The sequence below is a fragment of the Asticcacaulis sp. YBE204 genome (assembly GCF_000495855.1).
In the GTDB taxonomy this organism is placed as follows: Bacteria; Pseudomonadota; Alphaproteobacteria; order Caulobacterales; family Caulobacteraceae; genus Asticcacaulis.
On sequence record NZ_AWGF01000001.1, the window covers coordinates 227,240 to 284,910 of the forward strand.

The 57,671-nt window shown below is 60.9% G+C and carries 52 protein-coding genes (2 of these 52 running past the window's edge); 37 read left to right on the top strand and 15 right to left on the bottom strand.

The genetic code is table 11. From position 1 onward, the window contains the following. On the bottom strand, nucleotides 1-149 hold the 5' end (the start) of the coding sequence (locus AEYBE204_RS21990; protein ID WP_023460522.1) for a polysaccharide deacetylase family protein. It extends 775 nt beyond the left edge of the window; the window shows 149 of its 924 coding nt (coding positions 1-149); the start codon lies at nucleotides 147-149; the stop codon falls past the left edge of the window. Between the two features lie 152 nt (nucleotides 150-301). Between AEYBE204_RS21990 and miaB the strand changes: the two genes are divergently transcribed. From miaB to pnp, 19 genes are all read left to right on the top strand, one after another. Beyond that, complete coding sequence (miaB, locus tag AEYBE204_RS21995; protein WP_023460523.1) at nucleotides 302-1,672, top strand: tRNA (N6-isopentenyl adenosine(37)-C2)-methylthiotransferase MiaB; 1,371 nt, start codon at nucleotides 302-304, stop codon at nucleotides 1,670-1,672. Continuing rightward, nucleotides 1,669-2,625: a PhoH family protein gene (locus AEYBE204_RS22000; protein ID WP_023460524.1), complete on the top strand. Its 957-nt coding sequence runs from the start codon at nucleotides 1,669-1,671 to the stop codon at nucleotides 2,623-2,625. Before miaB ends, AEYBE204_RS22000 begins: the two co-directional genes overlap by 4 nt. Then, entirely contained in the window at nucleotides 2,622-3,095 is a 474-nt protein-coding gene (ybeY, locus tag AEYBE204_RS22005; RefSeq protein ID WP_023460525.1) for an rRNA maturation RNase YbeY, read from the top strand. Before AEYBE204_RS22000 ends, ybeY begins: the two co-directional genes overlap by 4 nt. 8 nt (nucleotides 3,096-3,103) lie before the next feature. Further along, complete coding sequence (locus AEYBE204_RS22010) at nucleotides 3,104-3,982, top strand: transporter associated domain-containing protein (protein WP_023460526.1); 879 nt, start codon at nucleotides 3,104-3,106, stop codon at nucleotides 3,980-3,982. A 37-nt stretch (nucleotides 3,983-4,019) separates the two neighbouring features. Beyond that, nucleotides 4,020-5,669 carry an apolipoprotein N-acyltransferase gene (gene lnt / locus AEYBE204_RS22015; protein WP_235068022.1) on the top strand — a complete coding sequence of 550 codons (1,650 nt, stop codon included), beginning with the start codon at nucleotides 4,020-4,022 and terminating at the stop codon, nucleotides 5,667-5,669. A 103-nt stretch (nucleotides 5,670-5,772) separates the two neighbouring features. Further along, entirely contained in the window at nucleotides 5,773-6,192 is a 420-nt protein-coding gene (locus AEYBE204_RS22020; RefSeq protein WP_023460528.1) for a helix-turn-helix domain-containing protein, read from the top strand. A 141-nt stretch (nucleotides 6,193-6,333) separates the two neighbouring features. Beyond that, the gene (gene metK, locus AEYBE204_RS22025) at nucleotides 6,334-7,506 is read left to right on the top strand and encodes a methionine adenosyltransferase (protein WP_023460529.1); all 1,173 of its coding nucleotides are present in this window, start codon (nucleotides 6,334-6,336) and stop codon (nucleotides 7,504-7,506) included. A 133-nt stretch (nucleotides 7,507-7,639) separates the two neighbouring features. Continuing rightward, the gene (gene trmB / locus AEYBE204_RS22030) at nucleotides 7,640-8,353 is read left to right on the top strand and encodes a tRNA (guanosine(46)-N7)-methyltransferase TrmB (RefSeq protein WP_023460530.1); all 714 of its coding nucleotides are present in this window, start codon (nucleotides 7,640-7,642) and stop codon (nucleotides 8,351-8,353) included. 157 nt (nucleotides 8,354-8,510) lie between these two features. Continuing rightward, nucleotides 8,511-9,068 carry a hypothetical protein gene (locus tag AEYBE204_RS22035; protein ID WP_235068028.1) on the top strand — a complete coding sequence of 186 codons (558 nt, stop codon included), beginning with the start codon at nucleotides 8,511-8,513 and terminating at the stop codon, nucleotides 9,066-9,068. A gap of 227 nt (nucleotides 9,069-9,295) precedes the next feature. Beyond that, entirely contained in the window at nucleotides 9,296-10,009 is a 714-nt protein-coding gene (gene rimP / locus AEYBE204_RS22040; RefSeq protein ID WP_369751792.1) for a ribosome maturation factor RimP, read from the top strand. Between the two features lie 14 nt (nucleotides 10,010-10,023). Beyond that, the gene (nusA, locus tag AEYBE204_RS22045) at nucleotides 10,024-11,682 is read left to right on the top strand and encodes a transcription termination factor NusA (protein ID WP_023460533.1); all 1,659 of its coding nucleotides are present in this window, start codon (nucleotides 10,024-10,026) and stop codon (nucleotides 11,680-11,682) included. Then, entirely contained in the window at nucleotides 11,660-12,445 is a 786-nt protein-coding gene (locus AEYBE204_RS22050; RefSeq protein WP_023460534.1) for an RNA-binding protein, read from the top strand. The genes nusA and AEYBE204_RS22050 overlap by 23 nt, the downstream gene beginning before the upstream one ends. Before the next feature lie 112 nt (nucleotides 12,446-12,557). Then, nucleotides 12,558-15,722 carry a translation initiation factor IF-2 gene (infB, locus tag AEYBE204_RS22055; protein WP_023460535.1) on the top strand — a complete coding sequence of 1,055 codons (3,165 nt, stop codon included), beginning with the start codon at nucleotides 12,558-12,560 and terminating at the stop codon, nucleotides 15,720-15,722. A gap of 159 nt (nucleotides 15,723-15,881) precedes the next feature. After that, nucleotides 15,882-16,760, top strand: a complete 879-nt coding sequence (purU, locus tag AEYBE204_RS22060) for a formyltetrahydrofolate deformylase (protein ID WP_023460536.1) — start codon at nucleotides 15,882-15,884, stop codon at nucleotides 16,758-16,760. A 63-nt stretch (nucleotides 16,761-16,823) separates the two neighbouring features. Beyond that, a complete protein-coding gene (locus AEYBE204_RS39305; protein WP_023460537.1) occupies nucleotides 16,824-17,507 on the top strand; it encodes a hypothetical protein in 684 nt (227 codons plus the stop codon). Nucleotides 17,508-17,548: 41 nt separating this feature from the next. Then, nucleotides 17,549-18,022, top strand: coding sequence for a 30S ribosome-binding factor RbfA (gene rbfA / locus AEYBE204_RS22070; protein ID WP_023460538.1), 474 nt, complete (start codon nucleotides 17,549-17,551; stop codon nucleotides 18,020-18,022). Beyond that, on the top strand, nucleotides 18,022-18,981 hold the full coding sequence (truB, locus tag AEYBE204_RS22075; RefSeq protein ID WP_023460539.1) for a tRNA pseudouridine(55) synthase TruB: 960 nt from the start codon (nucleotides 18,022-18,024) through the stop codon (nucleotides 18,979-18,981). Before rbfA ends, truB begins: the two co-directional genes overlap by 1 nt. Nucleotides 18,982-19,015: 34 nt before the next feature. After that, a complete protein-coding gene (rpsO, locus tag AEYBE204_RS22080) occupies nucleotides 19,016-19,285 on the top strand; it encodes a 30S ribosomal protein S15 (RefSeq protein WP_023460540.1) in 270 nt (89 codons plus the stop codon). 190 nt (nucleotides 19,286-19,475) lie between these two features. Then, nucleotides 19,476-21,698, top strand: a complete 2,223-nt coding sequence (gene pnp, locus AEYBE204_RS22085) for a polyribonucleotide nucleotidyltransferase (protein WP_023460541.1) — start codon at nucleotides 19,476-19,478, stop codon at nucleotides 21,696-21,698. Nucleotides 21,699-22,344: 646 nt separating this feature from the next. Here pnp and ubiB read toward each other — a convergent pair. The 6 genes from ubiB to AEYBE204_RS22115 form a co-directional block, all read right to left on the bottom strand. Beyond that, a complete protein-coding gene (gene ubiB / locus AEYBE204_RS22090) occupies nucleotides 22,345-23,850 on the bottom strand; it encodes a 2-polyprenylphenol 6-hydroxylase (protein ID WP_023460542.1) in 1,506 nt (501 codons plus the stop codon). A gap of 4 nt (nucleotides 23,851-23,854) precedes the next feature. Further along, nucleotides 23,855-24,625 (bottom strand): class I SAM-dependent methyltransferase, encoded by a 771-nt coding sequence (locus AEYBE204_RS22095; RefSeq protein ID WP_023460543.1) that lies wholly within the window; start codon nucleotides 24,623-24,625, stop codon nucleotides 23,855-23,857. A 47-nt stretch (nucleotides 24,626-24,672) separates the two neighbouring features. After that, nucleotides 24,673-25,080 carry a hypothetical protein gene (locus tag AEYBE204_RS22100; RefSeq protein WP_023460544.1) on the bottom strand — a complete coding sequence of 136 codons (408 nt, stop codon included), beginning with the start codon at nucleotides 25,078-25,080 and terminating at the stop codon, nucleotides 24,673-24,675. 88 nt (nucleotides 25,081-25,168) lie between these two features. Further along, a complete protein-coding gene (locus tag AEYBE204_RS22105; protein ID WP_023460545.1) occupies nucleotides 25,169-25,546 on the bottom strand; it encodes a type II toxin-antitoxin system death-on-curing family toxin in 378 nt (125 codons plus the stop codon). Next, nucleotides 25,546-25,776: a hypothetical protein gene (locus tag AEYBE204_RS22110; RefSeq protein WP_023460546.1), complete on the bottom strand. Its 231-nt coding sequence runs from the start codon at nucleotides 25,774-25,776 to the stop codon at nucleotides 25,546-25,548. The genes AEYBE204_RS22105 and AEYBE204_RS22110 overlap by 1 nt, the downstream gene beginning before the upstream one ends. Before the next feature lie 60 nt (nucleotides 25,777-25,836). Next, nucleotides 25,837-26,337: a response regulator gene (locus AEYBE204_RS22115; protein WP_023460547.1), complete on the bottom strand. Its 501-nt coding sequence runs from the start codon at nucleotides 26,335-26,337 to the stop codon at nucleotides 25,837-25,839. Between the two features lie 223 nt (nucleotides 26,338-26,560). On the opposite strand from AEYBE204_RS22115, the gene AEYBE204_RS22120 reads away from it, so the two are divergent. The 6 genes from AEYBE204_RS22120 to AEYBE204_RS22145 all read left to right on the top strand — a co-directional run bounded on the left by AEYBE204_RS22120 (nucleotide 26,561) and on the right by AEYBE204_RS22145 (nucleotide 36,097). Continuing rightward, on the top strand, nucleotides 26,561-31,537 hold the full coding sequence (locus AEYBE204_RS22120) for an alpha-2-macroglobulin (RefSeq protein ID WP_023460548.1): 4,977 nt from the start codon (nucleotides 26,561-26,563) through the stop codon (nucleotides 31,535-31,537). A gap of 52 nt (nucleotides 31,538-31,589) precedes the next feature. After that, nucleotides 31,590-31,841: an AbrB/MazE/SpoVT family DNA-binding domain-containing protein gene (locus tag AEYBE204_RS22125; RefSeq protein ID WP_023460549.1), complete on the top strand. Its 252-nt coding sequence runs from the start codon at nucleotides 31,590-31,592 to the stop codon at nucleotides 31,839-31,841. Next, nucleotides 31,838-32,233: a type II toxin-antitoxin system VapC family toxin gene (locus AEYBE204_RS22130; RefSeq protein WP_023460550.1), complete on the top strand. Its 396-nt coding sequence runs from the start codon at nucleotides 31,838-31,840 to the stop codon at nucleotides 32,231-32,233. The genes AEYBE204_RS22125 and AEYBE204_RS22130 overlap by 4 nt, the downstream gene beginning before the upstream one ends. Beyond that, entirely contained in the window at nucleotides 32,234-34,327 is a 2,094-nt protein-coding gene (gene pbpC / locus AEYBE204_RS22135; protein WP_023460551.1) for a penicillin-binding protein 1C, read from the top strand. It begins immediately after the preceding gene. A gap of 122 nt (nucleotides 34,328-34,449) precedes the next feature. Then, complete coding sequence (locus AEYBE204_RS22140) at nucleotides 34,450-34,788, top strand: helix-turn-helix transcriptional regulator (protein WP_023460552.1); 339 nt, start codon at nucleotides 34,450-34,452, stop codon at nucleotides 34,786-34,788. Further along, nucleotides 34,778-36,097: a type II toxin-antitoxin system HipA family toxin gene (locus tag AEYBE204_RS22145; RefSeq protein WP_023460553.1), complete on the top strand. Its 1,320-nt coding sequence runs from the start codon at nucleotides 34,778-34,780 to the stop codon at nucleotides 36,095-36,097. Before AEYBE204_RS22140 ends, AEYBE204_RS22145 begins: the two co-directional genes overlap by 11 nt. Nucleotides 36,098-36,338: 241 nt before the next feature. Here AEYBE204_RS22145 and AEYBE204_RS22150 read toward each other — a convergent pair whose 3' ends face one another. Further along, nucleotides 36,339-38,009 (bottom strand): MFS transporter, encoded by a 1,671-nt coding sequence (locus AEYBE204_RS22150; RefSeq protein WP_023460554.1) that lies wholly within the window; start codon nucleotides 38,007-38,009, stop codon nucleotides 36,339-36,341. A gap of 155 nt (nucleotides 38,010-38,164) precedes the next feature. Here AEYBE204_RS22150 and AEYBE204_RS22155 point away from each other — a divergent pair, with 155 nt between their 5' ends. After that, on the top strand, nucleotides 38,165-38,380 hold the full coding sequence (locus AEYBE204_RS22155; RefSeq protein WP_023460555.1) for a hypothetical protein: 216 nt from the start codon (nucleotides 38,165-38,167) through the stop codon (nucleotides 38,378-38,380). Nucleotides 38,381-38,468: 88 nt separating this feature from the next. Next, a complete protein-coding gene (locus AEYBE204_RS22160; protein WP_031229557.1) occupies nucleotides 38,469-39,089 on the top strand; it encodes a carbonic anhydrase in 621 nt (206 codons plus the stop codon). Here the strand turns inward: AEYBE204_RS22160 and AEYBE204_RS22165 are convergent. Further along, nucleotides 39,086-40,108: an NAD-dependent epimerase/dehydratase family protein gene (locus AEYBE204_RS22165; protein WP_023460557.1), complete on the bottom strand. Its 1,023-nt coding sequence runs from the start codon at nucleotides 40,106-40,108 to the stop codon at nucleotides 39,086-39,088. The genes AEYBE204_RS22160 and AEYBE204_RS22165 overlap by 4 nt on opposite strands. A gap of 57 nt (nucleotides 40,109-40,165) precedes the next feature. Then, entirely contained in the window at nucleotides 40,166-42,211 is a 2,046-nt protein-coding gene (locus AEYBE204_RS22170) for an NAD(+) synthase (RefSeq protein ID WP_023460558.1), read from the bottom strand. Nucleotides 42,212-42,478: 267 nt separating this feature from the next. Between AEYBE204_RS22170 and AEYBE204_RS22175 the strand changes: the two genes are divergently transcribed. Beyond that, entirely contained in the window at nucleotides 42,479-43,681 is a 1,203-nt protein-coding gene (locus AEYBE204_RS22175; RefSeq protein WP_023460559.1) for a threonine ammonia-lyase, read from the top strand. Nucleotides 43,682-43,695: 14 nt separating this feature from the next. Next, a complete protein-coding gene (locus AEYBE204_RS22180; protein WP_023460560.1) occupies nucleotides 43,696-44,181 on the top strand; it encodes an FKBP-type peptidyl-prolyl cis-trans isomerase in 486 nt (161 codons plus the stop codon). Between the two features lie 3 nt (nucleotides 44,182-44,184). On the opposite strand, the gene AEYBE204_RS22185 is transcribed toward AEYBE204_RS22180, so the two are convergent. After that, nucleotides 44,185-45,600 carry a serine hydrolase gene (locus AEYBE204_RS22185; protein WP_023460561.1) on the bottom strand — a complete coding sequence of 472 codons (1,416 nt, stop codon included), beginning with the start codon at nucleotides 45,598-45,600 and terminating at the stop codon, nucleotides 44,185-44,187. Nucleotides 45,601-45,706: 106 nt separating this feature from the next. On the opposite strand from AEYBE204_RS22185, the gene AEYBE204_RS22190 reads away from it, so the two are divergent. From AEYBE204_RS22190 to AEYBE204_RS40190, 3 genes are all read left to right on the top strand, one after another. Further along, the gene (locus AEYBE204_RS22190; RefSeq protein WP_023460562.1) at nucleotides 45,707-46,954 is read left to right on the top strand and encodes a UbiH/UbiF/VisC/COQ6 family ubiquinone biosynthesis hydroxylase; all 1,248 of its coding nucleotides are present in this window, start codon (nucleotides 45,707-45,709) and stop codon (nucleotides 46,952-46,954) included. A 92-nt stretch (nucleotides 46,955-47,046) separates the two neighbouring features. After that, a complete protein-coding gene (locus AEYBE204_RS22195) occupies nucleotides 47,047-47,376 on the top strand; it encodes a hypothetical protein (RefSeq protein WP_023460563.1) in 330 nt (109 codons plus the stop codon). Next, nucleotides 47,369-47,527, top strand: a complete 159-nt coding sequence (locus AEYBE204_RS40190; RefSeq protein WP_023460564.1) for a hypothetical protein — start codon at nucleotides 47,369-47,371, stop codon at nucleotides 47,525-47,527. The genes AEYBE204_RS22195 and AEYBE204_RS40190 overlap by 8 nt, the downstream gene beginning before the upstream one ends. A gap of 53 nt (nucleotides 47,528-47,580) precedes the next feature. Here the strand turns inward: AEYBE204_RS40190 and AEYBE204_RS22200 are convergent, their stop codons facing one another. The 4 genes from AEYBE204_RS22200 to AEYBE204_RS22215 all read right to left on the bottom strand — a co-directional run bounded on the left by AEYBE204_RS22200 (nucleotide 47,581) and on the right by AEYBE204_RS22215 (nucleotide 51,499). Then, nucleotides 47,581-47,817 (bottom strand): Trm112 family protein, encoded by a 237-nt coding sequence (locus tag AEYBE204_RS22200; protein WP_023460565.1) that lies wholly within the window; start codon nucleotides 47,815-47,817, stop codon nucleotides 47,581-47,583. Between the two features lie 10 nt (nucleotides 47,818-47,827). Next, nucleotides 47,828-48,703, bottom strand: a complete 876-nt coding sequence (trxA, locus tag AEYBE204_RS22205; protein WP_023460566.1) for a thioredoxin — start codon at nucleotides 48,701-48,703, stop codon at nucleotides 47,828-47,830. A 194-nt stretch (nucleotides 48,704-48,897) separates the two neighbouring features. Further along, nucleotides 48,898-50,523 (bottom strand): MDR family MFS transporter, encoded by a 1,626-nt coding sequence (locus AEYBE204_RS22210; protein WP_023460567.1) that lies wholly within the window; start codon nucleotides 50,521-50,523, stop codon nucleotides 48,898-48,900. 61 nt (nucleotides 50,524-50,584) lie between these two features. Further along, complete coding sequence (locus tag AEYBE204_RS22215) at nucleotides 50,585-51,499, bottom strand: metallophosphoesterase (RefSeq protein ID WP_023460568.1); 915 nt, start codon at nucleotides 51,497-51,499, stop codon at nucleotides 50,585-50,587. A 199-nt stretch (nucleotides 51,500-51,698) separates the two neighbouring features. On the opposite strand from AEYBE204_RS22215, the gene AEYBE204_RS22220 reads away from it, so the two are divergent. The 5 genes from AEYBE204_RS22220 to ffh form a co-directional block, all read left to right on the top strand. Further along, nucleotides 51,699-52,898, top strand: a complete 1,200-nt coding sequence (locus AEYBE204_RS22220) for an LL-diaminopimelate aminotransferase (protein ID WP_023460569.1) — start codon at nucleotides 51,699-51,701, stop codon at nucleotides 52,896-52,898. Between the two features lie 255 nt (nucleotides 52,899-53,153). Then, complete coding sequence (locus AEYBE204_RS22225) at nucleotides 53,154-53,381, top strand: hypothetical protein (RefSeq protein ID WP_023460570.1); 228 nt, start codon at nucleotides 53,154-53,156, stop codon at nucleotides 53,379-53,381. Nucleotides 53,382-53,435: 54 nt separating this feature from the next. Further along, on the top strand, nucleotides 53,436-54,650 hold the full coding sequence (locus AEYBE204_RS22230; protein WP_235068030.1) for a glycosyltransferase: 1,215 nt from the start codon (nucleotides 53,436-53,438) through the stop codon (nucleotides 54,648-54,650). Nucleotides 54,651-54,740: 90 nt separating this feature from the next. Continuing rightward, on the top strand, nucleotides 54,741-56,645 hold the full coding sequence (locus AEYBE204_RS22235) for a family 43 glycosylhydrolase (RefSeq protein ID WP_052019211.1): 1,905 nt from the start codon (nucleotides 54,741-54,743) through the stop codon (nucleotides 56,643-56,645). 199 nt (nucleotides 56,646-56,844) lie between these two features. Beyond that, nucleotides 56,845-57,671 carry the 5' portion of a signal recognition particle protein gene (gene ffh / locus AEYBE204_RS22240; protein WP_023460573.1) on the top strand. 742 nt of this gene lie beyond the right edge of the window, so 827 of the gene's 1,569 nt are visible here — the first part of the coding sequence; the start codon lies at nucleotides 56,845-56,847; its stop codon lies beyond the right edge, outside the window.

The window sequence follows — 57,671 nt, forward strand, 5'->3', positions numbered from 1 at the left end:
ATATCGGCGCGCGTCATACCTTTCGGCAGCGGCCCGTGCGCGGGCAGGTCATCCACCGTAATCGCGATATCGAAACCTTCGGCACCGCTCGCACCGGACGCCAGAGCGGCCCACACGCAGGCCGTTGCGGCCAAGGCTTTCAGTTTCATCGCGGTCCCTGTCATTATTTGTGCGCTAAGAGATATCATCCCGTTCGATCACCGTCACCTAAAGACCTTTGTCTAAAAGATGAAGCGGACCTTGTGGACAATTTCCGGTCGCTCCTCTTGAAAAAGCGAGGGCAAAACCTCATAAGCACCCCATGAGTGAAACCGCATCCCCCGCCGCGCTGAAAAAGCTGCACATCAAAACCTATGGCTGTCAGATGAACGTCTATGACAGCGAGCGCATGGTCGATCTTCTGCGCCCGCTGGGCTATGCCGTGTCCGATCAGGCCGATGGCGCGGACCTCGTCCTGCTCAACACCTGCCACATCCGCGAAAAGGCCGCGGAAAAGGTCTATTCCGAGATCGGCCGCCTGAAGGAGCTGCGCGGCGAAAAGGAAGCCCGCGGCGAAGGCCGGATGACGATTGCCGTGGCCGGGTGCGTGGCGCAGGCCGAGGGGCAGGAGATCATGAACCGCGCCCCGGCGGTCGATCTGGTCATCGGGCCGCAGGCCTATCACCAGTTGCCGGAGCTGATCGCGCGGACGACCCGCGCCAAGGGCGAACGCCTGAGCGCCGATTTCGCGCCGGAAGACAAGTTCGACGCCCTGTCCACCGAACGTCATTTCACCGGTGTGACGGCCTTCCTCACCGTGCAGGAAGGCTGCGACAAGTTCTGCACCTTCTGCGTCGTGCCCTATACGCGCGGGGCCGAATGGTCGCGCCCGGTCGCCTCGATCGTCGAGGAAGCCCGGTCTCTGGCCTCGAAAGGCGTGCGCGAAGTGACGCTGCTCGGTCAGAACGTCAACGCCTTCAACGGCGACGACGGCACGGGTCAGGAATCGACCCTGCCGCGCCTGATGGACGCCTTGTCCGAAATCTCCGGCCTCGATCGCATCCGCTACACGACCTCGCACCCCAACGACATGACCGACGAGCTGATCCGCGCCCACGCGGACAATCCGAAGATCATGCCGTACCTGCATCTGCCGGTGCAGTCGGGGTCTGACAAGATCCTGCGCGCCATGAACCGCAAACACGGGCGTCAGGCCTATATCGACCTGATCGGGCGCATCAAGGCCGCCAATCCGCGTCTGGCCCTGTCGGGCGATTTCATCGTCGGTTTCCCCGGTGAGACGGACAAGGATTTCGAAGACACGATGGACCTGATCCGCACGGTCGGTTACGCCTCGGCCTTCTCGTTCAAATATTCGAAGCGCCCCGGCACCCCGGCCTCGTCCATGCCGGGTCAGGTCGATGAGGCCGTCGCCGATGCCCGTCTCAAGGCGCTTCAGGCCCTGATCGTCGAACAGCAGCAGGCCTTCAAGGCCGAACTGGTGGGTCAGACCATCGACGTCCTGTTCGAGAAGCTGGGCCGTCATAACCAGCAGGCCATCGGTCGTTCGCCGTGGCTGCACTCGGTCTTCGCCGAAGACGCCGCGCACCTGATTGGTCAGATCGTGCCAGTGAAGATCATCGGGCTGGGCAATAACTCGCTGATCGGCGAGTTGGAAAAGGTATACGCGTGAGTTTGGCGACGGACGACTTCATCGAACTGGACGAAGACAAGGTTCTGGCCCTGTCCGGCCCGTCGCAGCGCTATCTGGCGCTGATCGAGGGCGCGTACCACGTGCTGATCGAAACCCCCGGTGGCGGGTTTCAGGTGACGGGCAAGGTGCGCGACCGTCAGCGCGCCAACGTCATTATCAATGCCTTGTCGGAACTATACGATGAAGGCGTCGATATCTCCGAGGTCGATGTCCGTACCCTGATCCAGAACCCTACGGGTAAATCTCCGGTATGGGCCGACCACCACGGTCAGTCCCATGTCATCGTCATGGGCCGCAAGGGTGCGATTGCGCCCAAGACCGAAGGGCAGGCGGCCTATTACAAGGAACTGCTGCGCAATGACCTGACGTTTGGCCTCGGCCCGGCGGGGTCGGGCAAGACCTTCATGGCCGTGGCGCACGGTACCTCGCTGCTGCTCAAGGGCGCGGTGGATCGGCTGGTCATCACGCGTCCGGCGGTCGAAGCCGGGGAAAAGCTCGGTTTCCTGCCCGGCGACCTCAATGAGAAGGTCGATCCGTACCTGATGCCGATCTGGCAGGCGCTGGACGACATTCTGGGGGCTGACGGCCTCAAACGTCGCCGCGAGCGCAATGAGATCGAGGTCGCGCCGCTGGCCTATATGCGCGGGCGGACGCTATCGAACGCCTATGTCATCGTCGACGAGGCGCAGAACACGACCAAGCAACAGATGAAGATGGTGCTGACGCGTCTGGGCGAAGGTTCCAAGATGGTCGTCACCGGCGATCCGTCGCAGGTCGATCTGCCGCGCGCCTCGGACTCCGGTCTGGCCCACGCGGTCGGTCTGTTGAACGGCGTCAAGGGCGTCGGCATTTCGCGCCTGACCGCCGATGACGTGGTGCGCCACGAACTGGTCGCGCGGATCGTGCGCGCCTACGACAGCGAACAGACATGACCGATTTCGCCCCCCTGATCGACATCGAGATCGAACACGACGACTGGACCGAGGTCCTGCCGGAGGTTTCCGCCGTGGTGACCGGCGCTATCGAGGCCGCCTTTGCGCATCTGGGTGCCAAAGAGCAGCTCGATATCGTCGTCCTGCTCACCGACGACGCGGAAATGAAGGCGCTCAATAAAGAGTTCCGTCAGAAGAACGCCCCGACAAATGTCCTGTCCTTCCCCGCGCCCGACATGATGCACCCGCATCTGGGCGATATCGCCTTTGGTTTCGAGACCTGCGTGCGCGAGGCGAAGGACCAGTCCAAGACGCTGAAAGACCATGTGGCGCATTTGAGCGTGCATGGGGCCTTGCATCTTCTGGGCTACGATCACCTGAACGACGCCGAAGCCGAGGAAATGGAAGACCTCGAACGGCAGATTTTGAAGGGCCTCGGCATCGCCGACCCTTATTTGAATAACGGATAAACCAAACCATGCCGGAGCCTGACAGTAGCGACATATCCGCTGCGAAGCCCAAGAAAACCCTCCTCAACCTGTTCGGCCTGATCGGGCCGTCCGAAGAGGACAAAGGCCTGAGTTTGCACGAGGAAAATCCCTCGACCGACCTCATCGACCACGCCCGCGCCTTTCAGAACCTGCGCGTCTCTGACGTTATGACGCCGCGCGTCGATATCATCGGTGTTGAGCTACAGGCTACGTTGGCCGAGTTGATCCGCGTCTGTATCGACAGCGAACATTCGCGCCTGCCGATCTATCACGAAACGCTCGACGATCCGGTGGGCCTGATCCACATCAAGGATCTGCTCAAAATCCTCGCCCCCGAAGACGGTCGCGAGACGCCGGACTGGAGTGAGCCGGTTCTGTCGCGTATCCGCCGCGAGCTGATCTACGTGCCCGGTTCGATGTCGGCGTCGGATCTGTTGTTGAAAATGCAGGTCGAGCGCTCGCACATGGCGCTGGTCATCGACGAATTCGGCGGCACGGACGGGCTGGTGACACTCGAAGACCTGCTTGAGGCGGTGGTTGGCGATATCGCCGACGAGTATGACGACGAAGAGGCCGACGACCTGTTTGAGATGCCCGACGGCACGATCGAGGTCGGGGGTCGCGTCGAGCTTAAAACGCTGGAAGAGCGTCTTGATCTCAAGCTCTATCCCGACGACAGTGAAGAAGAGATAGACACCCTTGCGGGGCTGGTCACGGTTCTGGCGGGACGAATCCCCGAAACCGGTGAAACCATTCCTCATGTCGAGGCGGGCATCGATATCGAGGTGATTGACGCCGATGCCCGGCATATCCGGCGTCTGCGCCTGCATCGCCACAGCGAAGAATTAGCAACGGACGACACATAAGATGAGTTTGACGGAACGGGGTGCCCAGAGAGTAAGAGTGTCGCTGGGACTTTACCGGCGCTATGTGGGCCCGAAACGTCAGGCGGCGCTTATGGGGCTGCTGATCGGTCTGGCCCAGCCGCCGTTCGGTTTTCTGCCGGGGCTTCTGGGCTATGCCGTCCTGCTGTGGAGCCTCGATCAGGATCTGGAGCCGAAACCCCTGCGTAAAGCCTTTGCCATTGGCTGGTGGGCGGGCTTTACCTATTTCCTTGTCGGCTGTTTCTGGGTCGCCGAGGCCTTTCTGGTCGACGCTGAAAATCAGGGTTGGATGGCTCCATTTGCGGTGACCATGCTGCCGTCGGGCATTGCCCTGTTCTGGGGCGCAGCCTTTGCGCTTTATCGCCGGTTCCGACCCGATCACGTTTTGCGCTGGCTGTTTTTCGTCGGGCTGTTCTGCGGCTTCGAGTGGTTACGGGGCACGATCCTGACCGGTTTTCCGTGGAATCCTGCCGGTGCGACGTGGAAAGCGGGCTCGGCCCTGTCGCAGCTGGCGGCGCTGTTCGGCGTTTACGGTTTAAGCCTCGTGACGGTCGCCGTTTTTTCCAGCCTCGCCGTCACGGTGTGGGGGCAGGGATCAATCCGGACGCGCTGGCGGGGTCTGACGCCGCTGCTGGCCTCGGTCGTGGTGCTGTTCACCTGTCTGATATACGGGTCGGTCAGGCTGGCCACCACCTCGGTCGTCACGACCGATACCCTGGTGCGAATCGTGCAGCCGGACATCGGTCAGCGCGCCAAATGGACCGAGGGCGCTTTGATGGACGTGCTCGACGGCTACGCGGTCATGACGAAAGCCGCTATAAATCGCAAAAATTTACAAAAAGTCACAAATAGTGATCTGCCTGCCTATCCCCGTATCGTGATCTGGCCCGAAGGGGCCTTGCCCGACTCCGCCGACAACCTGCTCGACCCACAATCTGAAACTGCAAAAATTTTCGCGGGATTATTGAAAGAAAATCAAACTCTCCTGTGGGGTGCATATCATCAGGATATCGATTCGCAAAAAGGCGTCGTGTGGCGAAATTCCCTGCTGTCGCTGCACCGACATGCCGGTGAAACGCAAGTGCGCGTAGCCTATTCGAAATTCAAGCTGGTGCCATTCGGCGAGTTTCTGCCCTTTGAAAAAGCGCTGGAAAAAGTAGGCATCAAAGAATTGGTTCATGTCGGCGATGGATTTACCGCCGGCCCGCGTACACACTCAGTAGAGATCGATAATATGCCGCGGTTTTTACCGTTGATTTGCTACGAGGGTTTGTTCCCGGCCCTTTCATCTGAAACCTTTAAAGCTACAGATGACATGCAAAGGCCGCAATGGATCGTAAATATTTCCAATGATGCCTGGTTCGGCCCGACCACCGGTCCGGTCCAGCATCTCAATCTGTCGAGTTATCGCGCTATCGAAGAAGGTTTACCTATGGTAAGGTCAACCCCGACGGGTATATCGGCCATGATCGACCCGTTGGGACGCACTATAAAGGCGTCGGAAATCAGCATCGGCGAAGCAGGCTTTCGCGATGTATTCCTTCCGGCACCGGTAAAACTTACCCCCTATGCTTTTTCGCGCCATGCTCACCTGTTCCTTGTGGTTCTTTTTTGCTTGATTCCGGCGGCGATTGCGACTTTCGTAGCCGTTAGCAAAAGAAACCAATGAGGAAGCCTTGCCGCCGGTGTCCGGATCGGCGTCGAGGTCAAACCGAGAAGAGGGCCGAGGTCGCATTCCTGACCTCGGGAAACTTGTATAAAAAGAGGCAAAGTTGGACGATATCTCAAAAACGGACCGTAGTCCGAATCCGGTCGATTTACATGTAGGTGCCCGCGTAAGAATGCGTCGTAAGTTTCTGGGCATGTCCCAGGAAGGTCTGGCGGAAACCATCGCCCTGACGTTTCAGCAGGTGCAGAAGTACGAACGCGGGTCTAACCGCATCAGTGCGTCGAAGCTTTACGAAATCTCCAGAGCGCTCAAGGCCCCTGTCGCCTATTTCTTCGAAGGTTACGGTGAATCCGAAGCCGTCGAAGGCTTTTCGGAATCCGAGTCCGAGCAGTTCGTGCACGGGTTTCTGATGACCACCGAGGGAATCGAACTGGCCGAAGCCTTCCCGCGCATCAAGAATGCCAAACACCGCCGCCGTATCCTCGAACTGGTGCGCGCGCTGGCCGAAGACGACGACGCCTGATCCCCCCTCAGCGCGTAACTAAAAGTCGAAAAGCCCTGTCAGGTGGACGGACAGGGCTTTTTCGTGTCCGCAGATCAAAACGACTTGATCATATAAAGATATGTTTATATGAGTGGCGGGAAACGAAACCGGAGTACCCTCATGCGTCCGTCCTACATCTTTACCTCCGAAAGCGTCTCCGAAGGCCATCCGGACAAGGTCGCCGACCGTATTTCCGACGTGGTGGTCGATGCCTTCCTGCGCGCCGATGCGGAAGCACGGGTGGCGTGTGAGACCCTTGTCACGACCAACCGCATCGTTCTGGCCGGTGAAGTCCGCGCCGGTGACGATCAGATCAGCGACATCATCGATGGCCTTGAAGACAAGGTCCGCGCCGCGGTCAAGGACATCGGTTACGCGCAAAAGGGTTTCCACTGGAAGCTGGCTGACTATGCCTGCCACCTGCACGCTCAGTCGGCTGACATCGCCCAAGGCGTCGACGCCGGTCACAACAAGGACGAAGGCGCGGGCGATCAGGGCATCATGTTCGGCTACGCCTCGGACGAGACCGCCGAACTGACCTCGGCGCCGCTGCAATGGTCGCACAATATCCTGCGCCGTCTGGCCGAAGCGCGTCATGCGGGCGAACACCGCCTTGAACCCGACGCCAAGTCGCAGGTGACGGTGCAGTACGAAAACGGCATCCCCAGCCGCATCCTCAAGGTGCTGGTCTCGCATCAGCACAAGGACGGCCTGAGCCCGCAGGACATCGAAGACATCATCAAGCCCTATGCGCTCGACGTCCTGCCCGCCGACATGGTAACGGCGGAGACCGAGTGGCTGGTCAACCCGACCGGCAATTTCGTCATCGGCGGTCCCGACGGCGACGCGGGTCTGACCGGGCGCAAGATCATTGTCGATACCTACGGCGGCGCGGCCCCGCACGGCGGCGGTGCGTTTTCGGGCAAGGACCCGACCAAGGTCGATCGTTCGGCGGCATATGCCCTGCGCTATCTGGCGAAAAATGTCGTCGCGGCGGGTCTGGCCAAGCGCTGTACCTTGCAGGTTTCCTACGCCATCGGCGTGTCGAAGCCGCTGAGCTTCTACGTCAATACACACGGTACGGGCAATGTCGACGAAGCGAAGCTGGAAGCGATTCTGCCGGAACTGATCGGCGGCCTGACCCCGCGCGGCATCCGCACGCATTTGGGCCTCAACAAGCCGATCTATGAGCGGACCTCGGCCTATGGCCACTTCGGCCGTACGCCTGACGCCGACGGCGGTTTCTCTTGGGAACGCACCGATCTGGTTGACGCCTTGAAGCGCGAGTTCTAAGAGGGCGGCTTCTTTTAACCCCCTCTCCCTTCGGGGAGAGGGTTGGGGTGAGGGGGCTACCGTCGTGGCCGCGACTCCCCCTCATCCGCCGCTTTGCGGCACCTTCTCCCCACGGGGCGAAGGGAAGGTAAGCATGACCGACGAAACCAAGCCCGCCGTCTCCCCCACCTGGGGCCCCATGCGTTCCTTCGGACGCATCAAATCGCGCACGCTGAAACCGCGTCAGGCCGACCTGTTCGACACGCTCCTGCCGGAAATCGAAATCACCGACGCGCGCATCGAGGCGATCAATGCCGGTGAACGCAACGGTGCTTCGGAACTGTGGCTGGAGATTGGTTTCGGCGGCGGCGAGCATCTGGCCGCGCAGGCGGGGCGCAATCCTCAGGCCCTGATCCTCGGTTTCGAGCCGTTTCTCAATGGCGTCGGCTCCCTGCTTCGCCATATCGAAGAACAGGATCTGAGCAATGTCCGTGTCATGCCCGGTGACGCCCGCCCGGTAATCGACAAGCTGAACGTGGCCAGCGTGGACAAGGTTTTCATCCTCTTCCCCGATCCGTGGCCGAAGGCCCGCCACCACAAGCGCCGCTTCATCCAGACCGAGACTCTGGATGCGCTGGCTCGGGTGATGAAGGACGGTGCGCGGCTGCGCTTTGCGACCGATTGGGCCGATTACGCTGACTGGACGCTGGAGCGCGCCACGGCGCATCCGGACTTCGACTGGACCGCGCAGACCCCGGAGGCATGGAATGTGCCGCCGGCGGATCACGTCACCACCCGCTACGAAGAGAAAAAGCTGGGCGATTGCGCCCCGGTCTTCCTTGATTTTTATCGCAAACCGCGAATCTGACGCGCAAAAGCCACAGCGACAATTGTCCGATCATTCGGGCATAGACGTGACGCCCGGAATGCGCCATCGTTAACTATAGTTAATGGGGGTAAGTGGCGTTATGGAAGGCCTGCATAAGGTTTCGGCGGGATTTGTATTCGCGTTTCTGTGTCTGCACATGGCCAATCATCTGATTGGCTTGCAGGATTTAGAGACGCACATCACTTTCATGACTGTGGCGCGGATGGTCTATCGCCACCCCGTCGTCGAAATGGTCGTGCTGCTGGCCTTTTTGCTGCAAATCCTGACCGGCTGGGCCTTGGCGCGCGAAACCTGGGCCAAGAAGAAGGATTTCCTCCATCAGCTACAGGCGGCGTCGGGCGTCTATATCGCGTTCTTTGCCGTGACCCACGTGGCGTTTATCTTTGCCGTGCGTCAGGTCTTCAATCTCGATAGCAATATCTATCTGATCGTTGCGGGCCTGATGCAGACGGGCTGGATGTACGTCCTGATCCCCTACTATGCGCTGGCGATCTTCGCCCTGTTCGTCCACATGGGGTGTATCCTGTTCGATATCTTCAAGAAAACCCTGCGTCCGGTGTCGTGGATGCTGCTGGTCCTGACGGTGGGGATCGGCGGCTATGTGACCTGGGTTATGATGATGACCTATACGGGCCAAGTCTTCACCCTGCATGTCCCGGAGGAATATTTCGCGCTCTATCCGGTGACGTTTTAAGAAAGAAATTTAACCACGGACGGCCACGGAAAGCACGGATTTCATTCTCCAGTGGATAGAGTCAAGTCTTGACTATCCGTCCGTGCTTTCCGTGTTTTCCGTGGTTAAATCCAAAATCCCTTGGCAATCCGGACACAAGGGTCTATAAGCACCTCAACATCGTCCGAACGGCCACTGGCCACGGCGGCGGCCCTTCAGAAGGCCAGCCGCTTTTTTGTTGCCCAAATCTGTTGTCTCGTTTGGAAGAACTAAAGGAACACCTGTTGCGCGCGAAAACCACCGAAGACCGTAAGCTGATCGAAGCCTTCGACCCGATTGCCGAGACTCTGGGCCTCGACATCGTGCGCGTCCGCCTGATGGGCTCGAACAAACCCGGCGGCGCGCGTCGTCTGCAAATCATGGCCGAACGCAGGACCGACGGCGAGATCAGCGTCAATCAATGCGCCCGCCTGTCGCGCGCCGTATCGGGCTATCTCGAAGAAACCGACCCGATTTCGGGCGAATATATCCTCGAAGTCTCGTCGCCCGGTATCGATCGCCCGCTGACGCGCCTGAAGGATTTCGACACCTATCAGGGGCTGGTCGCGCGTCTGGAACTCGACCGTCTGGCCGAGGGGCGCAAGCGTTTTCGCGGGACCCTGGCTGGGACCGAGGACGGCGAATATATCGCCATTGACCTTGAGGACGAAGACGACACCGCGATGATCCCGTTCGCGTGGATCATCGACGCCAAGCTGGTGCTCAACGACGAACTGCTCAAGCTGGGCGCGGAAAAGGCCGCCGCCCGCCGCGAGCAGGAAGAAGACGAGGACGACGAAGATTTCGAAGATGATGATGCGGACCTCATTGATGAGGACGATGACGACTTCGAAGATGCGGACAACGACGATTTTGACGACGCGGATTTCGATGACGAATCCGACGACAAGAACCCGAACTAAATAGGAAAAGTGCAATGAGCTTTACCGGAATCAGCGCCAACCGTCAGGAACTGCTGCAAATCGCCGACGCCGTGGCGCGCGAAAAGTCGATCGACAAGTCGGTCGTCCTGGCCTCGATCGAAGAGGCGGTGCAAAAGGCCGCCCGTTCGCGTTACGGTGCCGAGCACGACATCCGCGTCTTCGTCGATCCGCGCACCGGCGAAATGACCATCACCCGCTACGTGACGGTGGTCGCCGACGAGGAAATCGAGAACGAATACGCCCAGCGTACCCTGACCGACGCCTTGGCTGAGGACAAGGAAGCCTTTGTCGGCAAGGAATACGCCGAAATCCTGCCGCCGTTCGAACTGGGCCGCGTCCAGTCGCAGATGGCCCGTCAGGTCGTGACGCATAAGGTGCGCGAAGCCGAGCGCGACCGTCAGTACGACGAGTTCAAGGACCGCGTCGGCGAAATCGTCAACGGCACCGTCAAGCGTGTCGAATATGGCAATGTCATCGTCGATCTGGGCCGGGGCGAAGGCATCATGCGCCGCGATCAGTCGATCCCGCGCGAAGCCTTTCAGGTCAATGACCGCATCCGCGCCTATATCTACGATGTCCGCCGCGAAACCAAGGGCCCGCAGATCATGCTGTCGCGCGCCCACGGCGGCTTCATGGCCAAGCTGTTCGCGCAGGAAGTCCCCGAAGTCTATGACGGCGTGATCGAAATCAAGTCGGTCGCCCGCGACGCCGGGTCGCGCGCCAAGATGGCCGTCCTGTCGAACGACAACTCGATCGATCCGGTCGGGGCCTGCGTCGGTATGCGCGGTTCGCGCGTTCAGGCCGTCGTCGCCGAACTGCAAAACGAAAAGATCGACATCATTCAGTGGTCGCCGGACGAAGCCACCTTCATCGTCAACGCTCTGGCCCCGGCCGAAGTGTCGAAAGTCGTGCTGGACGAAGAAGAAGACCGCGTCGAAGTGGTCGTGCCGGACGAACAACTGAGCCTCGCCATCGGCCGTCGTGGTCAGAACGTGCGTCTGGCCTCGCAACTGACCGGCTGGCAGGTCGACATCATTACTGAGTCGCAGGACTCGGAACGCCGTCAGAAGGAATTCGCCGAGCGCACCGCTCTGTTCCAGGAAGCGCTCGACGTCGACGAAGTCATTGCCCAGTTGCTGGTCACCGAAGGCTTCACCACGGTCGAAGATCTGGCCTATGTCGATCAGAACGAAATTGCCGTCATCGAAGGCTTCGATGAAGATACGGCGTCGGAACTGCAAGCCCGTGCGCGCGATTTTCTTGAGCGCGAACAGGCCGAACAGAACGCCAAGCGCACCGAACTGGGCGTCGAAGACGACGTGCTGAACGTGCCGGGTATCACCTTGCCGATGGCGGTCGCTCTGGGCGAAGCCGGCGTCAAGACGGTCGAAGATCTCGCCGATCTGGCCACCGACGAACTGCGCGGCGGTTTCGAGCAGAACGGTGCCGAGCGCGTCCGCGTGGCGGGCGCTCTGGAAACCTTCTCGCTGTCGCTCCCCGATGCGGAAAACCTGATCCTCAACGCGCGTATCGCCGCGGGCTGGATCGAAGCGCCGGAAGAGGAAATCGTCGAAGAGGACGAGACCTACGAAGATGCAGACGCCGTTGACGGCAGTGAGGAGGGCGCCGATGTCGCCACTTCCGAACAATGAGACGGCCCGCGATAAATCGCCAAATTCTTCGTGCAGCCGGGGGCCTTCGGCTCACAATGAGACCGTCATCGATCTAAATGACGACACCACTGAGTCAGGGGAAACCCTGACTCAGGCCGTCGAACCGAATCCCGAAACCACGCGGCGCGATATCGCCTCGCATACGGCGTTCGCGCGCGACGGCCTGATCCGGTTCGTTGTGTCGCCGGACGGCTTCGCCGTGCCCGACCTCAAGGAAAACCTGCCTGGTCGCGGTTTATGGCTTAAGGCCGATGCCGACAGCCTGGCGCTGGCGATCAAAAAGAACCTGTTCTCGCGCGCCGCCAAACGTCAGGTGAAAGCCCCCGACGGGCTGGCCGAAATGGTGCCTAACCTCATCCGCAAACGCGTGCTCGATCAGCTCGGTCTGGCACGGCGCGAAGGAAATTTGCTGACGGGGTTTGAAAAAGTCGCGACAGCGCTTAAATTAGGCAGGAGCCAGCCCCACGCCGCTGGTCGGGCCGCCTGGCTGATCGAAGCCGCCGACGGCGCCGAAGACGGCCGCAACAAGCTCCTTTCTGTCGCATTTTCGCAAACCCCGCCGGTTAATATCTGCGGAATCTACACGAACGACGAATTGAGTTTGGCTTTGGGGCTGGAAAATGTCATACACGCCGCCATTGTCGAAGGGCGTCGGTCTCAGGCCTTTTCGAAAGAGATTACGCGCTTGAGCGGGTTCCAACCGCTGTTTCCTGCGAAATGGCGCGAAAGGCCCTTTAATTGAGTTGAGAATGCGACTATCAGGGCGGTGATTTTTCACGGCTCGATTTTTGTATTCCGAAATTGTCCGAAACGAAGCCGATCGCGGCTTCATCAAGGTTTAAGTAGCAAGCTGAATGAGCGACCCGAAAGACGATAAGACCGATGCCCAAAAGGGCGACAATACCCGCGCGCCGCTGAGCCTCAAGCCGCGGACCGGTGGAAACGTGTCCACCGGCACGGTAAAGCAGAGCTTCAGCCACGGCCGCTCGAAGACGGTGGTGGTGGAGACCAAGCGCCGTATCGGTACGCCGCCGCCGGGCGCTCCGGGCAGCGCGAACCCGGCGCCGCGTCCGACCGCCGACAGCAATCTGGCCAAGCCGCGTCCGCCACAACAGGGTGGACAGTCGCAAAACAACGGCCCGCGCCCGTCTCAGAATTCCGGCCCTCGTCCGCAATCGGGGGCTAACCTCGGTGGTCTGCGTCAGGAAGAGGTCGAACGCCGCAACCGCGTCGTCGAAGCCGCGCGTCAGGATCAGGAACGCCGCGAGGCGGACGCCCGCCGTGCCGCTGAAGTCCGCGCTCGTGAAGAGGCCGCGCGCCGCGCCGCCGAACCCGCGCCGCAAGCGTCGGCTCCGGCCCCGGCTGCACCTTCGGCCCCGGTCGAAGCGCCGCGCGCTGCCGAACCGGCCCCGCAGCCCGTTCAGAAGAGCCCTATCGAAGAGGCCCTGTCGCGTCCGGCCCAACGGGCGCCGCGCGAAGGTCATCGTGAAGGCTTCCGCGACGATCGTGGTCCGCGCACGGAACATCCGCAAGGCGATCGTCCCCAGGGGCAATACGGTGACCGTCCGCGTCCTCAGGGTGATCGTCCGCAAGGCGACCGTCCGCCGTTTAACCGCGACCGCCCGCAAGGGGATCGTCCTCAAGGCAATTATGGCGACCGCTCGCCGCGTCCCCAAGGTGATCGTCCGCAAGGCAACTATGGTGAGCGTACCCCGCGTCCGCAGGGTGACCGTCCGCCGTTCAACCGTGACCGTCCGCAAGGCGACCGCCCGCAGGGTGATCGTCCGGCATTCAATCGTGATGGCAACCGTGATCGTCCGCAAGGCGATCGTCCTCAGGGCGACCGTGGACCCCGCCCGCAAGGCGACCGTGGCCCGCGTCCCGCCGGTGAGACCGTCCGTTATTCGGCCAATTCGCCGCGTCCGCCGCGCGCCCCTGCCGGGGTTGCCCCGAACGCTCCGGCGGTATCCGAAGTCGACCGTATCCGTTCCTCGCGCGGTACCCCCGCCGGTCGCCCGCTGGGTGCCCGCGCCGGTGATGACGATGACCGCAACAAGCGCGGCAAGGTCGGCGCGCCGACCAAGGCCGTCTCGCAAACCCGTGGTGAGCCCAAGCGTCGCGAAGGCCGCCTGACCCTGCAAGCCGTCGTCGGTGACGACGAGGGTGCTGCCGATCGTATGCGTTCGCTGGCCTCGGTTCGCCGGGCCCGTGAGCGTGAACGCGAAAAGCGCAAGGGTACGACGACCGAACAGGCCCGCGTCTCGCGCGATGTCATCATCCCCGACGTCATCACGGTTCAGGAACTGTCCAACCGTATGGCCGTCCGCGCCGTCGACATCATCAAGATGCTGATGAAGCAGGGCATGATGCTCAAGATCAACGACGTGATCGACACGGACACCGCCGAACTGGTAGCTACCGAATTCGGTCACACCGTTAAGCGCGTGTCGGAATCCGACGTCATGGAAGGCTTCATCGACGCCGAGGACCACGACGACGACACCGTCGTCCGTCCGCCGGTCGTGGCCGTCATGGGTCACGTCGACCACGGCAAGACCTCGCTGCTCGATGCCCTGCGCAAGGCCGATGTCGCAACCGGCGAAGCCGGTGGCATCACCCAGCATATCGGTGCCTATCAGGTTCGTGTGCCGTCGGGCGACCGCGTCACCTTCCTCGATACGCCGGGCCACGCCGCCTTCTCGGCCATGCGTGCCCGTGGCGCGAACGTGACCGACATCGTGGTGCTGGTCGTGGCCGCCGACGACGGCGTCATGCCGCAGACGATTGAGGCCATCAACCACGCCCGTTCGGCCAAGACGCCGATCATCGTGGCTGTCAACAAGATGGACAAGCACGAAGCCAATCCGCAGCGCGTCATCAACGAACTTCTGCAACACGAAGTCGTCGTCGAAGCGCTCGGTGGTGAAACCCAGATCATCGAGGTCTCGGCCAAGACGGGCCTCGGCCTCGACAGCCTGATCGAAGCGATCCTGCTGCAAGCCGAAGTCCTCGACCTGCGCGCCAATCCGGATCGCACCGCCGAAGGCGTGGTCATCGAAGCCAAGCTCGACAAGGGCCGTGGCCCGGTGGCGACGGTTCTGGTCAAGCGCGGTACGCTGAAGCGCGGCGACATCATCGTGGCCGGCGCTTCGTGGGGTCGCGTCCGCGCCCTGATCAACGAGCGCAACGAGCAACTGCCCGAAGCCGGTCCGTCCGAGCCCGTGGAAATCCTCGGCCTCGACGCCGCGCCCGATCCCGGTGAAGCCTTCGCCGTGGTCGAAAGCGACGCCCGCGCCCGTGAAATCACCGAGTACCGTCAGCGCATCAAGCGCGAAAAGACTCTGGCTCCGGTGGGCGCCATCTCGCTGACCGACATGATGTCGAAGCTGGCCGAAAAGAAGGTCAAGGAGCTTCAGCTCATCATCAAGGCCGACGTGCAGGGTTCCGCCGAAGCGATCATCGGCTCGCTGGAAAAGGTCGGCAACGACGAAGTCCGCGCCCGCATCATCCATTCGGGCGCCGGGGCGATCACCGAGTCCGACGTGCAGCTGGCCAAGGGCTCGAACTCGCCAATCATCGGCTTCAACGTTCGGGCGTCGAAGCAGGCGCGCGATCTGGCCGAGCGTGAAGGCGTGGAAATCCGTTACTACGCGATCATCTACGACCTGATCGATGACATCAAGGGCGTGCTTTCGGGCATGCTGGCCCCGATCCAGCGCGAAACCTTCCTCGGCAATGCCGAAGTGCTGGAAGTGTTCGACATCACCAAGGTCGGCAAGGTCGCGGGTTGCCGCGTCACCGAAGGCCGTGTGGAAAAGGGCGCCCGCGTCCGTATCCTGCGCGACAACGTCGTCATTCAGGAAATGGGCGTCCTCTCGACGCTCAAGCGCTTCAAGGACGAGGTCAATTCGGTGGTCGTGGGTCAGGAATGCGGTATGGCGTTCAATGGCTTCCAGGACCTCAAGGCCGGGGACTTCATCGAGTGCTTCACGGTCGAAGAGATCAAGCGCACCCTCTAGTCTTTCAAAAGGATTTGGCCCGGCCTCGTGTCGGGCCGAATGCTTTTGGGGATTAGTGTGTCTCTGATAGTTATGGGGTGTGGGGTCTGCGACCCCACGCCTTTTTCTTTCATTTGAAACCTTTGACTTTTCGCAAGGTTTATCGCCTATAACACCGCCATGCCCGATACGACCTTTTTCGACCCGTCCCATTACGTCCTGATTATCAAGTGCCCCGATACGCGCGGTATCGTCGCGGCGGTGTCGGGTTATCTGAATGACAACGACATTTCGATTGTTGAATCGAACCAGTTCAACGACGCGCAGGGTGACATGTTCTACGTCCGCGTCGTGTTCAAGCAGGCCGGGCCGCGGATGCCGCCGATGTCGATCCTGCGCGAAGGCTTCAAGCCCATCGCGCACCGGTTCAGCATGGAATGGGACATCCATAATCTCAGCGTCCGGCCGAAGGTCATCATCGCGGTGTCGAAGTTCGGCCACTGCCTGTACGAGCTTCTGCACCGCTGGCGCTCAGGGTTGCTGCCGGTCGAGATCGCGGCGGTCATGTCGAACCACGAGGATATGCGCTCCTTCGTCGAATGGAACGGCCTGCCCTATGTGCACCTGCCGATCACCAAGGACACCAAGGCCGAACAGGAGGCGCAGTTCCTCGGATTGATAGACGAGCACAAGGCCGATCTGGTGGTGCTGGCGCGTTATATGCAAATCCTGTCGGACGATATGAGCCGCACCCTGTCGGGCAAGTGCATCAATATCCACCACTCGTTCCTGCCGTCGTTCAAGGGTGCCAAGCCCTACCATCAGGCGCATCAGCGCGGGGTGAAGATCATCGGGGCGACGGCGCACTATGTGACCTCGGACCTCGACGAAGGCCCGATCATCGAGCAGGACGTCCAACGCGTGAACCACGGCCATACGCCGGAACAACTGGTCGCCATCGGGCAGGATATCGAGGCCCGGGTGCTGGCGCGGGCAGTGACCTGGCACGCCGAACGCCGCGTCATCATCAATGGCGGCAAAACGATCGTCTTTAACTGATTTCGCACTTGCGAACATCGCCTTCGCGTTGCACAGTCGCGGCCTCTGAAAAGGGGTTCAGACATGCCCAAGGCCAAGACCACATCGACACGCAAGCGCCGGGTGAAAACGCCGGCGTCGAACCTCTATATCGTGCAATATGCCGAGGTGAACGGCATCGGTATGGGGCGTTTGTCGGACGGCTCGCATTATCTGACGCAGCGGGGGCTGGCGCGGTTATGCGGCGTACAAAACGCTCATATCGGGACGATCAGCCGCGACTGGGCACTCGACAAACCGCGTATTCAGACGATCAAGACGCGCTTGGCCACCCTCAACGAAGAACGCGCGGCCGCCCATACCATTCTGACCTATCAGGGCCGCCGCCAATATTGCTACGATGTGGCGGTATGTCAGGCGATTCTGGCCTATTATGCCCATGACGCGGGGCGTCAGGTTCAGGCCGAGGCGGCGCTCAATACCTATGACGGCGAGGGTCTGAGCGCCTACCTCTCGCATATGCTGGACGGGTTTACGGTCGCGCCGGAACCCGAAGCGGAACCGCTGAAATTTCAGCCGGTCGAGGTTATGGAAACGTCCGTCAATGAGCCTGAACACGACGCGATGACCCGCATGGTCATGGCCTATGCGCAGTTGTCGTTTGCCATGGCGCAGGCCTATGTGACGTGGCTGCGTACCTTGATGCAGGCGGCGGCGTGGAACCGACTGGGACTCTATGTCCCGCTGCGCGGCTTTGTCGGCGGATAATTTTCGATAGAAAATCTGCGAAAAAAGCTTATACAGCGCGGATGAAACGCGAAACTCACAAATCGGGTAAGGGCCACAAGGCCGAAACCCTTGGACCGTCCCAGCGCCAGCTGCGCGCGGGCGAACTGGTCCGTCACGCGCTGGTCGATATCCTGCGCGAAGAAGAACTGCACGACGAAGCCCTTCAGGGCGTGTCGATCACCATCACCGAAGTGCGCTGCTCGCCGGACCTGCGTCATGCGACCGTGTTCGTCGAACCGCTCGGTGCCGGTCTCGGTGGCGTGACCATCCCGAAGGACAAGATCGCCCCGGCGGTCGAGGCGCTCAATCGTCACGCCAAATATCTGCGCGGGATTCTGGGGCGCAGCATCGAGATGAAGTTCACGCCCGACCTGCGCTTCCTGCACGACGAAAGCTTCAACGAAGCGGCGCGGATTGACGCGTTGTTCCTGCGTCCGGAAATCGCCCGCGATCTGCGCGGCGAACGTCACACGGACGATGAAGACGAAGACTGATGGGCCGCAAGAAAAAAGGCGACGAGGTCAGCGGCTGGGTCTGTTTCGACAAGCCGCACGGTCTGGGCTCGACCCAGGCCGTCAGCTTCATCAAGCGCCTCTATAATGCTCAGAAAGCCGGTCACGCCGGGACGCTCGATCCGCTCGCGTCCGGCATATTGCCGATCGCTCTGGGCGAGGCGACCAAGACCGTTCCCTACCTGATGGAAGCCGACAAGGTCTACCGCTTCACGGTTCGCTGGGGCCTGCGCACGGCCAGCTACGACCTCGAAGGCGAGGTGTTGGAGCAAAACGACCTGCGCCCGACCGAGGCCGAAATCCGCGACATCCTGCCGATATTTATCGGCGAGATCGAACAGGCTCCGCCTGCCTTTTCGGCCATCAAGGTCGACGGCAAGCGTGCCTACGATCTGGCCCGCGAAGGCGTTGAGTTCGAGCTGGAGACACGGCCCGTCACGGTCCATGACCTGACGCTGGAGCGCATGGTCTCCGACAACGAGGCCGAGTTCCTCCTCCACTGCGGCAAGGGCACCTATGTCCGCTCCATCGCCCGCGATATGGCGCTGGAACTCGGTGTGCTGGGTGTGGTCAGCGTTTTGCGCCGCGAACGGGTCGGTGGTTTCAATTTAAATTTGTCCGCAGGGGTGGAAAAGCTTGAGGATTTGAGGCATAGAGACGCCGCTTTCGAGGCTTTGCTTGCCGTTGAGACGGCGCTGGACGACATCCCGGCGCTGCCTGTGACGGAAGACGAGGCCGCTAAGCTCAAACAGGGTCGCGATATCGCCCTGTCCTTCTCCCGCACGGAAACGGCGGAGGCGGCTTTGAAAATCCGAGGGCAATCGGGAAAATCAGAGCACGGGCGCACCCTTTGGGCGCACAAGGACGGTCAGATCGTGGCTTTGGGCGAACTGCGTCTGGGGGTCTTTTACCCCACGCGCATCCTTAACCTCAACTCTTAGGCAGCGGCACAGACCCTGCGAAAAGGAGCATACGATGTCGATCACTGTCGAGCGTAAAGCCGAACTGATCAAGACCCACGGCCGCACCGAAGGTGACACGGGCGGGGCAGAAGTCCAGATTGCGATCCTCTCCGAGCGTATCGCCAACCTGACCGAACACTTCAAGGGTCACAAGAAGGACAACCACAGCCGTCGCGGCCTCCTGAAAATGGTTTCGCAACGTCGTCGTCTTCTTGACTACCTTAAGAACACCGACGTCGCTCGCTACCAGGCGATCATCGAGACCCTCGGTCTGCGTCGCTAAGTCTTACCAAACGTCAGGGCCTGACCTTCGTGTCAGGCCCTGATCGTATCTGCCGGTTCGCTTGTTACGAGAAATAAGCATCCGGTCTCAACGGCAAAATCGTTTGCCGTTTTCCAAACAGGGCCGCCATGAATGGTCCTCTTTATGAACCGGCGGGAATGGGCCTGCGGGTTTCACAGAAAGAAAACATATGTTCGATATCAAAAGAAAAACGATCGAGTGGGCCGGCCGCAAGCTGACACTGGAAACCGGTCGCATCGCCCGTCAGGCGGATGCCGCGGTTCTGGCGACCTACGGTGAAACCACCGTTCTGGCCACCGTCGTTTACGCCCGCGCGCCGAAGCCGGGTCAGGACTTCTTCCCGCTGACCGTCAACTATCAGGAAAAGACCTTCGCCGCCGGCAAGATCCCCGGTGGTTACTTCAAGCGCGAAGGCCGTCCGTCGGAAAAAGAAACGCTGGTTTCGCGCCTGATCGACCGTCCGATCCGCCCGCTGTTCGTCAAGGGCTTCAAGAACGAAGTTCAGGTCGTCGTGACCGTCCTGTCGCACGACATGGAAAACGATCCGGACATTCTGGGCCTCGTCGCCGCCTCCGCCGCCCTGACCCTGTCGGGCGTGCCGTTCATGGGCCCCGTCGGTGCCGCCCGCGTCGCCTATATCAACGACGAATACGTCCTCAACCCCACCCTTGACCAATCCAAGGAGTCCACCCTCGACCTCGTCGTCGCCGGTACGCAGGACGCCCTGATGATGGTCGAATCCGAAGCGCAGGAACTGAGCGAAGACAAGATGCTCGGCGCCCTGATGTTCGCCCACGCCGGCATGCAGCCGGTCATCGACGCGATCATCGAGCTGGCCGACCACGCCGCCAAGGAACCCTTCGAATTCGAAGCCGAAGACTTCTCGGACGTCGTCACCCAGATCAAGGGCCTCGTCGGTCCGGACATCATCGCCGCCTATGGCCACAAGGCCAAGGAAGAGCGCCGCAACGCCGTCGGCGATGCCAAGAAGAAGGCCGCTGCCGCCCTCGTGAAGACCGAAGAAAACCCGGACGGCGTCGAAGCCGCCGTGTTCGGTTCGGCCTTCAAGGAATGTGAAGCCGACGTCCTGCGTCGCGACATCATCGACCATGGCCGTCGCGTCGACGGTCGCGCCGTCGACAAGGTCCGTCAGATCGTCTCGGAAGTCGGCATCCTGCCGCGCACCCACGGTTCGGCCCTGTTCACCCGCGGTGAAACCCAAGCTCTGGTCGTCGCCACGCTCGGCACCGGCGAAGACGAGCAGTTCATCGACGCGCTGGAAGGCACCTATAAGGAGAAGTTCCTTCTCCACTATAACTTCCCTCCGTACAGCGTCGGCGAAACCGGCCGTATGGGATCGCCCGGCCGCCGCGAAATCGGCCACGGCAAGCTGGCCTGGCGCGCCATCCGTCCGATGCTGCCGGACGTGGCTGACTTCCCCTATACCCTGCGCGTCGTCTCGGAAATCACCGAGTCGAACGGTTCGTCCTCGATGGCGACCGTCTGCGGCACCTCGCTGGCCCTGATGGACGCCGGCGTGCCGCTGAAGTCGCCGGTATCGGGTATCGCCATGGGCCTGATCCTCGAAAAGGACGGCTACGCGGTTCTGTCGGACATCCTGGGTGACGAAGATCACCTCGGCGACATGGACTTCAAGGTCGCGGGCACCGTCAACGGCATCACCTCGCTGCAAATGGACATCAAGGTCCCCGGCATCACCGAGGAGATTATGACCAAGGCGCTGCGTCAGGCCAACGAAGGCCGTCTGCACATCCTCGGCGAAATGAACAAGGCCATCTCCGGCGCGCGCGAAGAGCTGGGTGAGTTCGCCCCGAAGATCGAAACGATCAAGATCCCGACCGACAAGATCCGTGAAGTCATCGGTTCGGGCGGCAAGGTCATCCGCGAAATCGTGGAAAAGACCGGCGCCAAGATCGACATCGGCGAAGACGGCACCATCAAGATCGCGGCCTCCGAGCAATCGAAGATCGACGCCGCACGCGACTGGATCAAGTCGATCGCCTCGGAGCCGGAAGTCGGCGCCATCTATAAGGGCAAGGTCGTGAAGGTCGTCGATTTCGGCGCGTTCGTGAACTTCTTCGGTGCCAAGGACGGCCTCGTCCACATCTCGCAGATCAAGAACGAAAAGGTCGGCAAGACCTCGGACGTCCTGAGCGAAGGCGACGAAGTGAAGGTGAAGTTCCTCGGCTTCGACGATCGCGGCAAGACCAAGCTGTCGATGAAAGTCGTCGATCAGGAAACCGGTGAAGACCTGACCGAAAAGTTGGCTGCCGAGCGTGCGGCCCGTGGTGAAGAGCCGGAATCGAACGAGTCGGAATCGGAAGGCGGCGAAAAGCGCGAACGCCGTCCGCGCCGCCCGCGTCGCGACTAACACCGAGCGTGTATTGGGGTCGAGGGGGCTGTGCCCCCTCGCTTTAGACCAAAAAAGAAGGGCGGTCCCATTAAGGGGCCGCCCTTCTTTTTGCTTTGAAAGAGGAAGGGGTCACGGACCCCTTCACCCCATAACCGGACGGTGTTAGCCCGGCTTCTAGGATTAATAAGACTCAAATTTCAAATAGTTGAGTCAAAAGAATCACTTGCATTCAAAGAGGGGAATCGCAATGCTTGCAAGTGACGGTGTTTTGCGAATCACAAAAGGCACCGAGGGGCCTAATCCTCGGTGCCTTTTTCGGAGACACTCCGCATCCATACAGGGGCTGCGGGCGTACCGGCTTTCGCCTAGGGATTCTCTTGCTCTAGGTAGGCGTTGTCAAGCCCCTGCCATTTTAGCAGGAGCGATTCTCATGAAAAGAGAACCATCCCCTCATGTAAATCCAGAGATGGCCGCTAAGATTAAGTTCTTGCGGTTAAACGAAGGACTTTATCAGCATCAGATTGCGTCCCTTTTAGGGATTAACCAAGGCCGTGTTTCTGAGGTCTTAACCGGTAAGAAATACCCTGACGTTTCCCCCGACGGTACCTTACCGTTACCGTTTTAATGGAAGAGCGTCGTCTTAATTAAAGGCGGCGCTCTTTAATTAAAACACCGCCATCCAGACCATTGTCCCCAGCGCCAGAGCCGAGGCGATCAGGGCCAGAGTCGAAATCGTCCGGCTATGGCTGAGTTCCGCGCGCAGGGTGGCGATCTGAAGCTGGGCCAGCGGATCGGCCTTGGGTTCGTCGTCCTTTAACCGCGCGACGACCTTGTCGATCAGGCGGCGGGCCTCGGCCAGCGGCGACAGTTCCTTGGTGATAAACTGCTCGACGACGGGGCGGGCGGCTTCCCAGATATCGTGTTCGGGGTAGAGACGTCGTGCCACGCCTTCGACGCTGACCATGGTCTTTTGCAGCAGGACCAGTTCGGGGCGCAGATGCATGTCGAACTGCGCGGTGATGTCGAACAACTGCCCCAGCAAGCGGCCCATCGACACCTCCGTCGCGGCACGGCCCAGCACCGGCTCACCGACGGCGCGCAGGGCCTGAGCGAAGGCGGCAACATCGTGGTGTTTGGGCACGTAACCGGCCTCGAAATGGACCTCGGCGACGCGGCGATAGTTGCGGCGCAGGAAACCCCACAGCATTTCGGCCAGATAGAGCTGTTCCGGCGGTTTCAACCGCCCGACGATGCCGAAATCGATGGCCGTCAGCTTGTCGGGGGCCTGACAGAAGAGGTTACCTTCGTGCAGGTCGGCGTGGAACACGCCGTGGTTCAGGGCCTGTGACAGAAACGCCCGGATCAGGTTGTCGGCCATGGCCTTGGGCTCAAGACCGGGCTGGGTCAGGGCTTCGGGGCGGCTCAATGGGATGCCGGGCGCCCATTCGATGACCAGAGCGCGCTTGGCGACATAGTGCCAGACGATCTTCGGGGCCGACATATAGGGCTCGGCATTGATGATCGCGCCCAGTTCGTCGGCGGCGGAGGCCTCAAGCCGCAGGTCGAGCTCCAGCAGCAGGGACTGCGCCACCGTGGCGACGAAGGCTTCGGGCTCCAGACGTCGCGTGGCGGGGGCAAAAATCGCGATCAGCTTCGCCGCCAGCGTCATCATGGCGATATCGTCGGCGATGATCTGCTCGATGCGCGGGCGCAGCACCTTGACGGCGACCTTGCGCCCGTCTTTCAGGATGGCGCGGTGGGCTTGTGCGATCGAAGCCGCGCCGATGACTTCGCCGAATTCGATGAAGATGCTTTCGACGGGTTGCTCCAGCGCCTCTTCGATCAGGCGCTTAGCCGTGGCCTGATCGAAGGGCGGCAACTGGTCCTTGAGGTGCGCCAGATCGCGGATAAATTCGTCGCCGAAGATGTCGCCGCGCGTCGACAGGACCTGCCCCAGCTTGATGAAGGCGGGACCGAGGCTCTCGAAGGCGCGGGCATAGCGCAGACCGACGCGCGGCTGCGGCCCGCGACGAGCGAAGAAAAAGCGCAAGGTGGCGGCGAAAAAACGCGCGACCGGATTGAGGTGGTGCGACAGCTCGCGCGGGATCAGCACGTCCTCGCGCAGCAGCAAAAAGCCGGTCTTGATCAGGCGGATGAACGACCCAATCACCGGGTTAGGCCCAGCCCTGATGCAGGGCGCAGACGCCGCCGGTGAAGTTGGTGTAGCCGACGCGGGTGAAGCCTGCCGTGCGCATCATGCCGGCCAAGGTCTCCTGATCGGGGAAGCGCTTGATGCTTTCGACGAGGTATTGGTACGAGTCGCGGTCTCCGGCGACCAGTTGTCCCATGAACGGGATGACCTTGAAGGCATAGGTCTCGTAAACGCTTTCGACGAGGCCGGTCGTGGCGTGCGAGAACTCAAGGCAGAAGAAACGTCCGCCGGGTTTCAGCACGCGTTTGGCTTCGTTCAGCGCACCCTGTACGTCCGAGACGTTGCGGATGCCGAACGAGATAATATAGGCGTCGACCGAATTGTCCTCGATGGCGAGGTTCATGGCGTCGCCGACCGACCAGGTGATTTCCGGTTCCGTGCCTTTTTCGATCCCGGCTTCGATCATCGCCTGATTATAATCGATGATGCGGATTTCGGTCGATTTACCACCGCGACGGGCCTTGGCCGCGCGGGCCAGTTTCGCCAGACGCCGCGCGATATCGCCGGTGCCGCCCGCGACGTCGAGGATGACTTCGCCCGGTTGCGGGTTGAGCTTGGCACAGGCCGCGTCTTTCCACAGATGGTGGACGCCCACCGACATCACGTCGTTCATCAGGTCGTACTTGGCGGCGACCGATTTGAATACGCCGTGGACGAGGTTGACCTTTTCCTTCGCTTCGACGTCGCGGAAGCCGAAGGGCGAGGTTTTTACAGTGGGGGCATCTTCGCTCATGCGGTCGGTTTTAAACCAGCGACGCGGGCTTGGCGACAGGAAAGTGCCTATTTGCGATCCTGCGGCAATTTTTCACCGGAGGCTTTGGCGCTGTCGCTCAGCCCCAGCAGCATGGCGGCGGCCTTGGCGCGGTATTCGGTGAGGCTCACCTTCTGATCGTCATTGGTGTCATAGAGCGAAATGAAGAACTTGGCGTCTTCGAGTTCAGCCGCCGGATTGATGGCCTGACCGGGCTCCGGCGGCAGACGGGGCGCTTCGTCGATGGTGATGTGGCCGTCGCGGTTTTTGTCGAATTCGTTGAAGATCCGCGACAGTTCGGCGTCGCGTTCCTGCGGCGTCATCTGCTTGAGACGATCGCCGAAAGAGGGCTTGCTTTTCGGCTCGATCACATCCTGCGCGAAGACGCTGGATGCAAGAGCGGCAAGGGTTGTAACGGCAAGCAGGACGGAACGCATAGGAACGGACTCCGGAGGTGTGTCATTGCCATATAAGGCGAGGCAACTGCGGTTTCAATATGACCAAATTCAGAAGGGAAATAGTCAGCTATCTGTTTTCGTGGGCATAGGTTCGTAGCCACGGCTCCAGCTTTTCGAGGCGAAAGCTGTGGGTTTCATAAAGCTCGGTGACGAAAGTGATGGCCTCATTGAGGGGCGCGGTCAGGCGGTACCCGTTTATGATGAGGAAAACGTGCATCGACGCAAAGGCTGTGCGCTTATTCCCGTCGATAAAGGGATGGTTTTGCGAAAGGCTTTCCCACAAAGCGGCGGCCTCGACGACGAGGTCCGCATAATAGCCCGTCTGAGGCCGAAACAGGGCCGATTCCAGTTGTCCCGGATCGCGCAACCCCGTGGCGCCGCCATAGGCCGCAAGCTGGACATCGTGGATTTCCAGAACGTCCCGCAGCGTCAGATAGCGTGTCACTACTCAGCCAGTTTTTTGTAGAGTGGGCCGAACTGATCCATGCTCATCTTGAGGGCATCTTTGACCGATATCGTCGGAGGGGTTTGCCGTTCGGAGATCAACTTACCCACGGCTTCTTCAAGCAAGGATTGAAGCTGACGGCCTTCGGTCTTGGCGAGCGCGCGCAGGTCGGCCAGCAATACGCTGTCCATCTGGGCCGCAAATTTTTCGCGCGAAGGGTGTTCGGTCATCAGAAGTCTCCTTCACACCTTATATCATGAAATTTCATGATATGGTAGAGGAGAACAACCTTACCCCATCATCGCCTTGTCCGACGCGCGGCGGAACGGGCCCTTGTAGTCGTTAGCGCGTTTGCGGCGGCGGTCAGGGCCGGTATAGGCGGTCGATTTGACCCAGGCGCGCTCATTATCGATGACGCTTTTCATCCGGTCGATCAGGGCGCGGGCGGTGAGCGGCTTGGCGACGAACTCGTTGACCCCGGCGTCGCGCGCGGCGATCACGTGGTTACGGTCGGTATGGCCGGTCATCATGATGATCGGCACGTAAGGATGCGGACTGTCCGACCCCGTGCGGATCAGGCGCGTCATCTCGATACCATCGATGGTTTCCATGACCAGATCGGTGATGATGACGTCGGGCCGCCAGTCGCGCACGATTTCCAGCGCTTCGGCCCCATCCGAGGCCTCGCGGATATGGACGATCCCCATAGCGCGCAGCATGGTACAGACGATGACCCGCATATAGTGGTTATCGTCGACGACAAGGGCCAGTACGCGGGAAAACTGACTCAAAACAGGCGACCTTTGATTAAAAAGGGTAGCAGGATACGGTCCTGTATGACCGAGGGTTAGGCCGCATCCTTTACGAAAGTCTTAACCATATCGCAATTTTAACAAAAGCGTAAACGCGCCTTCGCAATAACTTATAAATCTCCCCTCATTTGGGGCTTTTACGCGGTCGCAGATTGTGTCCATACTCCCGGAAATTCCATTGAGTGGATTGGGGGGCACTGTCATGTTCGACTGGCGTAACCGTACCGTCATCACCGGCGCTGCTGCCGTTCTGATTTCCGGCTTTTGCGTAGGCTTCCTCACTGCCAAGGCAACCGAAGGCGGGTTCAAGCCGGGCGCGAAAGACGGCGTCATCCCCATTACCGAAACGCTCGGCACGATCTTCGGCAAGGTGCGCGACAAGAACGCCCCGCGCTCGGGTGGCGCGAAACCGGCAGGATTCGCCGTGTGGAAACAACGACTTGATACGTCGGGCGGATCGCCGAAAGCCTGTATCGAATTTTCCAAGCCGCTGGATTCGTCGAAATCCTATGGCGATTACGTCATGGTGTCGCCGGAACTGCCCTCGGCTCCGGCGGTGACGGTCAAGGATTCCGAATTGTGCGTCGGCGGCTTCGGCTTTACCGACCGCCGCGTGACCCTGCTCAAAGGCCTTCCCGCTGCGGGTAAAGAGACCCTCAAACAAAACGCCGACGTCGATTTCAGCTTCGGCGAAAAACCGCCCTATGTCGGCTTTGCCGGTAACGGCGTCATCCTGCCGCGCGAAGAGGCCGACGGCGTGGCCGTCGAAAGCCTCAACGTCTCGACGCTCGCGTTCGAGGTCTGGCGCGTCGGTGACCGCAATCTGGTGCGCAAGTCGATTTCCTCGCCCGATCCAACGCCGGAAGGCGAATACGATTACGACTGGGACGAGGACAGCCCGCGCGGCGAAGGCTACAAGGTATGGACCGGTAAGGTCCGCGTCGCGGGCAATGCCGGTGAGCGCGTGACGACGGTCTTCCCGCTGGGCGCGGTGCTGCGCGACCTCAAGCCGGGGGCCTATGTCGTCAAGGTGCGCGACGCTTCGGGCGGTCGCGACAAGAAGGAAAATGACCAACCCGCCCAGGCGCGGCGCTGGATTCTGTTCACCGACATGGCCCTAACGACCTATACCGGGTCGAACGGCGTCGATGTGGTCGTCCGCTCGCTCAAGACCGCCAAGCCGATGGGCAGCGTCAAGGTAACGCTGGTGGCGCAGAATGGCGAGGAACTGTCCGCCGCGCAATCGACCGCCGATGGCCGCGTCCATTTCGACAAGGCGTTGCTCAAAGGCGAGGACGCTCTGGCGGCGCGCATGATCATGGCCTATGGCCCCGCCGAAGACTTTACGGCGACCGATCTCAATGCCTCGCCGATGGATTTTTCGTCGCAGGGCGTTGGTGGGCGTTCGGATGAAAAGCTGACCGACGGGCGGTCGCAGACCGGGCTGGTCGACGGCTTCCTCTATACCGATCGCGGCATCTATCGCCCCGGTGAAACCGTGCGTCTGGTGGCCATGGTCCGCGACCCGGACGGCAAGGCGATCAAGGACCGCAAGGGCGCCTTGGTCGTCTATCGTCCGTCGGGCGTCGAGGCCTTCCGCTATCCGTTCGCCAAGACGCCGCAAGGCTTCGCCACCGCCAATATCGGCCTGCCGAAATCGGCCCCGCGCGGGCAATGGCGCGCCAAGCTGCTCATCGAGGGCATCGACGACGATCAGGGGGCTATCGGCTTCGCGGTCGAAGACTTTGCGCCGCAACGGCTGGGGGTTGACGTCAAGGCCGATGCCGAACGTCCGCTGACGGCGCTCAATGAAACCCGCGCCGTGCAGGTCAATGCGCGCTTTCTCTACGGCGCGTCGGGATCGGGGCTTGAGGTGTCCGGTTCGGCTCGCGTCCGCGCCGACCGCAATCCGTTCCCGAAGTTCAGGGACTACCGCTTCGGCAATGAACAGACGCCGTTCGAGGAGCAGTATGTCGATCTGCCGCAAACGGCGACCGACGCCGACGGCAACGCCATCCTGCCGTTCAGCTCCAGCTACGATACGGACCAGCCGCTGAGCGTTTTGATGACGGCCTCGGTGTTCGAACCGGGCGGGCGTCCGGTCAACGAAGTCGAGACGCTCCGTATCCGGACGAAGCCCGTTTATTTCGGCGTCAAGCTCGATACGCAGGACGCCAAAGGCGGCAATACGCCCAAGACTGTGGTCAATATCATCGGCCTCAACGCTAAGGGCGACAAGACCGAGGCGAAAGGCGTCAAGGTCCGCCTGATTTCGGAAAACTGGAACTACGACTGGTATCAGCAGGACGGTCGCTGGAACTGGCGGCGGACATCGAAGGACGTGGTCGTGTCGGACAAGGACTACGACCTCACCGTCAACGGCGTGACGTTCGACCGCAATCTCGACTGGGGCGACTACCGTCTTGAGGTGACGCAGGCCGCGACGGGCGCGAAAACGGTGATCCGTTTCGCCTCCGGCTGGGGTTCGTCCGCTGAAGGCACCGAGGCACCTGATTTCGTCCGCCTGACCGCCGGGTCGCAAACCTACGGACAGGGCGACACGATCAGTCTGACGCTGAAATCGCCGTACAAGGGCGAGGCGCAGATCGCGGTCGCCAACGACAAGCTGATCGACCTGAAAACGGTCAGCGTCGGCGATAGCGGCACGACCATTCGCCTGAAAACCGATGCCCGCTGGGGCGGCGGGGCCTATATCATGGTCAGCGTCGTGCAGCCGCGCGATCCGGTCGATTCCTCGAAACCGCGCCGCGCCATGGGCCTGATCTATGTGCCGCTCGATCCGAAGGGTCGCAAGCTGGAGGTCAAGCTCGACCTGAAAGACAAGGTGCTCAAACCCGACTTTTCAAAGTCCGGTCAGGCTTTTGTCGACGTGCCGGTCAAGGTCGGTGGGGCCGGTCTGGGCAAGACCGCGCGGGTTTCGGTCGCGGTCGTCGATCAGGGCATCATCAACCTGACCAAGTTCAAGACCCCCGATCCGGTCGGCTTCTATTTCGGCAAGCGCGCACTGGGGCTGGAATACCGCGACGACTATGGCCGTCTGCTCGACCCGAACATGGGCGCACCCGCCGATGTCTTCGGCGGCGATCAGATCGGCGGCGACGGCCTGACCACGACGCCGATCAAGACGGTCGCCCTGTGGTCCGGCGTCGTCAATACCGGTATCGACGGCACGGCACGCGTCCGGTTGCCGATCGGTAAGTTCAATGGCGAACTCAAGGTCATGGCGGTCGCCTGGACCGACGACGCCGTGGGCTCCAGCGAAGACAAGCTGACCGTCCGTCAGCCGGTCGTCGCTGAACTGGCCCTGCCGCGCTTCCTCGCGCCGGGTGACAAGGCCTTTGCGACGCTGGAGCTGAACAATGTCGAAGGCAAGCCGGGTCTTTACGACACGGTGGTCAAGGGCTTCAACGGCCTCGTCACCGCCTTCAAGAAGGCCTTCAATATCGGTCAGGGCCAGCGCATTCAGGAAGGCATCCTGATCGAAGCGCCTACCACGGTCGGCGTGTCCAAAATCAATCTGGCGCTCAACGGGCAAGGCTACGGCTTCGACGAAGACTATCAGATCCAGACCCGCATGGGTTGGGGACCGCAGACGCGGACCTTTACGGCGCAACAGGCAGCGGGCACGGCCTTTAACTTGCCGAACGACCTCCTGAATGGCTTGCAACCGGGGTCGGCGACGGTTCAGGTATCCTATTCGCCGTTCCGCGGCGTCGATCCGGCCCCGATTGCCGCGGCGCTCAACCGCTACCCCTATGGGTGTACGGAGCAAATCGTCTCAGCCGCCTATCCGTGGCTCTATGTCACGCCGGGTCAGGGCGTCAATGCGGCGCGCGCCGACGGGATCATCAAGGCGGCGGTCAACAAGATCCTCGACCGGCAATCCGAAGACGGGGCGTTCGGCCTGTGGCGCGCCGGTGACGGCGAGGCCGAGGGCTGGATCGGGGCCTATGCCACCGACTTCCTCGTCGAAGCGAAGAAACGCGGTATCTATGTGCCGCAGGACGCGCTCGACAAGGCGATGAACGCCATGCGCGACCTGTCGAAACCGGAAGGCTTCACCTCGGTGTCGTACCGCCTCAAGGTCGACGAAGGTCCGTGGTGGACGGCCCCGGCGGCCAAGGCCGTGTCGGCGGAAATCCGCTCGCGCGCCTCGGCCTACGCGCTCTATGTGCTGGCCAAGGGTGGGTCGGGCGATCTGGCGCGCCTGCGCTGGTATCACGACGTGCAGTTCAAGTCCGAGCGTTCGCCGGTCGCCAAGGCGCAGGTCGGGGCGGCTCTGGCCCTGATGGGCGACAAGGCCCGCGCCCGTTCGGCGCTGCGTCAGGCGTCGCAAAGCCTGGGCTACAAGGCGACCTATGACTGGTACCAAAGCCCGCTGCGCGACGTGGCGGCGGTGATCGCTCTGGCCTATGAGGCCGGGGAAACCGAAATCGCCAAGGGCCTGATTCCGCTGCTGGAACGCAACGTCAAGGGTCCGGACGCCATGAACACGCAGGAACAGGCGCAGGTCCTCAAGGCCGCCAGCCGTATGCTGGATGCCGCCGGACCAATCAAGATCAAGGGTGAAGGTGTGACGCCCGTCGATGCGGCGAATGCCAAGCTGCAACGCTTCAACGTCGCGGCGATCAAGGACGCGAAGTTCACCAACAACGGCTCCGGCCCGATCTGGCGGACGATCACCGTGACCGGCGTGCCGATCAATGCGCCGCCCGCCGAAGCGAAAGGCTATACGATCGACAAGGCCTATTACACCTTGCAGGGTCAACGGATCGACCCGTCGCAGATCGTTCAGGGTCAGAAGGTGCTGGTCCTGATCAGTGGGCGGACGAACTACGCCGAAACGCGGCCGATAGTGGTCGATGACGCCCTGCCCGCCGGGTTCGAGATCGAGATGACCCTGTCGCGCGACGACGCTCAGAACGGGCCGTTCCGCTTCGTCGGCGACCTCAGCGCTGTCGATGTGCAGGAGGCCCGCGACGATCGTTACGTGGCGGCACTGGACGTCTCGGCCAATAGCGGCTTCGCCATGGCCTATGTGGCGCGCGCCGTGACGCCGGGGGATTACTACCTCCCCGGCGCCGAGGTAAAGGATCTTTATCGGAACGATCTCTATGCCCGCACCGGCGGCGGTCGCCTGATGGTCTCGGCGCGGTAAGAGTTGATGATAAGGCAAATTTGCATTATCATCAACTCGAAGGAGCAAGGTCATGACGACTCTAACGGTGACGGCGCGCGGGCAGGTGACCTTTCGCAAGGACGTTCTCAATCACCTCGGCATCAAGCCGGGTGACAAGATAGAGGTCGATTTGTTGCCGGATGGCCGTGGCGTCATCCGTGCCGCGCAACCGGCAGCGTCTATTTCTGATTTCGTCGGGCTTCTGGCGGGTCGCACAACCCGGATTGCCAGTCTTGAGGAAATGGATGCGGCAATAACCAAAGGCTGGTCTGGCGAAAAATGAGGATTACGGTTGATACCAATATCCTTGTCCGTGCCGTAGTGCGCGATGATCCGGTTCAGGGTATGGCCGCGGCAAAGCTGCTGCTGGATGCCGAGCTCATCGCCGTGGCTTTGCCGTCCCTGTGCGAGTTCGTCTGGGTTTTGCGCCGCGTCTATGGATTCGGTGTGGCCGATACTGCTCAGGCCATCGAAGCGCTTATGGCGGCGGGTAATGTCGCCGCCAACCGTCCTGCCGTCGACGCCGGACTGTCGCTCTTGAAGGCGGGCGGCGATTTCGCCGATGGCGTGATAGCCTATGAAGGGCGCTGGCTGGGGGGAGAGACCTTTGCGTCGTTTGATAAGCAGGCAGTGGCGCTTCTGGCGACGCAAGGCCATGCCGTGCAGCCACTGTAAATGTCCCTTCGGCGCGACGCAATTATCCCCCGCCTGATCAAGCTTCTGATCGCGTTTCTGGCGCTTCAGGTCGCGGTGTGCGGGGTCGATCTGGTCCTGCCGCCGGATATGTCGCGGGCGAAAGAGGCCTCCGCTGTGGCATTGGATCACAATGGGGCTTGGCTGCGGGCCTTGCCGGTCAAGGGCGGGACGTGGCGGATTCGCGCCGATCTGGACCGCACGGACAAGACCTTTATCCGCAACCTGCTCAAGGTCGAGGATGAGCGCTTTTATTTCCATCAAGGCGTCGATCTGATCGCCATCGCACGCGCCTTCGGCTCGAATATGAGTGCGGGCGGCATCGTCTCGGGCGGTTCGACCATCACCATGCAGACGGCGCGATTGCTGGAACCCAAACCGCGCAACTACCTGTCGAAACTGATCGAGGTCGGTCGCGCGTGGCAGTTGGAAGCGCGCTATTCCAAGCGCGAAATCCTGTCGTTGTATCTCACGCTGGCCCCCTATGGCGGTAATCTTGAAGGCGTGCGGGCGGCGTCGTTGTCCTATTTCGGGCACGAGCCGGAGAGTTTGACGCTCGGTGAACAGGCCTTGCTGATCGCCCTGCCGCAAGCGCCCGAAGCGCGCCGTCCCGACCGGCATCCGGAAACGGCGATGAAAGCGCGCAACCTCGTGCTGGAACGCATGGCGCAAAAAGGAATTATCGCCACATCGCAGGTCAGCGAGGCGCAAAGCGAACCGATGGTCGTCAAACGCTTCTCTTTTCCGGCCCTGGCATGGCACGCGGCGGGACGGCTGGCCTCACAGGCCAAGGGGTTGCAGGCGACAGTGGTGACGACACTGGACGCGCCGTTGCAGGCGCGGCTGGAGACCCTGGCGCGGCAAACGGCCATTGCGCAGGGCCCGAATTCGTCGGCAGCGATCCTCGTCATCGAAGTGAAAACCCGCGCCGTGCGCGCCAGCGTCGGTTCGGGGGGGCTCGACCGGGCGGGCGGGTGGATCGACATGGTGCAGGCCATGCGTTCGCCGGGATCGACGCTGAAACCGTTCATCTACGGCTTCGGGTTCGAGGAGGGGATCATTGCGCCCGATACGCGCCTGATGGACGTGGCGACGCGCTTTGGCGACTATCAGCCGGAAAACTTCGACAAGGTGTTCCATGGCGAGGTCTCCGCCAAGGAAGCCCTGACCCATTCGCTCAACGTCCCCGCCGTAGCAGTGTTGAATCGCATCGGCGTGGGGGCGTTCGAGTCGCGGCTCGATGGCGTGGGTGTCCGGCTGCGGCGACCCAAGGAGGGCTATAAGGACGCCGGTCTGGCCATTGCGCTGGGTGGAGCCGGGATCAGGCTCGACGATCTGGCCTTGCTCTATACGGGGCTGGGCGAGAAGGGGCTGATCAAGCCGCTGACTTGGACCGAGGCGGACGCCAAACAGAACCTCACCCGTGGCGGGCAGCGCCTGATGCAGGCCGACGCGGCCTCGCGGGTGATCAGTATACTGAGGGAAACGCCGCCGCCCGCCGGACGACTGCCCGCGCACCTGATGAAAACCGCCAATCGTCCGGCCTATAAGACCGGCACATCGTACGGATTCCGCGATGCCTTGGCCGTCGGGGTGGCGGGCGGCTATGTCGTATTGGTATGGACCGGACGACCCGACGGTGGCGCGCGTGTCGATCAGACCGGGCGTGAGGCCTCGGCGCCCTTGTTGTTCGACGTCTTCGATCAGATCAATGCCCCCTCGCAAGCGCCGCAGGCCCTGACGCCCGCCGCCGCGCCCGAAGCGCTCAAGGCGCTGAAACCGGCGCAAAAGGGCGCGTCGATCCTGTTCCCGCCGGACAAGGCCGTGGTCTATGTCGAGGCCACGACCGCAGGCGGTAAGCTATCGGTGGTGCGGGGGCTGAAACCCTCGGCGCGCGGCAAGGGGCCTTTAAGCTGGTACGTCAATGGACAGCCCCTATTACCCGATGAAAACGGGCGGCTCGACTGGCGACCTGAGGCAGAGGGCTTCTACGAGGTCAGCGTCGTCGATGCCGAGGGGGTCATCAGCCGCAGTCAGGTCCGTGTACGGGTCATTTCGCAAAATACCCGACCTTAAATTGGATCATAAATGCATCATTTAAGTGCGTTGTGGCTCATCTATGGACCATAATTGCATATTTATGATTTTGATCTATAAATGATCCATATTATTTATTCTTGCATCATTAATGGATCAATATGCCGCAAGTTTCCGACCGTGCCTATTCGCGTTACAGCCGGGAAGCCCTGACGCTTCTGGGGCAGATGATCCGCATGGCGCGCATCGAGCGCAAGATCACCACGCAGGAACTGTCCGAGCGCGCCGGGATTTCGCGCACGCTTTTGCAACGCATCGAACGTGGCGATCCCGGCTGTGCGATCGGGGCGGTGTTCGAAGCGGCGACCATCGCCGGAGTCCCTTTGTTCACGCCCGAACGCGGGGGTCTGACCTTGCAAATCAACGACGTCGAATCGCGACTGACCCTGCTGCCGAAGACGGTGCGTCGTCCTAAACCGGTGATAAACGATGACTTCTGAACCAGAGCGCATTCCGAAAAGTGTACAGCGGTTTTCGGATTCAAATGCGCGCCAAGAAGAGCCCGTCACCGAAGCCTTTGTCTGGACATGGCTGCCGGATGCGACGAAACCCGTTGTCGCCGGGCGGTTGTTTCGCGTCGGTGAAGAGCTTCAGTTTAACTATGGCCGCTCCTATCTGGAACGGCCCGCCGCTATCTCGCTCTATGGCCCGGAACTACCCTTGAAGTCCGGGCCTTTGCCGCTGTTGCCGGGCCTGTCCATGCCGGGGTGCCTGCGCGACGGGGCGCCGGACGCTTGGGGGCGGCGTGTCATCATCAACCGCAAGTTCGGCAAGAAGCGCGACGCCATCGATGTCACGCAACTGGATGAGCTGACCTATATGCTGGAATCGGGGTCCGACCGCATCGGGGCGCTCGATTTTCAGCGTTCACCGACGGAGTTCGTCGCCCGCGAACGCGGCACGCCGACCATCGAAGACCTGATGAACGCCGCCGAACAGGTCGAGCAGGGCGTGCCCCTGACGCCGGAACTTGAGCAGGCGCTGTTCCATGGCGACTCAATCGGCGGGGCGCGACCCAAGGGCAAGGTGATGGAAGGCGAGCACAAGTTTATTGCCAAATTTTCCTCGAAATCCGACGTCTTCGATGTGGTGCGCGGCGAATATGTCGCCATGCGGCTGGCCGAACGCGTCGGGCTCGACGTCGCGCCGGTGCAGTTGCTCAACGCGGCGGGCAAGGACGTGCTGCTGATCGAACGTTTCGACCGCCACCGCATTGAAGGCGGCTGGACGCGGAAACTGCACGTTTCGGCCCTGACCATTTTCGGGCTGGACGAGATGATGGCGCGTTACGCCAGCTATGAGGATCTGTGCGAACATATCCGCCATCGGTTTACCCATCCGGGCCAGACCCTGCGCGAACTGTTCGGGCGGTTGGTATTCAATATATTGAGCGGCAATACCGACGATCACGCGCGCAACCATGCGGCCTTCTGGGACGGGTCACGCCTGACCCTGACCCCCGCCTACGATATCTGTCCGCAAGGGCGCACGGGTAACGAAGCGACCCAAGCCATGCTCATCATCGGCGATAACCGTCAAAGCCGCCTGTCGGTCTGCCTCGATGCGGCGAGCAATTTCCAGCTGACGCGCGAGGCGGCCAAGGCCCTGATCGACGCGCAGGTGGCCACGATCCGGGCGCAATGGCACGCGGTGTGCGACGAGGCGCAACTGAGCGAGATCGACCGCAACCTGATGTGGGAGCGGCAGTTTCTCAATCCCTATGCGTTTGAGGGATATTACGGCGAATAACTAGAGATATTTATCTAGTCTCCCTCCGCCCTGCTTGCGGGGAGGTGCCGAGACGCGCAGCGTTGAGGCGGAGGGTTATAACGCCAAGCTGTTCAACGCGCTGGGGATTTCGGAGTCGTACCCCTCCGTCAGCCGCACGGGCGGCCCCGATCGCTATGCTCGCTGCCACCCGCTCCGGCGGCCCGGTCCCCATATTCGCCTAAGGCTCGATAGGGAGGAGGGAGAACGTTAAGCCGAAAGTTTACTCAATCGTATTCAGATCGCGTCCGTGCGTCTCTTTCATGAACACCACGCAGACCACGACCGCAATCGCGCCGATGATGACCGGATACCACAGGCCGTAGAAGATATTGCCTGACCCCGCGACCATAGCGAAGCAGATCGCCGGCAGAAGCCCACCGAACCAGCCGGTGCCGATATTGTAGGGCAGGCTCAAGGCCGTATAGCGCACCCGCGTCGGGAACATCTCGACCAAGGCCGAGGCCATGGGGCCATAGAGCGCCGTCGCCCCGATCGTGAACCCGCACAGGACGAGGAAGACGCCCCACAGATTGGCCTTTTTCGGATCGGCCTTTTCCGGGTAACCGGCGGTTTTCAGTGCGGCCTTGAGGTCGGTCGTGGCGTTGGTTTTCAGGGTTTTGAGCTCGTCCTTGCTCAGATCCTTGCCTGAAGTGACCGCCAGAGCCGCATTGCCGATCTGGACCGTGGCGGCCTTCGCGCCGGGTTCGGCGGGCTTGCTGACATAGGGGACGCCTTGGGCCGTAACCAAAGCCTTGGCCAGATCGCAGGACGAGGTGAACTGCGCCTTGCCGACCGGGTCGAACTGTACGGTGCAGGTGCGCGGGTCGGCGAAGATGACGACCGGGGTGCGTTTGACGGCAGCGTCGAGCTCCGGATTGGCGAATTTGGCGAGCAGATGAAAGCCAGGGAAGAAACCGACGACCGCCAGAGCGATACCGAAGACCATGACCTTTTTCCGCCCGATACGGTCGGAAATTGCGCCCCACATGACATAGAGAAATGAACTGAGGATCGAGGTGCCCATGACCAGCCAGTTGATGATCGCCGGTTCCAGCCGCACGCTCTTTTCCAGAAACACCTGCGTATAGAAGAAGGTCGTGTACCATACCACACCCTGCGCCATCATGAAGCCGAACAGGGCGATTAGCACCTGACGCAGGTTCGACCATTGACCAAAGGCCTCCCGGAACGGGGCTTTCGACACGGCCCCGGCATCGTGCAGGGCCTTGAAGGCCGGACTTTCGGCGGTCTTGGCGCGGATATAGACCGAGACGACCAAAAGCAGGGTCGAGACGATGAACGGCACGCGCCAGCCCCAGTCGGCGAAGGCGTCTTCGCCGATGATTGAGCGCGTGATCAGCACCGTGCCCAGCGCGGCGACCAGACCGAACGAGGCCGAGGACTGAATCCACGCCGTATAGGTGCCGCGCCGGTGCGCCGGTGCGTGTTCGGCGACATAGATGGCCGCGCCGCCATATTCACCCCCCATCGCGATGCCTTGCAGGATGCGGAGCGCCACCAGCAACAGTGGCGCGAAAATGCCTGCCTGTCCGTAGGTCGGCAGAAAGCCGATCAGTACGGTCGCCGCCCCCATCAGCAGGATCGTATAGAGGAACGTCCCTTTGCGGCCTTTACGATCGCCGATATGGCCGAAGATCAGCGCCCCGATAGGCCGTGACAAAAAGCCGAGTGCGAAGGTCAGCAGCGCCAGAATCATGCCCGTCGTATCGTCGAGGCCGGTGAAGAAATTCTTCGTGATGATCGAGGTCAGGGCACCGAAGATGAAGAAATCGTACCATTCGAACGTCGTACCCGCGGCCGAGGCGGCCACGATGGTTTTCAGGCCCGCTTTCGGCGCTTCGACCGCCGGCGGCTTCGGTTTTTTGGCCATGGTACGTCCCTGTTAATCTTATCAATAGTTGCCGGGGCCGCCATTTGATCGAAGCGGCTCTGCATGACAAGAGGCATTATGCAGCCGATGTTATTTTTGCGTTTGGCGGTGCGGGCTTTTGCGTTAAGCTTGATTGTACATCTAGGGAGGGGCCTGTGATCGACACAAAAGACACCTATGCGCCGCAAAAGCGGATCGAACCAGGCAAGGCCCTGATTGCCGTGCTGGAGGCTGCGCTGGGTCTGATCGGGGTGATCGTGCTGATCCTCTATCTCTACACGGGGTCGTTTTCGGGCGCAGGCCAGAAGCTCGATGCCGGGATCAATGCCATCTGGCTGTTCCTTGCGCCGTTGTTTGGGCAAGTCACCTGAATTTGAAGCTAAAAAAGCTTGATCCAAAAGGCTCACGCTTTTATGCGATGCAACATGAGAGGGGTGACGTCATATGGTGGAACCGGACATGGTGCAAAATTTGATCGAGAATAACCGCAACTGGGCGCGGGAAAAGACGCGCGTCGATCCGGATTTCTTCTCGCGTCTGGTCCGTCAGCAAAACCCCGAATATCTGTGGATCGGCTGTTCCGACTCGCGCGTCCCGGCCAATGAGATCGTCAATCTCGATCCGGGCGAGCTGTTCGTTCACCGCAACGTCGCCAACCTCGCGCCGCCGCAGGACGCCAACTATCTGAGCGTGCTGCAATATGCCGTGCATGTCCTGAAGATCAAGCACGTGCTGGTCGTCGGGCACTATGGCTGCGGCGGCGTGCGCGCCTCGATCGAATCGACGGATCACGGCCTGATCGACCACTGGCTGTCACCGATCCGCGACGTGGCGCACGAACACCGGCATGAACTGAACGAATGCCCGACGCAGGACGCCCGCGTCGATCGCCTGTGCGAACTGAACGTCATTTCTCAGGTGCGTAACGTCGCGACCAACCCGATCATTCTCAATGCCTGGCGCGAAGGCCAGCCTCTGGCGATTCACGGCTGGGTCTATTCGATCGCCAACGGGCTGGTGACGGACATGAATATCTCGGTCCGCAATCTGGCGGAGCGCGAACGTTTATTCGGGATTTAATCCTCGAACAGTGGGCGTTTGTCGATATACCAGTCGACAAAGGCCTGAACGCCGGTTTTCAAATCCGTGGACGGACAATAGCCGGTCAGAGCCTGAAGCAGATCCGGCGCGGCATAGGTGCGCGGCACGTCGCCCTTTTGCATCGGTAACATCTTGCGCTTGAGAGCCGAGTTCATGCCCTTCGATTGCAACGCCACCTCGACCGTATCGACGAAATCGAGCAGGCCGACGGGTTGACCGCCGCCAATATTGATGGCGCGGAACGGGGCCTGATGCGACAGGGTATCGCCCGGGACGCGGTTGGCTTCCGACGGTGCAATGGCGCACAGACGCACGATGGCTTCGATCAGGTCGTCGATGAAGGTAAAGTCGCGCGACATCTTCCCTTCGCCGTAGATTTCGACCTCACGGCCTTCCAAAGCCGCCTTGACGAACTTGAACAGCGCCATATCCGGGCGACCCCACGGGCCATATACCGTGAAAAAGCGGAAGGCCGTCGTCGGCACCTTGTACAGGTGCGCGTAGGAATGCGCCATCAGCTCGGTCGATTTCTTGGTGGCGGCGTAGAAGGTCAGCGGTTCGTCGGTCTTGTCGGTCTCGCGGAACGGGATCGAGGGGTTCGCACCGTATACGGACGATGTCGAGGCCAGCATCAGGTGCTGAACGCCGTGTACCTTGGACAGCTCGATCATATTGAACGACCCGACGAGATTGGAGTCGAGATAGGCCTTCGGGTTTTCGAGCGAATAGCGCACCCCCGCCTGTGCCGCCAGATGGACGACGATCTCAGGCTTGGCGGCATCGAATGCCGCTTCGATGGCGGCACGGTCTTCGAGCATCCCGATATGCTGGGTAAAAGCCGGAAACACCGAGAGTTCAGCCAGACGTGCCTCTTTCAGCCGCGGATTGTAATAGTGCGTCATGCCGTCGAAGCCGTGCACCTCATGGCCATCGCGCAGAAGCCGATGGGCGAGGTGAAAGCCGATAAAGCCGGCGGTGCCGGTGACGAGGTAGCGCATGATCCGTATCCTTACTTAGGCTCCGGGTGTCTATTGCGGAGGCGTTTATGTCAAGCCTCAGCTATCCGGCACCCGCGACCTGAGTTCCTCCAGCCACAGGGTGGCGGTGGCATCGGACGGCGCGCGCCAGTCGCCGCGCGGGCTCAAGGCGCCGCCGGAAATCAGCTTCGGGCCGTTCGGCACGGCGGAACGCTTGAACTGTGAAATGGTGAAGAAGCGGAACAGAAAGACCTCGGCCCATTTTTTGATCTCGCCGATCGTATAGGCGCGGCGTTTATGTTCCGGAAAATCAGGCGGCCAGTCGCCGCTATTGGCGTCTTTCCACGCCTGATACTGAAGAAAAGCGATCTTCGACGGCTTGAGCCCGAAGCGCGTCAGGTAATAGAGCGTAAAGTCCTGAAGCTCATAGGGGCCGACCTTGTCCTCGGTCTTCTGCACTTCGCCCGTTGCCCCGATGGGGACCAGTTCCGGCGAGATTTCGCGCTCCAGAACCGAACGCAGGATACGCGCGGCCTTGGCGTCGAATTCGGTCTTCGCTGCCCAGCGGATCAGGTGCTGGATCAGGGTTTTGGGCGCCCCGCAATTGACGTTGTAATGGCTCATATGGTCGCCTACGCCGTAGGTGCACCAGCCGAGCGCCAGTTCCGACAGATCGCCGGTGCCGATGACGAAACCTTTATGTTCTCCCGCCAGACGGAACAGGAAATCGGTGCGCAACCCCGCCTGCACGTTCTCGAAATTGACGTCGTAAACCGCTTCGCCGCGCGAATAGGGGTGGCCGATATCCATCAGCATCCGCTTGGCCGCCGGACGTATGTCGAGTTCGTGCGCGGTGATGCCCAAGGCCTTCATCAGCTTGTGCGCGTCGGATTTCGAGCCCGTCGAAGTGCCGAACCCCGGCATGGTATAGCCCTGAATGTTTTCGCGCGGCAGACCCAGCCGGTCGAAGGCCTTGGCGGTAACGATCAAAGCGTGGGTCGAGTCGAGCCCGCCGGAAACACCAATGACGACCTTTTGCGTCTTGGTGCTTTCCAGCCGCTGCATCAGGCCGTGGACCTGAATATTGAAGGCCTCGTAGCAGTCTTCGTCGAGCCGTTCGCGGTCGTTCGGCACATAGGGGAAGCGATCCACCGGGCGATGGAAGTCGGTCAGGCTATGCGGTTCGTAATCGAAGGGCAGGCTTGCGTGCAGCAGGGGCGGCATGGCTTTGCGGGCGTCGTGGAAGGTGCCCGTGCGCAGGCGTTCCTGCACGATACGTTCGACGTCGATATCCGCCAGGGTCATCGAGTCCGAGGTGAAGCGATCACCTTCGGCGATCAGTTCCCCCAGTTCGTAGATCAGGGATTGCCCGTCCCACGCCAGATCGGTCGTCGATTCGCCCGGCCCCGCCGCGCTGTAGGCATAGGCACAGAACAGGCGCTCCGATGCGGCCGCACACAGGCGTTTGCGGGCGCGCGACTTGCCGATCACGACTGGAGAGGCCGACAGGTTGACGATGACCGTCGCCCCCTTAAGCGCCAGTCGCGTTGAGGGCGTTTGCGGCACCCACAGGTCTTCGCAGATTTCGACACCGAAGGTGAAGGCGTCGAAGCCGTGGGCGTGAAACAACAGGTCGTTGCCCACCGATACGCCGACATCGTTCAGGCTGAGGGATGCCTGTTCAAGATCGGCCCCGCTGGCGAAATAGCGGCGCTCGTAATATTCGCGATAATTGGGCAGATAGGTCTTGGGGACGACACCCAGCGCTCGACCGCGATGGATAACGACCGCGCAATTATAGACCGCGCCATTGATCAGCAAAGGCGCACCCGCCACCATAACCGGGCGCAGGTTTGCGGTAGCTATTATCAGCGTTTCGAGCGTAGTTTTGACAACTTCCAGCAAGGTCTGTTGCAGGAACAGATCGTCGAGCGAATAGCCGCTTAAGGATAGTTCGGGAAATACAACCAGATCGGCCCCTGCGCTGTCTGCCTGCTCGGCCAAAGCCAGATGTTCTTTCAGATTGGCCTGCGGGTTGGCGATATGCACCTTGGGGGTGACGCAGGCAATGCGAACGAAACCGTGCGCGGCGGTAGAATAGAAAGAAAGATCGGAATTGGTCATTTTAGACGGCTTTCATCAAACCGGAATGGCACAGATCGTGTCTTATAGGCTTGTTTTGGTAATTTTGGTATTATAGAAAATCGAAATATGGACTAAAAATGTGTCACATTGAATTTCACTAAATGCAAAAACTAAAAATAATTACATATGAAACTGTATCATCGATTACGGTTTATTCCGCTTTTTACAAGGCTTCCTGATTTTGGCTTTGGCGTCTGGCTGACCTCTGGTAAGGGAGCCTGAGTTTTAAAGAGATTGCCCGATACCATGAGCGTCAGTTTACAGAACATCCAGGATGCCGCCGAGCGCATCAGCGGCCATGTGGTTCACACGCCGTGCGCCTATTCGCAGAAGCTGAGCGCGATGACGCGTGCCCAACTGTGGATCAAGTTCGAAAACCAGCAATATACCTCGGCTTTCAAGGAGCGCGGGGCGCTCAACAAGCTGATGACCCTGTCCGAAGACGAGCGGGCGCGCGGCGTCTATGCGGCGTCGGCCGGTAACCACGCGCAGGGCATCGCCTATCACGCCACGCGTCTGGGCATTCCGGCGACCATCGTCATGCCTCACGGCACGCCCTTCGTGAAGGTACAGAAGACTCAGAGCTTCGGCGCCAAGGTCGTCATCGAAGGCGCCAATTACGACGAATCCTCGGCCTATGCGCAGAAGGTCTGCGAAGAGGCGGGCGCCGTCTATATTCACCCGTTCAACGACTACGACGTCATGGCCGGTCAGGGCACTGTGGCGCTTGAGATGCTGGAGGCCGTGCCGGACCTCGACGTGCTGCTGGTGCCGATCGGCGGCGGCGGGCTGGTCGCGGGCATGGCGGTTGCCGCGAAGGCGCTCAAGCCGTGGATCAAGGTCATCGGCGTTGAGGCATCGATGTACCCGTCGTTCGCCGCCAAGCGCCGGGGCCTGAATACCCCATCGGGCGGCTCGACCATCGCCGAAGGCATCGCCGTCAAGGAAGTCGGCAACCTCTCCTACGAAGTCGCCAATCCGCTGGTCGACGACGTGCTGGTCATCGACGAAGCCGATTTCGAACGCGCCATCGCCGCCTATGTCAACATCGAAAAGACCGTCGCCGAAGGCGCGGGCGCGGCGGGTCTGGCCGCCGTCATGCGCTACCCGGAGAAATTCGAGGGGCAAAAGGTCGGCCTGATCCTGTGTGGTGGCAATATCGACATGCGTTTGCTGGCCTCGGTGCTGCAACGCGAACTGGTGCGCGAAAAGCGTCTGGTCACCTATCGCATCCTCGGCGACGACCGTCCGGGGATGCTGACGCTTATGGCCGACGTGATCTCGCGCAAGGGCGGCAATATCGTCGATGTGGCGCACAACCGCCTCGTGCTGGACGTGCCTGCCAAGGGCGCGGAATTCGATATTCTCGTGGAAACGCAGGACGCGCGCCACGCCCATGAAATTTCCGAAGCGCTGCGGGCTACGGGCTACGCGCTGCGGATGGACTGACCCGGAGTTTATTGATGCTGAAATCCGTTCTTTTAGCCACTGCGCTTGTGTCCACCCTGTCTCTGACGGCGTGCGGGAAAAAGGAAGACCCGGCGATGATGGCTGCCAATCTGCAAGCCGGTCAGACCTTCCTCGATACCAAGGCCAAGGAACCGGGCGTGCAGAAGCTGCCCAAGGGCCTGATGTACAAGGTTCTGACGCCCGCGACCGATCCCAATGCGCCCAAGCCCTCGCCGCGCGATACGGTCAAGGTGCATTACGAAGGCAAGACGCTGGACGGCAATGTCTTCGATTCGAGCTTCGAGCGCGGCACACCGGCCGCCTTCACGCTGGATAACCTGGTCGAGGCGTGGAAAATCGCCATCCCCGAAATGAAAAAGGGCGAGACCTGGGAGCTCTATGTCCCGGCTCAACTGGGTTATGGCGAAGCGGGCTCAGGTCCTATCCCCCCGAACAGCGTGCTGGTGTTCAAGATCCAGTTGCTGGATATTGCGCCGTAAGATTTAAACCGGCTCAGCCAGAGCCGCCGCGCGGGCCGACATAAGTACCTCTCCGACGGCTTTCAGAGTGTCGGGCGCGGCGTCATTGGCGGTCGCGCAGGCGACTGTGCCGGTTTTGATATCGACCAGCACCTCGGCGTACCACATGGTGTTGGAGCCGTTGTGCCACAGGCTGCCGTCGGGCCGCACGACCCAGCCCAGCGCATAGTCGTCGCCGAAATGCGGGGTGTGCAGGGCTTGCCAGCTTTCGGCTTTCAGGAAGGTCGCGGGCTGATCGCGGTGCGCCCGGAGATAATTCAGCATCGATGCGATCGGCATATGGACGCGACCGGCAGGCCCTAAGGCCACCGGATTGTCGTTCGGCAGTTTCGCGCCGACCGGCATGGGTTTTCGGGTGTGACCCTGCACGGCGTGGCCGAGCGGCTGATCGACCTGACCCGGACGTCCCGGCGCGCCAAAACCCGCCGCTTCGATACCCAAAGGTGCGAAAACCTCCTGCTGGATCAGGGTTTCCCACGGCTTTCCGGTCAGTTTTTCCAGCATGGCCCCGGCGACAATATAGCCGTTATTGCTGTAGACATTCTGTTTGCCGGCCGGTCCGACGGGCTTTTGTTTCAACGCCGCCAGCGCCCACTTGTTTCGTTCGTCGCGCGGATCGGGCAGGGGGTCGCGGCTATAGAAGACCATGTTCATCAGGTCGATATTGGCCTGTAGCCCCGCGCGGTGGCTGAGCAAATGTAGCAACGTCGCCTGAGCATAGGGACCGGCGTCCTTAGCGCCGAAAACCTTGCCGACGGTGGTTTTCCAGTCGATGACGCCCGCCTCGACCATGCGCGCGCATAAGGTGGCAGTCATCGACTTGGTGATCGAGCCCCAGTGCCATTGGTCTACGGGCTGGGCGGCGATCTCGTCGTCGCTGGAGCGCGCGCCTTTGACGAACAGACCGGAAGAGATGCCCTTCGACCACCCTGCCCCCATGGCCGGGGTATAGGCGGCCATGCGTTTGTCGCTAAGCAATTCGGGTGTCAGCGGCGCGAAACTGGGCTCGGCGACCGGTTCCGGCGTCTCCCCACGATTCAGCCTGAGGGGTAACGGCGCGCCCTGAAAAAAGGTGCCGTCGATATGGGTGTCGTCGCTCAGCGTGCCTTCGAAGGTCGCCTTGATCGCCGCGAATTTCAGAATAATCGTCTTGCCGTCGATCGCCATTGACGTCGCAGGGATGCGGGCATTGCCCTGGCTGACGCTGAACAGGGTGGCGGTGGCCTCTTCGATGATCAGCCGCAGGACCAGCCGCGCCGCCCCCGCGATCAGGGTGCCTGACCAGGTACCGGTAAACGGTGACGCAGCAAAGACCGGCGTGGCGATAATACCGGCGGCGGCGATCAGCCCTTGCAAATGCCAGCGACGCGTCATCGTCATTTTTAATCCCCTCTCGAACAGCGCGACGACCATAGGGGCTGCGGCAAATCGCGGCTACTGAAATAAATTTAATGCGGAGACGCTGTCATGGGTCTAAAACAGCGGCATGGAAACGCGACACGACATTATCATCGTAGGGGCCGGTATGGCCGGCATGACCGTCGCTCTGGCGCTGGCCAAGGGCGGGCTGGACGTGGTGATGGTCGAGCGGATGCCCCTGAGCGCGCAGGTCGAGGCGACCTATGACGGGCGGGCCTCGGCCATCGCCTATTCGTGTTTCCGGCAATGGCAGGCGCTGGGCGTCGGTGCTGCGCTGGAGCCGCTCTCGTGCCGGATGAACGAGATCGTCGTCACCGACGCGCACCTGCCCGGCGCGGCGACGAAAAAGCCTTCGCCCTTTTTCCTGCATTTCGACGCGGCGGAGATTTCGGACCGGTCGGGCGATGAACCGCTCGGCTATATGATCGAGAACCGCCACACGCGCGCCGCCTTACATGAGGCCGTGGTCGCCGCCGGTATCCGTCTGATCACGCCCGCGAAAGTCGCCCATATCAAGGAGACGCCGGGGCAGGTCGTCTTGACGCTCGATACGGGCGAAGTACTGAGCGCCCCGCTGGTGGTCGCCGCCGAAGGGCGAAACTCGCCGCTGCGCGAACATGCGAAAATCAAGACCATCGGCTGGGACTATGGCCAGAGCGCCGTTGTGGCGACCGTCAAGATGGAGCATCCGCACAACCACGTCGCCTACGAATACTTCCTGTCGTCGGGGCCGTTCGCCATTCTTCCGCTGACGGATAATCGTGCCTGCCTCGTCTGGTCCGAGAGCCACGCCAAGGCGAAGGCGCTTTTGGAAGTTCGTCCCGAACTGTTCCATGCCCACCTGATGCAGCGCTTCGGCGAGTTTCTGGGGCAGGTCGAGCTGACCGGACCGAAGTTCATCTATCCGTTGTCGATGGCTTTGGCCGAAGACATGTATCGCGGGCGCATCGCGTTGCTGGGTGACGCGGCCCACGGCATCCACCCCATTGCCGGACAGGGCTTGAACCTCGGACTGAAAGACGCCGCGGCCCTGGCCGAGGTGGTCATCGAGGCGGCGCGTCTGGGCGAGGATATCGGTGCGGAAAGCGTGCTGGAACGCTACGCGCAATGGCGGCGGTTCGAAAACGTCTCGACCTCGATCATCATGGACGGCTTCGTCCACCTGTTTTCCAATAATAATCCGATTGTGCGGGTGGCGCGCGATGTCGGCATGGGCGTGGTCAATGCCATCGGTCCGGCACGCCGCTTTTTCATGGAAGACGCGGGCGGGGCAACGGGCGATTTGCCGAAATTACTCCGTGGGCAGATTATATAGGTAATTTATACCGGTCGAACCCTAACACGGCGAAAACTTAGGCGGTGTGTGAAAATCTGAACCTATCTGCAAAGGATTTCAGGAGACACCGGATGCCCGATAACTTTCAGAAGCAATTTCAAGCCCTTGATGATGATCTGCACCCCGAAGGCGACGCCACCCTGGTGGTGACGCCGGATGGCGACTCTGCCGATGATCTTGGCGGCGGCGATCTGGCCGATCTCGGCGCGGCGGTTATCCCCGGCACCGGGCTGTTCCCGGCTGAAGATCAGGCTAATGAACTGGACCTTCGTCACAGCCGTCTCGATGCCGATGAAAGCGCGACCGCACCCCGGCGTCTGCACACGCAGAACATTACGCCACCGTCCTTTATCCCGGCAAGCGAAGACGGCGAAGGCCGCAAGGAGGCCGCTCATGGTTAGAATCTGGACACAGAAATCACGCCCGAAAAAGGTCGATCAGAAAGACCTCGGCGAGCATCTCAAACAGCACAATGCCGGTGACGTGGTTGGTCCCGGTTCGGTCCCGCCGTTCGAGGACAGGCAGGACGAACTGGATATCCGTAAACCTTAGAGATTCATCGCGCACGCGATTCCAAAAACCGCTGCACACTTTTTGGCGTGCGCTTAGCTTTTCAACGGCTCGAAGCGGCGGGCCTGATCGACCAGCATGATCGGTACGCCCGAACGGATCGGGAAGGCCAGACCGGCGGAGGGGCTGATCAGCTCCTGCGCCGTTTTGTCGTAGGTCAGGGGGCGGCGCGTCACCGGACATACCAAGGCTTCGAGCAGACGCGGGTCGATTTCCGACGTATCGGGGACGGGCGAATCCGTGGTCGGGGCTTCGATTTCAATATCGGACATAGATAGCCCCTTAGCTGAACAGCAGAGATGAGAGTTTGCGGCGACCAGCCTTGGCGATGTCGGACATCGGCCCGACGGCGGCAAAGATTTTCAGCAGGAACGCCTTGGCGGCTTCGCCAGCACCCGCCGGATCGGCCTTGATGATGGTCATAAGTTCATCGATGGCGGCGGTCATTTCGCCCTGACCGGCCAGCCCGCGGGCCAGTTCGTGACGCGCTTCATGGTCAGCGGGATTCGCTTCCAGACGCGCAAAAAACGGCTCCAGATCGGTCGGCGCGTCTTCAGCCAGTTCCAATGCGGCGCGCAGACCCAGAATATCGGCGTCCTTGGTATCGGCAGGGACGGTGTCGAGAAATTGCTTGGCCTGTTCCGGCTGACCAACCTTGATATAGAGCCGCGCCACACCGGCAACGGCCTTGAGGTTCTGCGGGTCTTGTTCCAGTACGAAACTATAGGCCTCCATGGCGCTGGCCACATCGCCCTGACCGGCGGATTGTGCGGCCAGTTCCAGCGCATCTTCGATCGACGGCGCGGCATCGTCACCGGCCACGCCCAGCTTTTCGATAAAGGCGCGCAGCTCGGATTCAGGCTTGGCGCCCATGAAGCCGTCGACCGGGCGGCCATCGACGAAGGCGTAGACGGTGGGGATCGACTGCACGCGCAGCTGACCGGCGACCATCGGGTTCTTGTCGACATCGATCTTGACCAGCTTGACTTTGCCATTGGCCTCGGTGACGACCTTTTCCAGCGCCGGGCCCAATTGGCGACACGGGCCGCACCAGGTCGCCCAAAAATCGACGATAACCGGAGTGGTTTTCGAGGCTTCGATGACGTTGGCGACGAAATCGGCGTCGCTGCCGTCGATGATGTGCGGGCTGTTGGCCATGATATCCTGCCGTAAATTTGGTCTTTTAAGCTCTATATAGGATGGGGATAGCGCGCAATCTCTGCAAGGCGGTTTAGAGCACGTTCCGATCCAATCGGATCGGAACGTGCTCTAAATATTTTTTTGTCGCGCATTTGATTCCAAAAACCGTTATACACTTTTTGGAAACGTAGTTCGGCGCAGCCAATGCGCCCTTAGGTCGATTCCGGTGGTGGTTCGCCGGGGGCCTCGCCCAGAGGTTCCGGCTTGCTGAATGATTTGAGCGGCAATTCCGGCACCATAGCCGTCACGATCAGCCCCAGCAGACAGACGAGGAAGCCCGCGAACATCACGCCCTTGATGGCATCGGACACGGTGTCGCGCACTTCGGGCGGCACGTCGGCGTGGGCTGCGCCTTCGGATTGTCCGGCCAGCGCCATCTGCTCCAGCTCGGCCAGAGACAGGGTCTGGACCTGCGCGCTATCGGTCGTCGCTTTCGGCGTCATGACCATCAGGTTGTGCGTCAGAACCGCGCCGAACACCGCCACGCCGATGGTCGAGCCGATCTGACGGAAGAACTGCCCGGCGGAGGTGGCGACGCCCAGCTCGTGGCGCTCGACGGCGTTCTGAACCGCCAGATTGAACAGGCTCTGCGCCGGACCTAGGCCTATGCCGATGAGCAACACGCGCCAGACGACATCGATGACGTGCGTTTCGGCGGGCAGACGCGACAGCAGAAAGGCCCCCAGCGCCGTCAGGGCCGCACCACCGACCATGATCAGGCGGTACTTGCCTATCTTGTTAACGATCAGGCCGGAAATCGTCGCCGAGGCGATCAGTCCGACGGTCAGCGGCATCATCGACAAGCCGCTGGCCGTGGCGTTCATCCCCTGCGCCAGTTGCAGCAGCAGTGGCAGGAACGACACCAGACCCATGAAGGCCATGAAGATGATCAGCGACGCCAGATTGGCTGTGGCGAAGGTGCGATTTTTGAACAGCGACAGCGAGATGATCGGGTTAACGACGCGCGATTCGACGAACAGAAACGCCGCCAAAGCCAGAGCCGCCCCGACAAACAGGCCGATAACCAGCGGTGAGGACCACCCCGCCGTGCCACCCAAACTCAGGGCCAGCAAAAACGGCAGGAAGGTCGCCAGCAGCAACCCCGCGCCGATGAAGTCGATGCGCCCGCCGGTTCGGTGCAAGAGCTTGGGCGTCTTCACCAGAATCATGAACAGGGCCAGACCCGCCAGCGGCAGGTTGATGTAGAAGACCCAGCGCCAGCCCGCGACCGGCAGACCCAGAATGTTGGCGGTGCCCAGATCGGTGAAAAACCCGCCGACCAGCGGCCCCAGTACGCTGGCGATACCGAACGTCGCCCCGAACAGCCCGCCCAGCTTGGCGCGCTCGCGTGGCGGATAGATATCGGCGATCACGGCAAAGGCCGAGGTCATCAAAGCCGCGCCGCCCAGACCCTGAATGGCGCGAAACACGATCAGTTGTACCATGCCGCCGCCGAGGATAGGCAAGGTGCCGAACTCACCCGCCAGACCGCACAGGCCGGAACCGATCATGAAAATGACGATGCCTATGACCAGAATGGGCTTGCGGCCATAGATGTCCGACAGCTTGCCATAGATCGGCACCATGACCGTCGAAGCCAGCAGATAGGCCGTCGTCACCCAGGCATAGAGGTCGAGGCCCGACAACTGCGCGACGATCTTGGGCATGGCGGTCGAGACGATGGTCTGATCCAGCGCCGACAGCAGGAAGACGATCATCAGCGCGATCAGGGTGATGCGGCGCTCGGCGGCGGTAAAGTCCTGTTGGGCGGTATCCATGTGAGGCTCTGCGTGGTTTGGTCGCGCATTACCACGGGACGCGTCAGGAGACGATAGGTTTTTATGAGGGTTTAACCGTGGATGTCTTACCCGGACGGATGGTCAGCAGCATGATCTGCGGCGCGGCCCCGAACCGCACGGGCAGACCGGATTCGCCCAAGCCCCGCGTGACGATCAGCAGACGCTCGCCTTTCGACGTCCACCCGTCGGCGGTATCTTCTGTATGGCGCGTGATGCGCACCGGTGCGCCGATCAGCGGAAAGCGCACCTGACCGGCGTGGCTGTGGCCCGATAACTGAAGCGGCATGTGGTTCGAGTCCCAGTCGAACAGACCGGGATTGTGAGCCAGCGCAATCGTCGCTGCGCCCTTCGGCACATGGGCAGACGCCAATTGGAAGTCCGGATTTTGCGTCTGGCCGTCTTCAATGCCGACGATCCACACATCGCCATTGGCGCGCGGAATTTTCACGGCGCGGTTTTCGAGAAACTGGATGCGGGTCTTTGACAATATCTCCCGTACCCGGTCGCAGTCCCACCAGCAATCGTGATTGCCCATTACCGCATAGACGCCCAGCGGTGCGCCGAAATCGCCCAGCGCGGCAAGACCCTCTTCGTGCAATTCGTTATCGTGCGCGGAACGCAGCGCTCGCGCGGCCTTGGGTGGACCGGCTTGCAGACCATGCCCGCCGACATAGTCACCGGCGAGCAGGATGACATCGGGATTGAGCGCCCTGACCCGTTCGGCGATCCTGCGAATGCGGTCCGGAGGCATATGGACGCCATCGACGTGAACATCCGAAATCAGCACGACGCGCAGCGGTGCGGTATCGGCGGGCCAGCCGGACGTCGTCACCTCGAATTCGGACACGACGAGGCTACGCGGCTCGAACCAGAAGGCGATTGCGGCCAATATTGCACCGGTCAGCCCGATCGCGGCCAGAATCCAGCGTCGTTTTCCTTTCAGGCGCATCAGCATGGCGTCCCCCTCATAGACCCGAACATAACAGACAAAATTGCGCATAAGCGGGTGGAATATTTTTCACAAGACGCAAAAATTTCCGAAAAAGCCGCTGTTTGCAGGATGACAATTCGCGCCCGATGCGTCATATGAGCGATCCGGCTTTTGCCGTCTCATTCACCCCGTACCTCGTCAGGTCGTTCACTCAGGTGCTGTCATGCGCGATTTTTATCGTATTCGTCGTCTCCCTCCGTATGTCTTCGAAGAAGTCAACAAGGTGAAGGCACGTCTGCGCGCGGCAGGCACCGACGTCATCGACTTCGGCATGGGCAATCCGGACATGGATACGGCCCCGCACATCGTCGACAAGCTGGTCGAGACGGTCAAGAAGCCCAAGACCCACGGCTATTCGGTCTCGAAGGGCGTTCAGGGTCTGCGCAAGGCCATGGCCGGATATTACGACCGCCGTTATGGCGTGAAGCTTAACCCTGATACCGAGGTCGTCGCGACACTGGGCTCCAAGGAAGGGTTCGCCAACCTGGCGATGGCGATCACCGCACCCGGCGATACGGTCATCTGCCCCAATCCGGCCTATCCGATCCATGCTTTCGGCTTCCTGATGGCGGGCGGGGTGATCCGTCACGTCCCCGCCCTGTCGCCGGAGCAGTATCTGTCGGGCATCGAGCGCGCGGTGAAGCATTCCGTGCCGACGCCGTCGGTGCTGATCGTCTCCTATCCGTCGAACCCGACGGCGCAGTGGGTCGATCTCGACTTCTACAAGGAAGTCATCCGCATCGCCGAAAAGCACGACCTGATCGTGCTGTCGGATATCGCCTATTCGGAAATCTATTTCGACAACAACCCGCCGCCGTCGATCCTTCAGGTCGAAGGCGCGATCAAGCGTTCGGTCGAGATCAATTCCCTGTCGAAGACCTATGCCATGGCCGGGTGGCGTGTCGGCATGGTCGTCGGCAATGCCGAGATCTGCGCCGCTCTGGCGCGGGTGAAGTCCTATCTCGATTATGGCGGTTTTACCCCCATGCAGGTGGCGGCTGCCGCGGCGCTCAACGGGCCGCAGGACAATGTCGAGGAAATCCGCAACATCTACAAGTCGCGCCGTGACGTGCTGATCGACTCGATGAAGCGCGCGGGCTGGGATATCCCGCCGCCGCCGGCCTCGATGTTCGCCTGGGCCGAGATACCGGACAAGTTCAAGCATCTGGGCTCGATCGAATTTGCCAAGCTGCTGATCGAAGAAGCCCACGTCGCGGTGGCGCCGGGTCTGGGCTTCGGCGAATACGGCGAAGGCTTCGTGCGTATCGGCCTTGTTGAAAACGAACACCGTATCCGGCAGGCGGCACGCAACATCAAAAAGCTGCTCCAGCCGGACAACAAGACGATCCGCGCGGCGGAATAGGTTTTCACGATTTTGTCCCTAAGCCCTTGTCGTTATTGACTTAACGGCAAGGGTTGGCGACTCGATCTTGTGACAAATAGGAAACAAAAATCTGCGACCGGTAGTGCGTGATCACGTAAGTTGAGGTTTTTAGGAGAGTCTTATTTGACTCCGACACCCTTTTAGGGTTTCATTAAAGAATTGTGCGCCGCACATATTTTAAGGCGCAGCTAAATACTTGTTTTTTAACGTCGATTTTGAAAAAAGGATGAGGCCGTGATTAGTTTGCAGTTCGACATTGCCACCGCGTCCGAACAAGATGCCTTCTTCGGCGCTTTTTTCAAATTCGTGGAAGCCGCGTCGTTGCAGGACGCCGATTCGATTTCAATTCATTCGGATACCCAAGGCATGCAGATGGTCAAGGTCGTCAATTTCGAAGACGAACGTCTGGCCGATCAGTTTCAATCCTACTGGTCGCAACGCCGCAAGTGGCTGGGGCTTTAATCGCACCGCGAACTCGGATAATGAGCCCCTATGATCGGCATTCGGGCGCTCCCTTTGAAATATCGACTGCCGTTGATCCACGGTGGACTTGAAGCGATTGCGCTGACGCGTATACCTGCGTGGCCGAAGCGCGACGATTTACGTGCCGGATCGCTTCTGGTGTCGGGTTTTTTCAACGAAAGTCTGGGGATCGGACGCGCAGGCCGCATGACGGCCGACGCGCTGGAAGCGGCGGGTTATGCAGTCGAGCGGCACGATATCCGCCCGGCGTTCAAACATATCCTCGATCAGAAGGCCGTGCTGCCGGGCGACAATAGTGGCGTCTGGTTGATCCATGCCAATGCGCCGGAAGTGCTGGTGGCCTTGATGGCGCATGATCCGTTGCAGTGGTCGCAGCGTTACCGGATCGGGTACTGGGCGTGGGAAACGCCGAAAGCGCCCGCGCAGTGGGTGCGCATGGCGAAATGGCTGCACGAAATCTGGGTGCCGAGCACCTTCGTCAGGGATGCGTTGATCGTTGCGTTTGAAGCGAATGGACAGACCGGTCTGTCCGAACGTGTGCGCGTCATGCCGCACCCCTTGCTGACGCTCGCGACGTCCGATCGCGCGCGGTTTGGTCTGCGCGAGGATCGTTGCGAGGCGTTGAGCCTGTTCGATGTGAAATCATCCCCGGCCCGCAAGAATCCGTGGGCCGCTATCGAGGCCTGGCTGGCGGCGTTTCCGGAGCCGACAGGTAAGGCGGCCTTGACGCTAAAGGTGTCGGGCATGGACGCCGCCACCGAAACGCGCCTGAACAGTCTGATTGGGGGCCGCGACGATATTCGCCTGTTCACCGAACGCCTGAGCGACGCCGATATGGACCGTTTTACGGTTTCGTTCGACGTGCTTCTATCGCTGCACCGTTCGGAAGGCTTCGGCCTCGCTTTGCTGGAGGCTATGGCAGCGGGCGTGGCGGTGATCGCCACCGACTGGTCGGGCAATACGGATTTTCTGAAAAGCGACAACGGTTATCCGGTGCCCTATGAGCTGATTCCGCTCGATGATCCGGACGGTCCCTACAGCGCGGTGAAGCGCGAGCGGGCGCAATACTGGGCCGAGCCCGACATTCAGACAGCCGCGCATATGCTGAGGGAAATTGTTTACGATCCGGGTATCCATGTCGACAAGGCGCGAGTGGCGCGTCTCACCCCTGCTGTACTCAACAGAGCCTGGTCGGCCGATGCACTGGAAGTCATGCCATTTAACCAGTGGCTTTTGCAAAATCCCTGACGACGAGCGGATTTTAATTGTCTGAGGATTTACAGGGCGAGAAAGCCTCGGCTAAGATCAGGCAATAAGAGGAAATCCCAAGAGGAAACCATGCCTATCCTGACCCCCCGTCTGTCTGGCAGCGTAGCGTGCCTGTGGCTGGCTTGTGCCGCTATGGCCAGCGCTCAAGCGCCGGCACCGGCTCCGGCCAAACCCAAGTGGCCGATGAGCACCTATCTGTTCACCTCGTTTCAGGGCAGCGGCGATGGCCTGCACCTGTCGGTCAGCGATGACGGCAAGGCGTGGACCGATATGGGCAAGGTGTTCCTGAAACCCACCGTCGGCAGCAAGCTGATGCGCGACCCGCACATACTGCGCGGACCGGACGGCGTGTTCCGCATGGTGTGGACGACGGGATGGAAGGACAAGGGGATCGGCTATTCGGCTTCGACCGATCTGGTCCATTGGTCCGAGCAAAAATACCTGCCGTTTCTGGAAGGCGTAAAGGGCACGAACAATGCCTGGGCCCCTGAGACGGTCTATGATGAGGTCGGCAAGCAGTACATCATCACCTGGTCGTCGGATATCGACGGGCGTTTCCCCAAGACCAAATCGACCGAGCGGATGAACAACTACACCTATTTCGTGACGACGAAAGACTTCGTGACCTTCAGCGCGCCCAAGGTGTTGATCGATCCCGGTTTCGATCATATCGATACGACGATTGTGAAAGACGGCAAGCGCTACATCGCTGTCTTCAAGGAAGGCGACAAACAGAAGACCAAAGAGTGGGGCGCGGTGCGCTGGGCGACCGCCGATAAGATAACCGGTCCCTACACCCTGATGCCGACGCCGCTGGTGTCGGGGCAGCGCGCCGAAGGGCCGACTTTGGTTAAGGTGGGCACGAAGACCCGCCTCTATGTCGATTACTATGCCGACAAACGTTATGGCGTCTATGAAACCACCGACTGGACAACGTGGACGGATGTGTCATACGACGTCGCCGTGGCCAAGGGTCAACGTCATGGCACGGTGCTCAGCGCCCCGGCTTGGCTGGTGAAAAATCTGGAAACCGCTACACCTTCGACGGAGGCTATGACGCCGGTCCCTGCGCCGCCGCCGGTGCTGGAAGGCTATACCGCCGACCCGTCGATCCGTGTGTTCGGCGATACCTATTATATTTATCCGACGTCGGACAAACCCAATTGGCAGACCACGGACTTTTCTGTCTGGTCGTCGAAAAATCTGGTCGACTGGAAAAACCAGGGCATGATCCTCGATGTCGCTCACGGCCTGACGTGGGCGAAGATTCAGGCCTGGGCCCCGGATGTCATCGAGCGTAACGGCACCTATTACATGTATTTCTGCGCCGAAGGAAATATCGGCGTGGCGACGTCCAAATCGCCGAAAGGTCCGTTCAAGGATGCCTTGGGCAAGCCGTTGCTGGCCAAGGGCACCGGCATACAGACCAACACGATCGACCCCTATCCCTTCATCGACGACGACGGTCAGGCCTATCTCTATTACGGCAACGGCAAACTGGGCAACGTGGTCAAACAGAAAGCTGACATGATCACGGTTGACGGGCCGGTGCATACCATAGAGCTAAAAGATCACCGCGAAGCGCCGGTGGTCTTCAAACGCGGCGGCAAGTACTATTTCATGTGGTCGATCGACGATGCGCGCAGCCCGGACTATCGCGTCGGCTGGGGCGTGGCCGACTCGCCGCTGGGGCCGGTGACGACGCCGACTGAGGGCTTCATCGTTCTGCAAAAACATGGTGTCGCTGTCGGTACGGCGCACCACAGCGTCGTCAATGTCCCCGGCACCGACCGCTGGTACGTCGCCTATCACCGCCATGCCCTGCCGGAAGGCGGCGGTTATCAGCGCCAGACCGTGCTGGCGAAGATGGAATTTACGCCCGAAGGGGCCATCAAACCGATGGACCCGCTGGCAGCGCCGTTCAAACCCGGCGATGTCGGTGAGCCGATCAAAAAGGGCAAGGGGCGTCCGTAGGACTCCCACCCTTGACTCTTATGACCAAAACCGTCATAGGGACGCGATATTCAGGCCGAAACGCCTTTCACAGACAAACCCTCTCAGGTTACGACCCCGGCATATGACCGGACGGGAACCGGAGGATCCCCGATGACGCGGAGCGTTCTCGGGGTGTTTTTGTTTTGTGGAAAGCCCGGCCTAAACTGAAGGAAGCTGCATGTTCGACTCGCTGAACGATCGCCTGTCCGGTCTTTTCGACCGCCTGAGCGGCCGCGGCGTCCTTTCGGAAAAGGACGTCGACGAAGCCCTGCGCGAAGTGCGGGTCGCCCTGCTTGAAGCCGATGTGGCGCTGCCGGTCGTGCGTCAGTTCATGACCAAGGCGCGCGAGCTGGCCACCGGTGAAGCGATTATCAAGGCCGTCAAGCCCGCCGATCAGGTGGTCAAGATCGTCTATGACGGCCTGATCGACATGCTGGGCGGCGAAGAGCCGACTCCGATCAATCTGGCTGCCGTGCCGCCCGCCGTCATCCTGATGGCCGGTCTGCAAGGGTCGGGTAAAACCACGACCTCGGCCAAGCTGGCGTTGCGTCTCACGAAATTCGAGCGCAAGAAGGTCATGATGGCCTCGCTCGACACTCGCCGTCCCGCCGCCATGGAGCAGTTGAAACTGCTCGGCGAGCAGATCGGCGTCGATGTCCTGCCGATCGTCGCGGGTCAGAACGCCGTCGAAATCACCCGCCGCGCCCTGCAATCGGCCAAGCTTCAGGGCTACGACGTCCTGATCCTCGACACCGCCGGTCGCACGACGCTCGACGAAGGCATGATGGCCGAGGCGTCGGAAATTGCGACCATTTCCAACCCCATCGAGACCTTCCTCGTCGCCGACTCGCTCACCGGTCAGGACGCCGTGCGCACCGCCGCCGCCTTCCATGAGCGCCTGCCGCTGACCGGCCTGATCCTGACCCGCGTCGATGGCGATGGCCGCGGCGGGGCCATGCTGTCGATGCGCGCCACGACCGGCCTGCCGATCAAGTTCACCGGTTC

What these genes read in the sequence shown, in the direction of transcription:
- AEYBE204_RS22180 (WP_023460560.1), top strand. Translation starts at nt 43,696, where the DNA reads ATGCTGAAATCCGTTCTTTTAGCCACTGCGCTTGTGTCCACCCTGTCT.
- AEYBE204_RS22200 (WP_023460565.1), bottom strand. Translation starts at nt 47,817, where the DNA reads ATGTCCGATATTGAAATCGAAGCCCCGACCACGGATTCGCCCGTCCCC.
- infB (WP_023460535.1), top strand. Translation starts at nt 12,558, where the DNA reads ATGAGCGACCCGAAAGACGATAAGACCGATGCCCAAAAGGGCGACAAT.
- ybeY (WP_023460525.1), top strand. Translation starts at nt 2,622, where the DNA reads ATGACCGATTTCGCCCCCCTGATCGACATCGAGATCGAACACGACGAC.
- AEYBE204_RS22190 (WP_023460562.1), top strand. Translation starts at nt 45,707, where the DNA reads ATGGAAACGCGACACGACATTATCATCGTAGGGGCCGGTATGGCCGGC.
- AEYBE204_RS22130 (WP_023460550.1), top strand. Translation starts at nt 31,838, where the DNA reads ATGAGGATTACGGTTGATACCAATATCCTTGTCCGTGCCGTAGTGCGC.
- trmB (WP_023460530.1), top strand. Translation starts at nt 7,640, where the DNA reads ATGACCGACGAAACCAAGCCCGCCGTCTCCCCCACCTGGGGCCCCATG.
- AEYBE204_RS22120 (WP_023460548.1), top strand. Translation starts at nt 26,561, where the DNA reads ATGTTCGACTGGCGTAACCGTACCGTCATCACCGGCGCTGCTGCCGTT.
- AEYBE204_RS22160 (WP_031229557.1), top strand. Translation starts at nt 38,469, where the DNA reads ATGGTGCAAAATTTGATCGAGAATAACCGCAACTGGGCGCGGGAAAAG.
- AEYBE204_RS22185 (WP_023460561.1), bottom strand. Translation starts at nt 45,600, where the DNA reads ATGACGATGACGCGTCGCTGGCATTTGCAAGGGCTGATCGCCGCCGCC.
- AEYBE204_RS22010 (WP_023460526.1), top strand. Translation starts at nt 3,104, where the DNA reads ATGCCGGAGCCTGACAGTAGCGACATATCCGCTGCGAAGCCCAAGAAA.
- purU (WP_023460536.1), top strand. Translation starts at nt 15,882, where the DNA reads ATGCCCGATACGACCTTTTTCGACCCGTCCCATTACGTCCTGATTATC.
- AEYBE204_RS22235 (WP_052019211.1), top strand. Translation starts at nt 54,741, where the DNA reads ATGCCTATCCTGACCCCCCGTCTGTCTGGCAGCGTAGCGTGCCTGTGG.
- metK (WP_023460529.1), top strand. Translation starts at nt 6,334, where the DNA reads ATGCGTCCGTCCTACATCTTTACCTCCGAAAGCGTCTCCGAAGGCCAT.
- AEYBE204_RS22110 (WP_023460546.1), bottom strand. Translation starts at nt 25,776, where the DNA reads ATGACCGAACACCCTTCGCGCGAAAAATTTGCGGCCCAGATGGACAGC.
- AEYBE204_RS22195 (WP_023460563.1), top strand. Translation starts at nt 47,047, where the DNA reads ATGCCCGATAACTTTCAGAAGCAATTTCAAGCCCTTGATGATGATCTG.
- AEYBE204_RS22140 (WP_023460552.1), top strand. Translation starts at nt 34,450, where the DNA reads ATGCCGCAAGTTTCCGACCGTGCCTATTCGCGTTACAGCCGGGAAGCC.
- rpsO (WP_023460540.1), top strand. Translation starts at nt 19,016, where the DNA reads ATGTCGATCACTGTCGAGCGTAAAGCCGAACTGATCAAGACCCACGGC.
- AEYBE204_RS22035 (WP_235068028.1), top strand. Translation starts at nt 8,511, where the DNA reads ATGGCCAATCATCTGATTGGCTTGCAGGATTTAGAGACGCACATCACT.
- AEYBE204_RS22100 (WP_023460544.1), bottom strand. Translation starts at nt 25,080, where the DNA reads ATGCGTTCCGTCCTGCTTGCCGTTACAACCCTTGCCGCTCTTGCATCC.
- AEYBE204_RS22215 (WP_023460568.1), bottom strand. Translation starts at nt 51,499, where the DNA reads ATGCTGATGCGCCTGAAAGGAAAACGACGCTGGATTCTGGCCGCGATC.
- AEYBE204_RS22125 (WP_023460549.1), top strand. Translation starts at nt 31,590, where the DNA reads ATGACGACTCTAACGGTGACGGCGCGCGGGCAGGTGACCTTTCGCAAG.
- AEYBE204_RS22165 (WP_023460557.1), bottom strand. Translation starts at nt 40,108, where the DNA reads ATGCGCTACCTCGTCACCGGCACCGCCGGCTTTATCGGCTTTCACCTC.
- AEYBE204_RS39305 (WP_023460537.1), top strand. Translation starts at nt 16,824, where the DNA reads ATGCCCAAGGCCAAGACCACATCGACACGCAAGCGCCGGGTGAAAACG.
- trxA (WP_023460566.1), bottom strand. Translation starts at nt 48,703, where the DNA reads ATGGCCAACAGCCCGCACATCATCGACGGCAGCGACGCCGATTTCGTC.
- AEYBE204_RS40190 (WP_023460564.1), top strand. Translation starts at nt 47,369, where the DNA reads ATGGTTAGAATCTGGACACAGAAATCACGCCCGAAAAAGGTCGATCAG.
- AEYBE204_RS22150 (WP_023460554.1), bottom strand. Translation starts at nt 38,009, where the DNA reads ATGGCCAAAAAACCGAAGCCGCCGGCGGTCGAAGCGCCGAAAGCGGGC.
- AEYBE204_RS22220 (WP_023460569.1), top strand. Translation starts at nt 51,699, where the DNA reads ATGCGCGATTTTTATCGTATTCGTCGTCTCCCTCCGTATGTCTTCGAA.
- rbfA (WP_023460538.1), top strand. Translation starts at nt 17,549, where the DNA reads ATGAAACGCGAAACTCACAAATCGGGTAAGGGCCACAAGGCCGAAACC.
- AEYBE204_RS22170 (WP_023460558.1), bottom strand. Translation starts at nt 42,211, where the DNA reads ATGACCAATTCCGATCTTTCTTTCTATTCTACCGCCGCGCACGGTTTC.
- AEYBE204_RS22145 (WP_023460553.1), top strand. Translation starts at nt 34,778, where the DNA reads ATGACTTCTGAACCAGAGCGCATTCCGAAAAGTGTACAGCGGTTTTCG.
- truB (WP_023460539.1), top strand. Translation starts at nt 18,022, where the DNA reads ATGGGCCGCAAGAAAAAAGGCGACGAGGTCAGCGGCTGGGTCTGTTTC.
- AEYBE204_RS22095 (WP_023460543.1), bottom strand. Translation starts at nt 24,625, where the DNA reads ATGAGCGAAGATGCCCCCACTGTAAAAACCTCGCCCTTCGGCTTCCGC.
- AEYBE204_RS22210 (WP_023460567.1), bottom strand. Translation starts at nt 50,523, where the DNA reads ATGGATACCGCCCAACAGGACTTTACCGCCGCCGAGCGCCGCATCACC.
- miaB (WP_023460523.1), top strand. Translation starts at nt 302, where the DNA reads ATGAGTGAAACCGCATCCCCCGCCGCGCTGAAAAAGCTGCACATCAAA.
- AEYBE204_RS22175 (WP_023460559.1), top strand. Translation starts at nt 42,479, where the DNA reads ATGAGCGTCAGTTTACAGAACATCCAGGATGCCGCCGAGCGCATCAGC.
- pnp (WP_023460541.1), top strand. Translation starts at nt 19,476, where the DNA reads ATGTTCGATATCAAAAGAAAAACGATCGAGTGGGCCGGCCGCAAGCTG.
- nusA (WP_023460533.1), top strand. Translation starts at nt 10,024, where the DNA reads ATGAGCTTTACCGGAATCAGCGCCAACCGTCAGGAACTGCTGCAAATC.
- AEYBE204_RS22050 (WP_023460534.1), top strand. Translation starts at nt 11,660, where the DNA reads ATGTCGCCACTTCCGAACAATGAGACGGCCCGCGATAAATCGCCAAAT.
- pbpC (WP_023460551.1), top strand. Translation starts at nt 32,234, where the DNA reads ATGTCCCTTCGGCGCGACGCAATTATCCCCCGCCTGATCAAGCTTCTG.